At 62.1% G+C, this 42,238-nt stretch carries 38 protein-coding genes, 3 tRNA genes and 1 pseudogene; 20 read left to right on the forward strand and 22 right to left on the reverse strand.

Annotation, left to right across the window (positions count from 1 at the left end):
- The first annotated feature begins 515 nt into the window (after positions 1-515).
- The 10 genes and pseudogenes from dnaN to HP499_RS00230 all read left to right on the forward strand — a co-directional run bounded on the left by dnaN (position 516) and on the right by HP499_RS00230 (position 10,677).
- Positions 516-1,640 carry a DNA polymerase III subunit beta gene (gene dnaN / locus HP499_RS00190; protein WP_026541013.1) on the forward strand — a complete coding sequence of 375 codons (1,125 nt, stop codon included), beginning with the start codon at positions 516-518 and terminating at the stop codon, positions 1,638-1,640.
- A 7-nt stretch (positions 1,641-1,647) separates the two neighbouring features.
- Positions 1,648-2,565: pseudogene (gene gnd / locus HP499_RS00195) on the forward strand (phosphogluconate dehydrogenase (NAD(+)-dependent, decarboxylating)); the annotation flags it as partial.
- Between the two features lie 23 nt (positions 2,566-2,588).
- Complete coding sequence (gene recF / locus HP499_RS00200; RefSeq protein ID WP_172321968.1) at positions 2,589-3,782, forward strand: DNA replication/repair protein RecF; 1,194 nt, start codon at positions 2,589-2,591, stop codon at positions 3,780-3,782.
- On the forward strand, positions 3,769-4,323 hold the full coding sequence (locus tag HP499_RS00205; RefSeq protein WP_172321969.1) for a DUF721 domain-containing protein: 555 nt from the start codon (positions 3,769-3,771) through the stop codon (positions 4,321-4,323). Before recF ends, HP499_RS00205 begins: the two co-directional genes overlap by 14 nt.
- A 338-nt stretch (positions 4,324-4,661) precedes the next feature.
- Complete coding sequence (gene gyrB / locus HP499_RS00210) at positions 4,662-6,740, forward strand: DNA topoisomerase (ATP-hydrolyzing) subunit B (RefSeq protein ID WP_172321970.1); 2,079 nt, start codon at positions 4,662-4,664, stop codon at positions 6,738-6,740.
- Positions 6,741-6,803: 63 nt separating this feature from the next.
- The gene (gyrA, locus tag HP499_RS00215; protein WP_172321971.1) at positions 6,804-9,476 is read left to right on the forward strand and encodes a DNA gyrase subunit A; all 2,673 of its coding nucleotides are present in this window, start codon (positions 6,804-6,806) and stop codon (positions 9,474-9,476) included.
- Positions 9,473-10,177: a DUF3566 domain-containing protein gene (locus tag HP499_RS00220; RefSeq protein WP_172321972.1), complete on the forward strand. Its 705-nt coding sequence runs from the start codon at positions 9,473-9,475 to the stop codon at positions 10,175-10,177. Before gyrA ends, HP499_RS00220 begins: the two co-directional genes overlap by 4 nt.
- 113 nt (positions 10,178-10,290) lie before the next feature.
- A tRNA-Ile gene (locus tag HP499_RS00225) sits at positions 10,291-10,364 on the forward strand.
- A 47-nt stretch (positions 10,365-10,411) separates the two neighbouring features.
- Positions 10,412-10,531 carry a DLW-39 family protein gene (locus HP499_RS24850; RefSeq protein ID WP_209320078.1) on the forward strand — a complete coding sequence of 40 codons (120 nt, stop codon included), beginning with the start codon at positions 10,412-10,414 and terminating at the stop codon, positions 10,529-10,531.
- Positions 10,532-10,601: 70 nt separating this feature from the next.
- Positions 10,602-10,677: transfer RNA gene (locus tag HP499_RS00230), tRNA-Ala, on the forward strand.
- An 80-nt stretch (positions 10,678-10,757) separates the two neighbouring features.
- On the opposite strand, the gene HP499_RS00235 is transcribed toward HP499_RS00230, so the two are convergent.
- Positions 10,758-12,758 carry a beta-N-acetylglucosaminidase domain-containing protein gene (locus HP499_RS00235; protein WP_172321973.1) on the reverse strand — a complete coding sequence of 667 codons (2,001 nt, stop codon included), beginning with the start codon at positions 12,756-12,758 and terminating at the stop codon, positions 10,758-10,760.
- Positions 12,759-12,887: 129 nt separating this feature from the next.
- Between HP499_RS00235 and HP499_RS00240 the strand changes: the two genes are divergently transcribed.
- On the forward strand, positions 12,888-13,796 hold the full coding sequence (locus HP499_RS00240; RefSeq protein WP_172321974.1) for a DMT family transporter: 909 nt from the start codon (positions 12,888-12,890) through the stop codon (positions 13,794-13,796).
- Positions 13,797-13,835: 39 nt separating this feature from the next.
- Here the strand turns inward: HP499_RS00240 and HP499_RS00245 are convergent, their stop codons facing one another.
- Both HP499_RS00245 and HP499_RS00250 read right to left on the reverse strand, forming a co-directional pair.
- Positions 13,836-14,711, reverse strand: a complete 876-nt coding sequence (locus HP499_RS00245; RefSeq protein WP_172321975.1) for a glycosyltransferase family 2 protein — start codon at positions 14,709-14,711, stop codon at positions 13,836-13,838.
- Positions 14,712-14,852: 141 nt separating this feature from the next.
- Complete coding sequence (locus HP499_RS00250) at positions 14,853-15,821, reverse strand: hypothetical protein (protein WP_172321976.1); 969 nt, start codon at positions 15,819-15,821, stop codon at positions 14,853-14,855.
- Positions 15,822-15,974: 153 nt separating this feature from the next.
- Between HP499_RS00250 and HP499_RS00255 the strand changes: the two genes are divergently transcribed.
- Positions 15,975-16,517, forward strand: a complete 543-nt coding sequence (locus HP499_RS00255; RefSeq protein WP_026541003.1) for a peptidylprolyl isomerase — start codon at positions 15,975-15,977, stop codon at positions 16,515-16,517.
- A gap of 21 nt (positions 16,518-16,538) precedes the next feature.
- On the forward strand, positions 16,539-17,393 hold the full coding sequence (locus HP499_RS00260; protein WP_172321977.1) for a rhomboid family intramembrane serine protease: 855 nt from the start codon (positions 16,539-16,541) through the stop codon (positions 17,391-17,393).
- Between the two features lie 9 nt (positions 17,394-17,402).
- Here the strand turns inward: HP499_RS00260 and HP499_RS00265 are convergent, their stop codons facing one another.
- The 7 genes from HP499_RS00265 to HP499_RS00295 form a co-directional block, all read right to left on the reverse strand.
- Positions 17,403-18,032 carry a GyrI-like domain-containing protein gene (locus tag HP499_RS00265; protein WP_172321978.1) on the reverse strand — a complete coding sequence of 210 codons (630 nt, stop codon included), beginning with the start codon at positions 18,030-18,032 and terminating at the stop codon, positions 17,403-17,405.
- An 809-nt stretch (positions 18,033-18,841) separates the two neighbouring features.
- Entirely contained in the window at positions 18,842-19,441 is a 600-nt protein-coding gene (locus HP499_RS00270; RefSeq protein WP_172321979.1) for a DNA-3-methyladenine glycosylase I, read from the reverse strand.
- 91 nt (positions 19,442-19,532) lie between these two features.
- Positions 19,533-20,249: an alpha-ketoglutarate-dependent dioxygenase AlkB gene (locus HP499_RS00275; protein ID WP_172321980.1), complete on the reverse strand. Its 717-nt coding sequence runs from the start codon at positions 20,247-20,249 to the stop codon at positions 19,533-19,535.
- Positions 20,246-20,875 carry a methylated-DNA--[protein]-cysteine S-methyltransferase gene (locus tag HP499_RS00280; RefSeq protein WP_172321981.1) on the reverse strand — a complete coding sequence of 210 codons (630 nt, stop codon included), beginning with the start codon at positions 20,873-20,875 and terminating at the stop codon, positions 20,246-20,248. The genes HP499_RS00275 and HP499_RS00280 overlap by 4 nt, the downstream gene beginning before the upstream one ends.
- Positions 20,872-21,420 (reverse strand): RNA polymerase sigma factor, encoded by a 549-nt coding sequence (locus HP499_RS00285; protein ID WP_172321982.1) that lies wholly within the window; start codon positions 21,418-21,420, stop codon positions 20,872-20,874. Before HP499_RS00285 ends, HP499_RS00280 begins: the two co-directional genes overlap by 4 nt.
- Entirely contained in the window at positions 21,420-21,929 is a 510-nt protein-coding gene (locus tag HP499_RS00290; protein WP_172321983.1) for a methylated-DNA--[protein]-cysteine S-methyltransferase, read from the reverse strand. The genes HP499_RS00285 and HP499_RS00290 overlap by 1 nt, the downstream gene beginning before the upstream one ends.
- Positions 21,930-21,974: 45 nt before the next feature.
- Positions 21,975-22,229, reverse strand: a complete 255-nt coding sequence (locus HP499_RS00295; RefSeq protein ID WP_172321984.1) for a cell division protein CrgA — start codon at positions 22,227-22,229, stop codon at positions 21,975-21,977.
- Between the two features lie 157 nt (positions 22,230-22,386).
- Here HP499_RS00295 and HP499_RS00300 point away from each other — a divergent pair, with 157 nt between their 5' ends.
- The gene (locus HP499_RS00300) at positions 22,387-23,214 is read left to right on the forward strand and encodes a class E sortase (protein WP_172321999.1); all 828 of its coding nucleotides are present in this window, start codon (positions 22,387-22,389) and stop codon (positions 23,212-23,214) included.
- A 170-nt stretch (positions 23,215-23,384) separates the two neighbouring features.
- Positions 23,385-24,026: an aminodeoxychorismate/anthranilate synthase component II gene (locus tag HP499_RS00305; RefSeq protein WP_172321985.1), complete on the forward strand. Its 642-nt coding sequence runs from the start codon at positions 23,385-23,387 to the stop codon at positions 24,024-24,026.
- Between the two features lie 108 nt (positions 24,027-24,134).
- Here the strand turns inward: HP499_RS00305 and pknB are convergent, their stop codons facing one another.
- The 7 genes from pknB to HP499_RS00340 are packed head-to-tail and all read right to left on the reverse strand — an operon-like array spanning position 24,135 to position 33,713.
- Positions 24,135-26,054: a Stk1 family PASTA domain-containing Ser/Thr kinase gene (pknB, locus tag HP499_RS00310; RefSeq protein WP_172321986.1), complete on the reverse strand. Its 1,920-nt coding sequence runs from the start codon at positions 26,052-26,054 to the stop codon at positions 24,135-24,137.
- 10 nt (positions 26,055-26,064) lie between these two features.
- A complete protein-coding gene (locus HP499_RS00315) occupies positions 26,065-27,906 on the reverse strand; it encodes a protein kinase (RefSeq protein ID WP_172321987.1) in 1,842 nt (613 codons plus the stop codon).
- Positions 27,903-29,360 (reverse strand): penicillin-binding transpeptidase domain-containing protein, encoded by a 1,458-nt coding sequence (locus HP499_RS00320; protein WP_172321988.1) that lies wholly within the window; start codon positions 29,358-29,360, stop codon positions 27,903-27,905. Before HP499_RS00320 ends, HP499_RS00315 begins: the two co-directional genes overlap by 4 nt.
- Positions 29,357-30,784: an FtsW/RodA/SpoVE family cell cycle protein gene (locus HP499_RS00325; RefSeq protein ID WP_172321989.1), complete on the reverse strand. Its 1,428-nt coding sequence runs from the start codon at positions 30,782-30,784 to the stop codon at positions 29,357-29,359. Before HP499_RS00325 ends, HP499_RS00320 begins: the two co-directional genes overlap by 4 nt.
- On the reverse strand, positions 30,781-32,475 hold the full coding sequence (locus tag HP499_RS00330) for a PP2C family serine/threonine-protein phosphatase (protein WP_172321990.1): 1,695 nt from the start codon (positions 32,473-32,475) through the stop codon (positions 30,781-30,783). Before HP499_RS00330 ends, HP499_RS00325 begins: the two co-directional genes overlap by 4 nt.
- A gap of 3 nt (positions 32,476-32,478) precedes the next feature.
- Positions 32,479-32,958, reverse strand: a complete 480-nt coding sequence (locus HP499_RS00335) for an FHA domain-containing protein (RefSeq protein WP_172322000.1) — start codon at positions 32,956-32,958, stop codon at positions 32,479-32,481.
- Between the two features lie 5 nt (positions 32,959-32,963).
- Positions 32,964-33,713, reverse strand: a complete 750-nt coding sequence (locus HP499_RS00340) for a DUF3662 and FHA domain-containing protein (protein WP_172321991.1) — start codon at positions 33,711-33,713, stop codon at positions 32,964-32,966.
- Between the two features lie 373 nt (positions 33,714-34,086).
- On the opposite strand from HP499_RS00340, the gene HP499_RS00345 reads away from it, so the two are divergent.
- Positions 34,087-34,169, forward strand: a tRNA-Leu gene (locus tag HP499_RS00345).
- Positions 34,170-34,245: 76 nt separating this feature from the next.
- Here the strand turns inward: HP499_RS00345 and HP499_RS00350 are convergent.
- From HP499_RS00350 to HP499_RS00365, 4 genes are all read right to left on the reverse strand, one after another.
- Positions 34,246-34,944, reverse strand: coding sequence for a FadR/GntR family transcriptional regulator (locus HP499_RS00350; protein ID WP_172321992.1), 699 nt, complete (start codon positions 34,942-34,944; stop codon positions 34,246-34,248).
- Between the two features lie 10 nt (positions 34,945-34,954).
- Positions 34,955-36,082 carry a mandelate racemase/muconate lactonizing enzyme family protein gene (locus HP499_RS00355; protein ID WP_172321993.1) on the reverse strand — a complete coding sequence of 376 codons (1,128 nt, stop codon included), beginning with the start codon at positions 36,080-36,082 and terminating at the stop codon, positions 34,955-34,957.
- 79 nt (positions 36,083-36,161) lie between these two features.
- Positions 36,162-36,788, reverse strand: coding sequence for a response regulator transcription factor (locus tag HP499_RS00360; RefSeq protein WP_309138318.1), 627 nt, complete (start codon positions 36,786-36,788; stop codon positions 36,162-36,164).
- Positions 36,785-38,002, reverse strand: a complete 1,218-nt coding sequence (locus HP499_RS00365; RefSeq protein ID WP_172321994.1) for a sensor histidine kinase — start codon at positions 38,000-38,002, stop codon at positions 36,785-36,787. The genes HP499_RS00360 and HP499_RS00365 overlap by 4 nt, the downstream gene beginning before the upstream one ends.
- A 142-nt stretch (positions 38,003-38,144) precedes the next feature.
- Between HP499_RS00365 and HP499_RS00370 the strand changes: the two genes are divergently transcribed.
- The 3 genes from HP499_RS00370 to HP499_RS00380 all read left to right on the forward strand — a co-directional run bounded on the left by HP499_RS00370 (position 38,145) and on the right by HP499_RS00380 (position 40,100).
- Positions 38,145-38,618, forward strand: coding sequence for a hypothetical protein (locus HP499_RS00370; protein ID WP_172321995.1), 474 nt, complete (start codon positions 38,145-38,147; stop codon positions 38,616-38,618).
- 91 nt (positions 38,619-38,709) lie between these two features.
- Positions 38,710-39,279: an RNA polymerase sigma factor gene (locus tag HP499_RS00375; RefSeq protein ID WP_172321996.1), complete on the forward strand. Its 570-nt coding sequence runs from the start codon at positions 38,710-38,712 to the stop codon at positions 39,277-39,279.
- The gene (locus HP499_RS00380; protein WP_172321997.1) at positions 39,276-40,100 is read left to right on the forward strand and encodes a hypothetical protein; all 825 of its coding nucleotides are present in this window, start codon (positions 39,276-39,278) and stop codon (positions 40,098-40,100) included. The genes HP499_RS00375 and HP499_RS00380 overlap by 4 nt, the downstream gene beginning before the upstream one ends.
- A 28-nt stretch (positions 40,101-40,128) precedes the next feature.
- On the opposite strand, the gene HP499_RS00385 is transcribed toward HP499_RS00380, so the two are convergent.
- Entirely contained in the window at positions 40,129-40,845 is a 717-nt protein-coding gene (locus tag HP499_RS00385; RefSeq protein ID WP_172321998.1) for a TetR/AcrR family transcriptional regulator, read from the reverse strand.
- Positions 40,846-40,951: 106 nt separating this feature from the next.
- Here HP499_RS00385 and HP499_RS00390 point away from each other — a divergent pair.
- Positions 40,952-42,238 (forward strand): NAD(P)/FAD-dependent oxidoreductase (locus HP499_RS00390; protein ID WP_172322002.1); only part of this gene is annotated, 1,287 nt, incomplete at its 3' end.

Raw genomic sequence — 42,238 nt, forward strand, 5'->3', positions numbered from 1 at the left:
GATACTTAAGGGGACAAGCGTGGTTAATGGGCTTAAAACCCTTAAGCCGTCTGTGGATCGTTAAAAACCGCCCTGGGAGTTGTCCCCATCCACACCCTGTTTAAAACCCAGTTAACGCACAATCCGTGAACAGGGCTTAACCGCGGAACGACGCGGTGGGATCGGGTTATCCACAGTTTCCACAGCAGTTATTAACACTACGAATCCCAAAAAATTGAAATCCCTCAAATAACAATCTCGTTCTGCCACCTCCCGCACCAGGCCAAAGACCCACCACCGGCCAAGCCGGGGCCGGGTTGCGACTGCCCATGAAGCCGGGGGACCAGCAGACGGGGATGGGTTAATCGCGGATGTTCCGGCTAAGCTGTCAGCAGCGCTCCCATCCTTGGGTCTGTTTGTAGTTCGCTGAGTGCGGACCATGCAGGTTCCGGTGCCGGATTGCGAAGATTTAGCGGCTTCCAAGCAGGAATCCGCGGCTACTACTTGGCAGCAGCAATGAAAGGCGGCACCCCTCCGTGAAGTTCAGAGTCGACCGCGACGTCCTGGCAGAAGCCGTTACGTGGACCGCGCGGTCGTTGTCTCCGCGGCCGCCTGTTCCGGTGCTTTCCGGCCTACTCCTCAAAGCTGAGGCAGGAACAGTCAGCCTCTCGAGCTTCGATTACGAGACCTCTGCCCGTTTGGAAATTCCTGCGGACATTGCTGTTGAGGGCACCATTTTGGTCTCCGGTCGCTTGCTGGCTGACATCTGCCGCAGCCTTCCCTCGGCTCCCGTGGAGGTGGAGACCGATGGCAGCAAGGTCACACTGACCTGCCGGCGAAGCAGCTTCCACCTCGCCACCATGCCTGAGGGTGAATACCCCGCACTCCCGGCACTGCCTACCATCAGTGGAACGCTGCCCGGCGATGCCTTTGCCCAGGCTGTTTCACAGGTCATCATTGCGGCCAGCAAGGACGACACCTTGCCCATCCTTACCGGCGTCCGGATGGAGATCGAGGACGACCTCATCACGCTCCTCGCCACGGACCGTTACCGCCTGGCCATGCGCGAAGTTCCGTGGAAACCTGTCACTCCGGGCATTTCCACCAGCGCTTTGGTCAAGTCCAAGACCCTGAACGAGGTTGCCAAGACCCTCGGTGGCAGCGGGGACATCAACCTGGCCCTGGCAGATGACGACAGCAGGCTGATCGGCTTCGAAAGCGGCGGACGTACCACCACATCGCTGCTGGTGGACGGTGACTACCCCAAGATCCGCTCGCTCTTCCCGGATTCCACACCCATCCACGCCACGGTCCAGACCCAAGAACTGGTAGAGGCTGTGCGCCGTGTTTCCCTCGTGGCCGAGCGAAACACTCCGGTACGCCTGGCCTTCACCCAGGGGTTGCTGAATCTCGACGCCGGCACGGGCGAAGACGCACAGGCTTCCGAAGAGCTCGAAGCCCAGCTTTCCGGCGAAGACATCACAGTGGCCTTCAATCCGCACTACCTCGTTGAGGGTCTGAGCGTCATCGAGACCAAGTACGTTCGCTTCTCCTTCACCACCGCCCCCAAGCCGGCCATGATCACGGCCCAGGCTGAGGCGGACGGCGAAGACCAGGACGACTACCGCTACCTCGTGATGCCGGTCCGCCTCCCCAACTAACCGGAACGTACCGCCACCTTCGCAGAAAAGAGTCCACACTGTGCACATCGGTCTGATCGGCCTTGGAAAAATGGGTTTCAACATGCGGCAGCGCATGCGGAACGGCGGCATCGAGGTCACCGGTTTCGACCGCAATCCCGACGTCACCGATGTTGCTTCCGTGGATGAACTCATCGCGGCACTTCCCACACCTCGGTTGGTATGGGTCATGGTCCCGTCAGGCGCGATCACTGATGCAGTGTTGACCGAACTTGGTGAGAAACTCAGCCCGGGTGACCTGGTGATCGACGGCGGCAACTCACGTTTCACCGAAGACCAGAAGCACGCTGCGGCACTTGCCGAAAAAGGCATCCGGTTCGCTGACTGTGGTGTCTCCGGTGGCGTATGGGGTCTGGAGAACGGCTACGGCCTGATGGCCGGCGGCGCGGACGAAGACATTGAACTGGCCATGCCGGTCTTCGATGCACTCCGGCCCGAAGGCGATCGTGCAGACAGTTTCGTCCACGTTGGCGGCGTTGGCGCGGGACATTACGCGAAGATGGTCCACAACGGCATCGAGTACGGCCTGATGCAGGCCTACGCCGAGGGCTACGAATTGCTGGCTGCCAAGGACATCGTGAAGGATCTTCCGGGGACTTTCCGGGCTTGGCAAAAGGGTACCGTGGTCCGCTCCTGGCTGCTGGACCTCATGGTCAAGGCATTGGATGAAGATCCCGGCCTCGCGTCGATCGATGACTATGTTGAGGATTCCGGCGAGGGACGTTGGACCGTGGAAGAAGCGATCGCCAACGCAGTACCGGCACCAGCCATCACGGCTGCGCTTTTCGCCAGGTTCGCTTCCCGCGAGGATAACTCGCCGGCCATGAAGATGGTTTCCGCCCTGCGCCACCAGTTCGGCGGACACGCCACCCGTCCGGCCAACTAGGCCGCAGGAGTCCTGCAAACGGCGTGTACCTCGAACATCTTTCGCTGACGGATTTCCGCAGTTACGCACAGGTTGACCTTAAACTTGGTCCTGGCGTGACTGTCCTGGTTGGTTCCAACGGAATCGGCAAGACCAACCTGATGGAAGCAATCGGATACTTGGCGACCCTGAGCTCCCACCGGGTCAGCACTGACGCGCCGCTGCTGCGTTTCGGTGCGGAGCGCGCCATGATCCGTGCCCGGCTCGTCCGAGGAGAACAATCCACGGTTATTGAGGTGGAAATCAATGCCGGGCGGGCCAACCGGGGACGCATTAACCGTGGAAATCCAGTGCGGGCAAGGGACATTCTGGGAATCTGCCAGACGGTATTGTTCGCCCCGGAGGACTTGGCGCTGGTCAAGGGCGATCCCTCCAACCGCCGCCGGTTTCTGGATGAGCTGCTGGTCAGCCTCGTTCCACGGCATGCCGCTACGCGGAGCGACTACGATCGCGTGCTGAAACAGCGCAACGCCCTCCTGAAATCAGCCCGCGCGGGCAAATTCACTGCCGGCCACGAAGCTACTTTAGATGTTTGGGACCAGCACATGGCCCGGGCCGGTGCCGAGCTGCTCCATGCCCGGCTTGAGCTGGTTGAACGTTTGCGGCCACACCTGAACAGCGCTTACGCGCAGCTCACTGATGGTTCCAAAGAGGCTGGTGCGGTTTACCGCTCAACCATCCAGGGCGTACTGGACGACGACGGCGGTCCGGCCGATCCCGGTACGGAACCTTCGGCGTCGGTTGACGACCTCCGGCTGTTGTCCGTGGATGAGCTCACCGAACGCTACATCCAGGCCTTCGCTGCCTCGCGTAAGAAGGAATTGGAACGCGGCATCTCGCTGGTGGGTCCGCACCGCGACGAGCTTGAACTGGTGCTGGGACAAGCCCCGGCCAAGGGCTATGCCTCCCATGGTGAAACCTGGTCCATGTGTTTGTCGCTGCGCTTGGCTTCCTACTATGTGATGTTGGATGATGCCCGCACCGGGGGCACCGCTCCGATCCTCATCCTTGACGACGTTTTCGCCGAGCTCGATGTGCAGCGTCGGCGTAAACTTGCTGCAATAGTTGCCGGTGCCGAGCAAGTGCTGGTGACTGCCGCCGTCGACGCCGATATCCCCGAGGAGCTGGCCGGACGGCGCGTAACCGTTGTTCCGGGAGGCATCGATGGCGAAGGATAGCCGCGACGGACTTCAGCCCGGCCGCGATCCGGATGAAATCGACGCTGCCCAGGCGGCTCTGAACCGGATGCGAGAGGCCGCTGCGGCCCGCGGTGAGGTCCGGCAACGGGCGCCGAGGCCCGGATCTGCTCCGAAACGGAAGGGCATCCGCGATACCAGGGGTTTCGCGCAATTCCATGGCAGCGGCCGGGATCCGTTGGGACTTGGCAATGTTGTGGGCCGTTTGGTGGCCGAGCGCGGTTGGACGTCACCTGTGGCGGTGGGCTCGGTCATGGCGGAGTGGGAAACGTTGGTGGGGCCGGACATCTCCGCTCACTGCACACCGGAGAGTTTTACCGATACCACGCTCCATGTCCGCTGTGATTCAACTGCTTGGGCAACCCAACTCCGCCTGCTGAGCACCAGCCTCCTTGAGATGTTCCGCAACGAACTGGGCGAAGGCGTGGTGACCAGCATCCAGGTGCTCGGTCCATCGGCTCCGAGTTGGCGAAAAGGCGGGCGCAGCGTCAACGGTCGCGGACCACGGGACACTTACGGCTGAACGGCGTGCAGGGGCATTCAACGCCCCTGAGTCGTATAGGCCCCCATCGGGACCACTATAGGGCCATTGCAGATAGGGCCAGCGGCCTCCCACGGCCATATTCAGCTCTCGGCTGCCCCCGTATTTGCAAGGATTTGTGCGTTTCCACGATAGAATTGGTGTAGATCACTGAGCGCCGGTGAAACGTCGTTGGGCTCCTGGATCCACTCTTGTGGCATCGGGGACCCCCTTCGTCGGAGTAATCGGCGCAATCAGTCACGTGCCCGTTGACGGCTGCGGTTCGCCGTGGACACCACCGGGAACGGCCGACATCGAGTACAGAGGAGTCGAAAGCGCCTGTGGCTAACGACAATGCAGAGACCTTGGCAGTAGAGCCCGAAGAGGAGACTGTTCCCGAGCCCGACACGCCCGTGGAGGCGCCCAGGGAGTACGGTGCCAGCGACATCACCGTGCTGGAGGGCCTCGAAGCGGTCCGCAAACGCCCCGGCATGTACATCGGATCCACCGGACCCCGCGGCTTGCACCACTTGGTTTACGAAGTGGTGGATAACTCTGTTGACGAGGCATTGGCCGGTTACTGCAGCCATATCGAAGTCACCCTCCGCGCCGACGGCGGCGTTCGCGTTGTTGACGACGGTCGCGGCATCCCCGTGGACATCCACCCCACCGAGGGCAAACCTACGGTTGAAGTGGTCATGACCATCCTCCACGCCGGCGGTAAGTTCGGCGGCGGCGGTTACGCTGTTTCCGGTGGCCTCCACGGTGTGGGTATCTCTGTGGTGAACGCCCTGTCCAGGCGCGTGGACACGGAAGTCCGCCGCCAAGGCCATGTCTGGCGCATGACCTTCGCCGACGGCGGCAAGCCCCAGGGCGAACTCGTCAAGGGAGAAGAAACAGATGTCACCGGAACGTCGCAGACGTTCTACCCGGACGGCACAATCTTCGAGTCCACCGAGTTCGACTTCGAAACCCTGCGCGCCCGTTTCCAGCAGATGGCCTTCCTCAACAAGGGCCTGCGGATCACGCTGACCGACGAGCGTCCGGCTTCCCGCGACGGCGATGAGGACCTGGACCTGGATGCCGTGGCCACCGAAGGCGAAGTGGCCGCCGAGCACCGCACCGTGGTCTACCAGTACCCCGACGGCCTGCTGGATTACGTCAAGCACCTGAACTCGAACAAGAAGGTGGAGATCGTCCATGAGGATGTCATCGCTTTCGAGACCGAGGATACCGAGCGGCACATCGCCGTCGAGGTAGCCATGCAGTGGACCACCGCGTACTCCGAGAGCGTCCACACTTACGCGAACACCATCAACACCCATGAGGGCGGAACGCACGAAGAAGGCTTCCGCGCCGCCATGACCTCGTTGATCAACCGCTATGCGCGGGAGAAGAGCATCATCAAGGAGAAGGAAGACAACCTCACCGGTGATGACATCCGCGAAGGTCTGACGGCCGTTATTTCCGTCAAGCTTTCCGAGCCGCAGTTCGAAGGCCAGACGAAGACCAAGCTGGGTAACTCCGAGGTCAAGGGTTTTGTCCAGCGCGTTGTCACGGATCAGCTGGGTGACTGGCTGGAACGTAACCCCGGCCCTGCCCGCGATGTCATCCGCAAAGCCATTTCGGCTGCCCAGGCACGCATGGCTGCCCGCAAGGCACGCGATAATGCCCGCCGTAAGAGTCCGTTGGAATCCTTTGGCATGCCCGGCAAGCTCTCCGACTGCTCGTCCAAGGATCCTTCGCGCTGCGAGGTCTACCTGGTGGAGGGTGACTCGGCAGGCGGCTCGGCAAAGCGTGGCCGTAACCCGGAAACCCAGGCCATCCTGCCCTTGCGTGGCAAGATCCTGAATGTTGAGCGTGCCCGCTTGGACAAGGCACTCGGCAACGCCGAAGTCCAGTCCATGATCACCGCATTTGGAACGGGTATTGGCGAGGACTTTGATATCGCCAAGCTCCGGTACCACAAGATCGTCCTGATGGCCGATGCCGACGTTGATGGCCAGCACATCACCACCCTGCTGATGACGCTGCTGTTCCGCTACATGCGCCCGCTGATCGAGAACGGCTACGTCTACCTGGCACAGCCGCCGCTGTACAGGATCAAGTGGTCCAACGCTGCGCACGACTACGTCTACAGTGATCGCGAACGTGATGAAACCATCCGCAAGGGTGCCGCAATGAACAAGCGCCTCCCTAAGGACAACGGCATCCAGCGCTACAAGGGCCTCGGCGAGATGGACTACACCGAACTGTGGGACACCACCATGGACCCGGACCGCCGGACACTGCTGCAGGTCACCATGGATGACGCCCTCGCTGCCGACCAGACCTTCTCTGTCCTGATGGGCGAGGACGTTGAATCGCGCCGTAACTTCATCCAGCAGAACGCCAAGGACGTCAGGTTCCTCGATATCTAGGGCCCCGCAAAGGCATCTGAATATTCCAGAACTGACATATACCTGAAACGGAAACCTTAGATTATGAGTGACGAAACTCCCGAAGTCCCGGCGGAATCAAACGACGCCGAGGAAGTTGTTCTTGAGGGTGATGTGCTGACCGACCGCGTGGAGCAGGTGGACCTGCAGACCGAAATGCAGCGGTCCTACCTGGACTACGCCATGGCCGTGATTGTTGGCCGCGCCTTGCCGGATGTCCGTGACGGCTTGAAGCCGGTGCACCGCCGCGTTCTGTACGCAATGTTCGACGGCGGTTACCGCCCGGACCGCTCGTTCAATAAGTGTGCCCGCGTGGTGGGCGATGTCATGGGTACCTACCACCCGCACGGTGACATGGCGATCTACGACGCCTTGGTCCGCCTGATCCAGGACTGGACCATGCGGTACCCGCTGGCACTTGGCCAGGGCAACTTCGGTTCACCGGGCAATGACGGCGCTGCCGCACCGCGTTACACCGAAACCAAAATGGCACAGCTGGCCATGGAAATGGTCCGGGACATTGACGAGGAAACCGTCGACTTCCAGGACAACTACGACGGCAAGAACCAGGAACCCACCATCCTGCCGGCGCGTTTCCCCAACTTGCTGGTCAACGGGTCCTCCGGCATCGCCGTCGGCATGGCCACCAACATTCCGCCGCACAACCTTCGCGAGGTTGCCGAGGGTGTGCAGTGGGCGCTTGAAAACCCCACAGCCACGCGCGAAGAGCTCCTAGAGGCTCTGCTGGTCCGCATCAAGGGCCCCGATTTCCCCACCGGCGCCACCATTCTGGGCCACAAGGGAATAGAAGACGCTTACCGCACGGGCCGTGGCTCCATCACGATGCGCGCCGTGGTCAACGTCGAGGAACTCCAGGGCCGTACCTGCCTGGTGGTCACCGAGCTTCCCTACCAGGCCAACCCGGACAACCTGGCGATCAAGATTGCCGAACTGGTCAAGGACGGAAAGATCTCAGGCATTGCGGACCTCCGCGATGAAACCTCAGGCCGTACCGGCCAGCGCCTGGTGATCGTGCTCAAGCGCGATGCCGTGGCCAAGGTGGTCCTGAACAACCTTTACAAGCACACGCAGTTGCAGGACAACTTCTCGGCAAACATGCTGGCAATTGTCGACGGCGTCCCGCGCACCTTGAGCCTGGACGCCTTCATCCGGCACTGGGTTGCGCACCAGATGGACGTCATTGCTCGCCGCACCCGCTACCGCCTGCGTAAGGCAGAGGAAGAAGCGCACATCCTGCGTGCACTCCTCAAGGCACTGGACATGCTGGATGAAGTCATTGCCCTCATCCGAGCTTCCAACACCACAGAGGCTGCGCGTGAAGGCCTGATGGAACTGCTGGAGATCGACGAACTCCAAGCCCGCGCCATCCTGGATATGCAGTTGCGCCGCCTTGCTGCCTTGGAGCGCCAAAAGATCCAGGACCGCCACTCCGAGCTCGAGGCAATGATCCAGGAGTACAACGCGATCCTGGCTTCCGAAGAGCGGCAGCGCCAGATCATCAGCGAAGAACTTGCCGAGATCGTGGCCAAGCACGGCGATGACCGGCGCACCCACATCCTGATGGGCTTCGACGGGGACATGTCCATGGAGGACCTGATCCCTGAAGAGGAAATGGTTGTCACTATTACGCGTGGCGGCTACGTCAAGCGCACACGCAGCGACAACTACCGTTCCCAGCAGCGCGGCGGCAAGGGCATCAAGGGTGCCCAATTGCGCGGCGACGACGTCGTGGAGCACTTCTTCGTCACCACCACCCACCACTGGCTCCTGTTCTTCACCAACCTGGGGCGGGTCTACCGTGCCAAGGCTTACGAGCTCGCCGAGGCGGGACGCGATGCCAAGGGCCAGCACGTTGCCAACCTGCTCGCTTTCCAGCCGGACGAGCATATCGCCCAGGTCCTGGACTTGCGGGACTACCAGCAGGCCCCCTACTTGGTGCTCGCCACCAAGAACGGGCTGGTCAAGAAGACAAGGCTGGAAGACTATGACACCAACCGCACGGCCGGTGTCATTGCCATCAACCTGCGCGACGAGGACGAGCTGGTTTCTGCCCAGCTGGTCAGCGAGACAGATGACCTTCTTCTGGTCTCACGCAAGGGCCAGTCCATCCGCTTCACAGCCACCGATGACGCATTGCGGCCCATGGGCCGTGCCACGTCGGGTGTAACGGGTATGAAGTTCCGTGAAGACGACGAACTGCTTGCCGCAGACGTAGTCCAGGACGGCTCTTTCGTGTTCATCGTGACCGAAGGCGGCTACGCCAAGCGGACCGCAGTGGACGAATACCGCCTGCAGGGCCGTGGCGGCCTGGGCATCAAGGTAGCCAAGCTTGCCGAAGACCGCGGTGACCTTGTGGGCGCCTTGATCGTGCAGGAAGAGGACGAAGTCCTGGTGGTTATGGAAGGCGGCAAGGTGGTCCGCTCGGCGGTAACCGGCGTCCCTGCCAAGGGCCGCGACACCATGGGCGTCATCTTTGCCAAGCCGGACAAGAATGACCGCATTATTGAGGTTGCGCGCAACAGCGAACGCGGCCTGGAAGTCGAAGAGTCAGAAGACGGACTCGACGATGACGTAACGTTGGCTGCAAACGACGGCGCCTCTGAGGCGACCGTGACGGCCGAAACGGAAAACGACGCAGACCCGGAAACCGAAACGGGCGCGGAGCTGAACGAAGACAACACCGGAGGTAACGAGTGAGTAATTCCGACTCATATCCCAAGCCGAGCACAGGTGTCCCCGGCGGACTCCGGCAGCCCTCAGGCAGCGCACAGGCAGGCACGCCTGCACGGCCCCAGCAGCGTCCAGGAACCGGCGCTGCCGGAACCGATGCCGCCGGGGCACGCCCCGCAAGCAGCGCCACCTCCGGGCAGCGTCCTGCGGGCGCTCCCGGCCAGCGGCCGGCACAGTCGGGCCAGCGTCCCGCCCAGGGTGCTCCCGGTCAGCGCCCGGCGCAGCCCGGACAGCGTCCCGCCCAGTCAGGTCAGCGTCCCGCCCAGGGTGCCCCCGGCTTGGTGAAGCCTGCGCCCAAGGCAAAGGTTCGCCGCGCACGCCTGCTGGTCAGCAAGGTTGATCCGTGGTCTGTCCTGAAAATGGCGTTCCTCTTGTCTGTAGCGCTGGGCATCGTCACTGTGGTGGCTGCCATCGTGCTGTGGACTGTGCTGGATCTCACCGGCATCTTCAACCAGGTGGATAGCCTCCTGGGTACCTTGGCGGGATCGGAAGGCAGCGGATTCGAACTGAAGAAGATCGCTTCGCTGGGCCAGGTAGCTTCCTTTGCCACGATCATTGCCGTGGTGAACGTCGTCCTGCTGACGGCACTGTCCATGCTTTCCGCCGTTCTCTATAACATTTCCGCAACGTTGGTTGGTGGCGTCGGCGTCACCCTGACCGACGACTAAGAAAAATCCGCGGAATTCCGCCCAAAAAGGCGGAATTTCCTCTCGGAAATGCCTCGATTTGAGATCGGGCCGGGATGTGCTGTACAGTCATATCTCGGCCCGATGAGGCATCGGGGCGTATAGCTCAGGCGGTTAGAGCGCTTCGCTGATAACGAAGAGGTCCCAGGTTCAAGTCCTGGTACGCCCACGGAACCGAAAGAGGTTCAGGTAAAACTGAACCGGAATGAGGTACTTGTGAAGAAGTTGCTGGTAGTTGTAGCAGCGGCAGTCGCAGGTGTCCTGGTCTATAAAAAGGCGCAGGAATCCGAAGCCCGGAAGGATGTCTGGAGCAAGTCAACCGACACGGTGGACTAGCCGAGGAACCCGGTCCGAACTGGTAATTACCAGCCTGGACATGGGGTATGATTGACGGGTTGCTTCTTATGGGGGCATGGCGCAATTGGTAGCGCACCTGCTTTGCAAGCAGGGGGTTCGGGGTTCGAGTCCCCGTGCCTCCACCATAAGAAAAGTCCCGGTCAGAAATGGCCGGGACTTTTGCTTTTAAGACACAAGGCCTTATCGCCGCTGAAGCTGCAGCGGTTCAGGCTGCTGGAACCCGCTGCAGCGCCCGCTCGAGGAATGCCGCCAGCTCGCTGTTGCCCAGGACAGGTGTCACTACGCCGAGCTCCAAGGTGGGCTGTGTCTTCGCCCCGGCTGTCTTGAGGGCGGCCTCCACATTGCGCCGGGCTGCTGTCGCGGCCTGGGTATCCCCGCGCTTGGCCGCCTCCAGCATGGTGACCGCCTCTTCCACGCCCCGGCCGTACTCCGCCGCCGCTGCAATCCATGCGGTGCCGTCCTGTGCGAATCCCGGCTCGGCCATGCGCGGCAGGAGCTCGGGCAGTTTGCGGAGCAGCCCAGCGCGTGCCTTGAGGTCGCCCGAAGGTGACTTGCCGGCGTCGTACTCCGCCCAGAACCGGTCGATGTCCCGTCGCAGCTCCGGCGCGGAGGGCGTGAGTTCGTCGTCCTGCCAGTCCTGGTTCAGGTCCACGAAGGCCCGCACGGCGTCTTGTACTTCCGGTTCGGGACCGGAGAGCAGCGACAACGCGGCGTCCATGGACGTGGCGGGCTGGTATGCCGGTCCGTTCCATGACAGATCGGCGTAATTGAAGATGGCGGGCAGGGAGAGGTAAGGCTGGATCATCGGGTTGGTGACAATGCCCTGAACGGAACGGTGGAGATCTGCCTCCCTTCCAATCACCGGCGCAAGGAAGAGATGGTCCTGCGAGAAGTCGTTGACCGGGTAGTTGTCCCAAATGACGATGCTGCGGGGGTCCCCGGGCGTCCCGTAGCTCTGGCCGGCAGTTTCTGCCGACTTTCCGGTGATCCGGTGGGAAACTACGTCTTCACCCGTCCACTGCACCACGATCCCGGGGTTCAGTGCCCGGCCAAGTTCGGCTTTGTACGGGGTGGTCCCGGATCCGTTGTAGAAGGTGGGAACCGTTTCCAGCGGCAGGACGCCTGCTTTGCCGGAGATGAACTTGGCATTCACATCGTTGACAAAAGATGCCTGAGCCTTGGCCAGGTTCACTTGCCCCGCTCCGAATTCGCGGAGGTCTTCCGCGCATTGGACCTTGGTGGCGATGTCATCCAGGGGAATAACGAACGAACGTACCCCCAGCGAATACAGGGATTCAAGCTTTGCCACAGCGTCCTCGAGGTCGGCCTCACGCGAATAACAAACATCGATCCCCGGCGAGAGCGCGTAACTGAATCGGACGTGGTTGGCCGCAGTGGCGTCGATCAGTTCCTGGAGTTCCTCGAGTTCCTGGTCTGTGTACAGCTCGCGCCACTTATCCCGCAGCAGGGGGTCGTCCTTGGGCGAGTAGATGTAGGTGTTCATCTTTTGGGCGCCCGCAAATTCGATGACATCCAAACGGGCCTGATGGGACCACGGCGTTCCGTAGAAGCCCTCAATGACCCCGCGCGTTGCCATCAATGGCCAGTCACTCACCAGGACCGGGGCCACTGAGCCGTCCTTGAGCAACTGCCGAAGTGTCTGGACAGCGTGGAAGACGCCGTCGTTGTCCCGTCCGGCGAGTACCGCCGTCGGAATCCCATCAGACTGTCCAGTAGCGATTGAATAACCTTCAGCGCGTCCAAGGGCGTCGCGTACGGAAGAGTCGCCGTCAACTTGCAGGGCCTTGAGGACCGGATCCATGGCTGACTCAGTACCCAGATGGATGGCAGCTGATCCGTCACGGGGACTGGAAAGCGCTGTGACCACCTCCGCGGTACCTCCTGCGTCCGCCACGAGGTCCTGGACGGCTGCGGTGGAGGCCGCATCTGTTCCGGCGGGGGCCACAACGTAGACGTAACCGGTCATGGGAACGGGGTCTCCCTTTCCCGCCCGGGCATGCTGCGGTACCGGGAAGATCTTTGGGACGCCTGCCGTATCTCCACCAGGACCGCCGGTTCCCCCAGCGTCACGGGAAACGGCGAACCATCCAGCGACCACCAGAGCAGCAGCGAGCACCACCGCCGCCACCAGCAGCAGGATGGACCGCCGGCGCTTGGCGCCGGAACCGATGGGCGCCGTATTCAATCAGATAACCCCTTGGGTACGCCGTTGCCGGCTCACTGGAATGCTCACTGGAATGCTGAGTCAAGACAATCACACTGTTGGAGCATCAGATAGGGGCTGGAACGCTCCCCGCCCCACTAGTGTTGATCCGTGACCCTTCTCATTGCCGCCCTGGGTGTCCTGGGTGTGGCCTCCTCCGGACCGCTCATTGCCGGCACCCTCGGAGCCACCTCCGTGACGGCATTGGCCATAGCTTTCTGGCGGAATGCGATCGGTGCAGTGGTCATGGCGGCTCCGGTGGTGATCCGTGAGCCACGAGCCTTTGGCAGGATCACCCGGCGGGAATTTGGCTGGTCCACGGTTGCTGCTGTTGCGTTGGCCTTCCACTTCGCCTGCTTTATCACGGCCCTGCAGCTGACGTCGGTGGCGGCCGCGACTGCCCTGGTGTGCCTGCAGTCCGCGTGGATTGCAGTGTTCCAGCTATTCCGGGGCACACGGCACCGGTGGCCGGTGTTGTTGGGCCTCGGGATCGCTTTCGGCGGAGTAGTAGCCATTACCGGCTTCGACATGGGCTCGTCCCCCGAAGCGCTGCTGGGAGACCTTCTGGCACTGGCAGGTGGCGCACTTGCCGGCCTCTATACGCTTGCGGGTGGAAAGGCCCGGCAATCCATGGGAACCGGCACCTACACCACGCTCTGCTATGGCATGTGCGCGGCGATCGTGGCGGTGCTGGCTTTGTTCAGCGCCCAGCCCCTGACAGGGTTCGACGCCGGAGGCTGGCTTGGCATTATCGCCATCACCGTCTGTGCGCAGTTGGTAGGGCATACAGCCTTCAACCACTTGCTGGCCACGATGAGCCCGTTGCTGGTTTCCATGATCATCCTGCTGGAGATCCCCGGGGCTGCAATCCTGGCCGCTGTCTTCCTGGCTGAGACCTTGCCTGCCGGGACTTATGCGGGCCTGGCGCTGATCCTGGTAGGCCTGGCCGTGGTCGTTGCCGGGCAGCGGCGGGGACGGGCTGAAGCAGACCGGCGCGAAGCCGAGCTGGGCACTGACTGAACGTCCGGCGTCGTGCGCTGGTGAAGTGGCGCTGTACGCCTAGAGGCCACCACGCCGGGCGCCCTGGGTGGCGTTCGCCGTGTGGATGGCACGGAGTATCTTGGCCGGGAAATAAACCGAGAAAAACACCACCATGGGTGCCTTCAGGGCCATCTTCTTTACGTTGTGGGCCTTGTACGTCCGGTCGAAACGCTGCACGTAGTAGCGGTAATCGCGGGGTGAATCCTCCAGGCGGCGGGCAGACATCCCGGACACCATCTGGGGAACGTACTGCACCTTGAGGTCGTGCTCGAAGAGGTGCAGGGAGAGATCGATGTCCTCGTGCATCTCATCCTTGGGATCCAGGCACGCTTCGTCGCGGATGGTCTCCCAAGCGGTGCGGCGAAGAGCCATGTTGGATCCGAAGAGGAAATGATACTGATGCTTGGCCAGGCGCAACATGAGCTGGCGCATTTTGTCGTCCGCCTTGAGGCCGAAGCGGCGCATGGGCATGTCGTAGTAGACCACGGGACCTGTTGCCGCAGCGATCGACTGGTCCATGAACGCTTTTTGGACCTGCTCAACCCAGTCCGGCTCCAGGACGGAATCTGCATCGATGCGCCCCACGACCTCGCCTGTGGCGCTGTTCAACCCATGGTTCCGAGTGGGGATCAGGCCCTGGGCGGCTTCCTGCCGCAGGAGGATGATGGGGCTTTCCGGGTATTCCTGCTGCATCTGGCGCACAATCCGTGCGGTGCGATCCGTGGAGAGGTTGTCCACCACAATGATCTCGTCAGCTGGAACGGATTGGTAAACGGCCGCGATGAGACACTGGCGAATGACGCTTTCCTCGTTATACGCCGGGATGACGATGGACACGCCCGGGGGCACCGGACCATCCTGAAGGGCACCCGCAGAGGGTCTATCGGCTGACATCACTCCAAATCTAACACTCCGGGCAGCGCGTCCGATGGAGGCTTCGGTTACAAGCCGGCAAACACTGAAGGGACCCCGGCAATGACCGGGATCCCTTCAGTTACTGGATGCACTGCCTCTGTTCGAGGCGTCATTGAGTGCTTAGTGCTGTGCACCCTTGGCGTCGGAATCCGAGCCGTCAGCGTCCTTGTGCAAGCTGGCGGCAATGTTCTTGACAGCAGTCTTGGCGTCCGTTGCAACCTTGGCGGAGGAGTCCTCAACGTTCTTGAAGGCATCCTTGGTGGCCTGCTCTGCTTCGGCTGCGGCTTCCTCCGGTGTGAGGTCACTGGTGCCGGAATCAGTCACTGCGGCCGCCGATGCTGATGCCGAGGCATCAGCGGGGGCTGAAGCAGCAGGAACCGGAGCGGGCGTCGGTGTGACCGGGGAAGGCGTCTTCCACGGATCCTCCACGGGCTTGGAAGCCTTCCAGGCAGCAACGCCGGCGGCAGCGGCCGCAGCAATGACGGTAACGATCAGCCAGCCGCGCTTCTTGGGCTTGGGCTGTTCCTTCACCAGTGCGGTGGTAACTGCCTTGCTGGCCTGGTCCGTTACGGCCTTGATGTGCTTCCCGGTGGCCTGGGCTTGCTCCTGGACGCTGTGCACAACACCGGAATCAACCAGTTTCTGCGCCACGGCGTCCACCTGTGCCGGTGCATTCTCCAAAACGTGGTGAACTGCTACCGAGGCTTGGCCCAACTGCTCGGACAGCTTGGGCAAGTACTCATCCACCACTTTGTCCCGGGCAAGGCCGAGAGCCGGAGTGGCTTTGTTGAGCGTCTCCTGGATCCTGGGCGTTGCGTCCTCCACTACGTCATGGATCTTCGGCGCGAGGTGCGCCAACCCATCCTGAATCCGCGGCGTAACCACAGCAACGCCGTCGGCGAGGTTGTGCGCAGCAGACTTCAGCCCCTCTTGGATCTTGGGGGAAGCGGTATCAATGCCGTGCTGGATACGCGGAACAGCCCAATTGACGGCAGCTTCCACGCGGGGTGCCGCCCAGTCGCGGGCGTTGTCTACTCCGGCCACAACGGATTGTTCGAGGTCGCGGGCAATACGGTCTGATTTCTTCACAACTACCTCCCGATACACATGCTCGTTTGTTGCTAGCCTACGTCGCTTGGGGAACACCGGCTATTCATCCGGCGGATTCGTCCCGGATTTCACCGAGCGCGGAACCGGCTTTACAACTGCACCGGCGTTGACCCTGCATGGAAGAATGGGGCCATGACCATCGCAACCGCAAAAGCAACGATCCACACGACCCTCGGCGACATCAAGGTTGACCTCTTCGGCAACCATGCGCCCAAGACGGTCGCCAACTTCATTGGCTTGGCCACGGGCGAAAAGTCCTGGAACCACCCCGAGACAGGCGAGGACAAGACCGGCACGCCGCTGTACGACGGCACCATCTTCCACCGCATCATCAAGGACTTCATGATCCAGGGCGGCGATCCCCTGGGCCGCGGCGTTGGCGGACCGGGCTACCAGTTCGACGACGAAATCCACCCGGAACTGACCTTCAACGCTCCGTACAAGCTGGCCATGGCCAACGCCGGTATCCAGATGGGCAAGGGCACCAACGGGTCACAGTTCTTCATCACCACCGTGAACACCGACTGGCTCTTCGGCAAGCACAGCATCTTCGGTGAGGTCACGGATGAGGAATCCCGCAAGGTTGTGGATTCCATCGAGGCCGTCCGTACCGGCATGGGCGACCGCCCGGTCGAGGACGTCGTCATCAACAGCATCGACATCGAACAGCTCTAGTCCCACTCTGAACCTGAGCTCATGAGTTACGGAATCCCGTCGGCAGAGCCGTCCGCTGATATTCCGGTGTGCCCGAGGCACCCGGACAGGCCCTCCTATGTGCGGTGCCAGCGCTGCGGGCGCCCTGCATGCCCCGAGTGCCAGCGGGCGGCCGCCGTCGGGTTCCAATGCGTTGACTGCGTCAACGAACAAAAACGTACGACGCCGGTCTACCGGTCTCCGTACGGCGGCGCCTTGGCTGTGGGCAAGCCCCTGGTGACGTACGTGATCATTGGGCTGTGCCTGTTGATCTTTGTCCTTCAGTGGATTGTGCCCGGCGAGGCGGTGTTCCAGAACTTCGCGTTCGCCAACGTTTTTGCAGATACCGAGCCTTGGCGCATGCTGACGGCCGCTTTCCTGCATTCCCAGGGTTTCCTGCTCCATATTGTGCTGAACATGTACACGCTGTGGATCTTCGGACAAGCCCTTGAGCCCTTGCTCGGACGGATCCGGTTCCTTGCTGTGTACCTGCTCTCGGCAATCGGCGGCTCGGTGGGCTTCCTGTTGTTGACCCCTGACCGGCCCCTGGTGGGTGTGGTGGGTGCATCCGGCGCCATCTTCGGCCTCTTCGGCGCCATGCTGGTGGTCCAGCGACACCGAGGCGGCGAAACCAAACAACTCTGGGTCCTGATCGCCATCAATGGCGCCATCGGCTTCTTTGTTCCAAGCATCGCCTGGCAGGCACACCTGGGCGGTTTGATCACGGGCGGCCTCGCTGCTGCCGTTATTGCTTATGCCCCTCGCGGCAAGAACCAGGCTTTGCTGCAAGCAGGCGGCCTCGCTTTGGTAGCCGGACTGTTAGCCGTAGCGACCTGGTTCCGAGTCACTTCCGGCTGAGCCGGAACCCTACCTTTCCTGACTTCCAGCCGGCCCGACCGGTTGCCGCAGGATGGTCTTGAGCTTTTCCGGCGCGGTCCGGCGAGGATCGCTGAGATAGATCTCGTGATGCTTGCCTGTCATAACCATCGACTGCGCGGGAATGAAGCCGTTGTGCATCTCCTCTAGCACGGGTGCCTCGTCATCGTAGGACCCTATGTGTAGTGTTTGCACGCTCAAGCCCTCCTCAAGCGGCTCCAAGCGAAGAGCATCCAACGCCGGGGCCTCCCCCTTCTTCGCTACCACCTCGCGCGCCGCATCAAAGTGCCCGGGCCCAATCCAGTCCGGGACCATGGTCATCAGCGTCCAATCCCACTGTGACTTGTCCCTGGCGCTGGTGAAGGACTCCATGTCCGCCGCCCACCAGAGGGCCTCCAACGGCATCACTGCATAATCCTGACCCAACTGGTCCTTGCTGAAGAACTTGAGCTTGTAGGCAACCGGATACAGCGTTGCCAGAGCATCCTTGTAAGCCTGTGCGCTATTGGGGTCTCCGTGGCCGTCAATCATGAGGAATTGCAGCGTGGGAACGTTGACCACCGCGAACTCGCCGTGCTTGGCGCTATAGGTGGGGACCAGCTTTTTAAAGTCGCTCTTCATGTGATCACCGTACGCCCAGGTGGGCTGAACCTTCCGGGCCCGACAGTCCGCGGCCATCAGCGGTGGTTATCCACATCTGTTATCCACACTGTGTGTAACTTACAATCGTGTAGTTAGCCCTTCTTCCCCTCACGCGCACCGTTAAACGAGCAGATATCCCCCGAAAGGCATGCTTTTCTCCACACCTGTGGATAACTTTGTCCCCTTCGGGTGCTGTTTTGTGGACAAAAGCGGTCTCGAACGGCCAGCTGGGGATAACCCTGTTAATGACTCACCACAGCTCTGGCTATCAACAGGCTTATCAACATTGTTAATAACTTACACACGTGTAGTTCAGCGTCCGGACCGCGCTTGGATGACCGGCATTGCAGGGATGTGTTCAGGGAAACCCACAAGTTTTCCCCACCTGTGGATAACTTGTGGGTAGGGCGATGTTATTAAGTGGGTAACTTCAATGTTCCGCGGTTTCCCCAAGCGCCGGCCTGAACACTGCTGTCGCGACGGGATCATGTCCGTTGACCTATTGGGTGTTTCTGATGAGCCCTTGACGTGGCTCGAGGCAAAACCGGCAATCCCGGGTTGTTGAACTTTGCGTGAAGACTGGAGCACTATCCACAGTTCGGTCCACAGTGGGTATAACCGACCACGCACATCGATACGCCAAAATCCGGTGCGGGTCCAACGATCAGCGCGATATTTGCATGGATGTCCACAGAGTTTATCCACGCCTGTGGATAAAGTTGCGCACTTCTGTGGACAAGGGTTGGGGATTTCCGGCCGCCCGCTCTACGCCGTGCCGGGGCCGGGTCTCAGGCCCAAACTCCGGACGAACCGCGGCGATGACTGTCCAGAAGGTGGGTGTCGATGATGCCGACTGCTTCCATGAGGGCGTACATCGTGGTGGGTCCAACGAAAGCGAAGCCCTTCTTCCGCAGTGCCTTGGAGAGCGCGATCGACTCAGGGGACGTTGTGGGGATGTCAGCAAAGGTGCGTGGAGCCGGGGTTGCTTCCGGCTGAAAAGACCAGACGAAGTCAACCAGGCCACCTTCTTCGCGCAGGGCAATGGTGGCCTTGGCATTGGTGATGGCCGCGCGGATCTTGAGACGGTTCCGGACGATGCCGGCATCCAGCATGAGCCGTTCGACGTCCTCTTCCGTGAAGGCGGCAACACTCTCCGGATGGAAGTCCAGGAAGGCGGCCCGGAATGCCTCCCGTTTCCTCAGGATGGTGGCCCAGGACAGACCTGCTTGAAACGCCTCGAGGCTGATGCGTTCATACATGCCCTGCTCATCGCGGACAGGCATACCCCACTCGTGATCGTAGTAAGCCTGCATGAGAGGGTCTGAAGCTGCCCACACAGGGCGGGCGAGGCCGTCTTCACCAATGATGGTTCCGTTGTCCGGGCTCATGCATGCTCCTCCGCGGCCAGGGTTGGTGGACCCAGGCCAGTTGTTGTGGCTTCCGGGGATATTCTGCCGTGCGGCCCTGACATTCAGGGTCCTAGGACAACCCGGTGACCCTCATGGTGATGTTGATTCTGCCGTGCGTGAGGCCACAATCCGTCGGAGCCGTTCCAGGAAGGACTTTGGGAATGCCGTGATAGGCAAACCTGGAGGGCCCACCGAAGACGAACAGGTCTCCGGAGCGGAGCTCCACGTCCGTATACGGCTTGGTCCGGGTCTCGGTGTTGCCGAACCGGAAAAGGCAGGACTCCCCGATGCTGAGGGACACTACCGGGGCGGTGGAGCGTTCGTCCTTATCCTGATGCATACCCATCGCCGCGCCGTCGTCGTAGAAGTTCACCAGCGCGGCGTCGGGCGTGTAGTCCTCGGCGGGATCCGCCAAAGTCCCGTCAACGACGCCTACGGAGCTGTATGCGTCCGCAACAGCCTTCCGCCCCAAACGAACCATCCAGTCGGGGAAGTCGAGTACAGGACGGCCGTTGACGTCGGTAGCTTCCCGCGTGTACTTGTACGGCTGCCAATGCCAGCCAAGGCACACGGTACGCACTGACATCCGGCGCCCGCCCGGAAGGGTTGCCGCCCGCAAAGGAACCGGACCCTGGGTCCATTCGCCGAAGCGTCCCACAATCCACCGCTGCTGTTCCGAAGTGAGCCAGCCCGGAACATGAACCGCACCTGGCGCAATCAGCCGGGGTTCGGCGTCGTACGCTTCCGGTTGCACCAACTCCAACGGGAACAGGGCGTCCTCGCTCACGCCGCTGCCTCCAAGGTCAGCAGCGCAAGTTTGGCCTCCGGCCCCCCGAGGTAACCGCCAAAGCTGCCATCCGACTTCACAACTCGATGACACGGGAGGATGACGGGAAGCGGATTGGTGGCGCAGGCTGTTCCGACAGCCCTGACAGCATGGGGGCTGCCCGCGGCCAAAGCAACTTCCGCGTAGCTTTCCGTGCGGCCGTAGGCGATGCGAGGCAGGTGCTGCAGAACGCTCAGCCTGAACCCGCGTGTGAGGCGGAAGTCCACTATGAGATCGAACTCCGTCCGCGTGCCGCCAAAATACTCCTCGAGTTGCCGCGCAGCATCATCCAACCGTGCCGGGGCCTCGAGGATGCGGGGGCTGATGGTCTGGGACAGGCGCTGCAGGACCTCGGCATGGTTCTCCACCTCAAAGGCCACCCGGACTATTCCGCGGTCAGTGGCAGCCAACAGGAGCTTGCCCACAGGCGAGTCCACCACTCTGTAGGCAACGTCCAAGGTGTGGGTCAGCTGGGCGTCGCGGGCAAGCCGGGCACGAAGGCTCGCAAGCGCGGGTTCCAGGCCGGCGTCCAGGGGCTCCAGGAGCGACAGCACGTCCACATGGTCAGGGCTTGATTCAAGGGTCATCGGATTTCTCCCTTCGGAAGTGAATGTGCCAGTTCGGGCCCATCAACCAACGCCGACGGACCAGCCAGTGCGCTGCGGAGGGCCTTGACGCCGTCCGCCCCGGCGCGTCGTGCAGCCTCGGGAGTGCCTCCCAGCATTACGGCTATGTCCTTATAGGGAAGTCCAGCCAGATAGTGGTACGCCACGGCTTGCCGTTGCTTCGGTGGAAGGTGGGTCACTGCGTCCAGCAACTCGGTGTGGTCCTCACCCGGAAGGCCAAGGTTGGAAGCATGCTCCGGCGGGGAATCCATCGGCAGGGCCCGGCGACTGCCGGCACGCAGGTGGTCGATGCATTTCCGGTGTGCGATGGTGACCAACCACGCCTGAACGTTGGCCTCCTGTGGAAGGTCCGGATACGCCTGGAGGGCCGCGAGGAAGGTATCGGACCAGGCGTCGTCAGCGTCGTGCACGCCCAAGACCGCCCGGCACACCCGCAGCACAGTGGCGCCCTGTTCATCCACCACCAACTCGAAAGGCTTTTTGCTGACCGCCTGCCGCTTACCCATCAGAAGAGCTTTCCTTCTTTCACACTCACCGGTTCTTCCAGTTCAAGAAGGAAGCGCTTGTTCGGCAGCCCGCCCGCGTACCCCGTCAGTTGACCCTTGCGCCCCACCACGCGGTGGCACGGAATGATGATGCTGATGGGATTGCGACCGACCGCGGAGCCCACGGCCTGCGCCAAGTGGGGATCGCCCAATTCAGAGGCCAACTCGCCGTAGCTGACGGTTTCTCCGAAAGGGATATTTTGAAGCCGGGTCCAGACTTTCTCCTGGAACGGGTTCCCGCGTGCCTCGTGCGGGACATCGAAAGCAGTGCGGTGGCCACCAAGATACTCATCAAGTTCGCGCCGGGTGTTGGCGAACACGGGATCATCAAGCCCCGCGGGGGTCCCGAAGTAGTCGGGTGGAGGCATATGCCAGTGGCCCTCGTAGAAGATACCCGTCAAAAATTCCCCGCGGGCAGTCAGCGTCAACTGCCCCAACGGGGAATCCATGATGGTGTGCCGGATGCTCATATCTTGTAGACGTCCACGGCCACGGAGATGTGAGGTGCGGGTTTCCTACGAGCGCCAGCGCGTGGTCATCAGGAAGCCCACAATGGCAATGCCGAAGCCGGCAACAATGTTCCAGGAAGCCCAGTCGCGGACAGGGAACTGCCCCTCGGTGATGTAAAAGGTGATGATCCAGATGAGTCCGAGGATCATCAGTCCAAACATGACTGCTTTGTACCAAACAGGGTTCGGCTTGTACTGCTGCGCTGCGGAAGCCTGCTGGTCCTGACGGGCAGGCCGCTTGCGGGGCTTGGACTCGGGCACGGATCCTCCTTGGCTGTACGTGGTACCCGTTCCAGCCAGCCTTGATATCCTGCAGGAAGGAAAAATTCCAGCGGTTAACGGCCACGCGGCGTTCCGGGTTGGTTCTAGCTGTCAAGTCTAGCCGCAACTCGGGGTCCGCCCGCCGCGCCCGCGCCCGATCCGAGGAGACGCTGTGGCGCATCAGCAGACGACGACGGCTTCCGCCGTGCCGTCCAGGCGCCGGGGGCAGGAACAAGTTCCCCGCAGGCCTCTCCGTGCCTCGGACGTCATCCGAAAAATCAGCCAGGTGCTGGGTGAACTCCTCATCACCGGCGGTGTTGTGCTGTTGCTCTTTGTGGGCTGGCAATTGTGGTGGACCAACGTTGAGGCGGACGCCAAACAGACCGAAGCCATACAAAACTTCGCCGGGCAACTCACCAGTCCTGTGATACCGGCAGAGTCCGTGGACCCAACGACGTTCGGGGATCCGGTAGTGGGGACAGCCCCTGCCAACGGGGAAACGATCGGGATCATGTACATCCCCCGCTTCGGCGCTGACTACACGCGTCCCATTATTGAGGGCACCGGCGCCGACGTCCTGGACACGCTGGGCCTGGGGCACTACGGAAGCACCAGCATGCCGGGTGCCGTGGGCAATTTTGCGGTGGCCGGCCACCGGCAAACGCACGGAGCAGTTCTCGACAGCATCCACACGCTGGTCCCCGGGGACAAGATCTACGTCCAGACTGCCGACGGGTTCTACACCTACGTCTTCCGCAACAACCAGATCGTGCTCCCCAACCGCACTGATGTGCTGTTGCCTGTGCCAACCCAGCAAGGCGTTGCGCCGGAGGAAAGAATCCTGACAATGACCAGTTGCAACCCGCGCTTCGGGTCACAGGAACGCATCATCGCCTACTCCGTCATGGAGGGGTGGCAACCGGCCTCGGCAGGACCGCCGTCGGACATTGCCGCCCAAGTAGCCAAGGCGCAAGGAAAGGGGTAACGGATGTACGCGTGGATATTCCGCAACCTGCCAGGACCCGTCTGGGTGCGGATCCTGACCTGTTTGGTACTGGTGGCAGCGGCCCTGGTACTGATGGTCCAGTTCCTTTTTCCCTGGTTCTCCCAATTCACCACTTTGACTGACTCAACGATTGGTTTAGTGCAGCAGCCATGAGCACAACAAAAATTCTTGTAGTAGATAACTACGACAGCTTCGTTTACACCTTGGTGGGGTACCTCCAGGAGCTCGGCGCGGAGACCACCGTGGTCCGCAACGACGACGTGACACTCGCCGAGGCCATTGAGCTCGCAGCAACGCGCGACGGCGTCCTCATCTCGCCGGGTCCGGGCACCCCTGCTGAAGCCGGCGTCTGCATCGAGCTCATCAAGTGGTGCGGTGATAACAACAAGCCGATGTTCGGCGTCTGTCTCGGCCACCAGGCACTGGCCGAAGCCTACGGCGGGGTTGTGACCCACGCGCCTGAACTCATGCACGGCAAGACGTCCCCTGTTCAACACGAAGGCAAGAGTGTTTTCGCCGGACTCCCCTCGCCCGTCACGGCAACGCGGTACCACTCACTCGCTGCGGTTCGCGACTCAATCCCGGACGTCCTGGAGATCACCGCCGAAACCACCAACGGCGTAGTGATGGGCCTTCAGCACAAGACCGCACCTCTCTGCGGAGTCCAGTTCCACCCGGAATCGGTCCTCACGGAAGGCGGCTACCAGATGCTCGGCAACTGGTTGGAGTCCTTGGGCATGACCGGAGCGGCCGAACGCGCCTCCAAGCTGAGCCCGCTGATCAAGCAATAGGTGGCGGGGCTGCGGCGGTCGGCAGCGACCGCCGCCCTCCGCGTGCCAGCTCGTTCCTCGCTTTGATGCACGCTTCCGGGCGCCGGCCCGCTGCCTTCGGTGATCCAGCTATTTCTTGGTGGCCGTCGGTTTGGGGCTCGGCTTGTCCGTCTCCGTGGGGGTTGGAGTGGGGGTCGGCGTCGGGGTGACGGGGGCTTTGGCGACTGTCAGTGTGACGGTCTTGCCCTGATCCACCTCGGTGTTAAAGGTCGCGCTCTGTGCCGTGACGGTGCCTGCAGCGACCTCGGAGTTCTCCTGCTCCACCACCACCATGGGCAGCCCATTGGTCTTGAGGGAAGCTTCAGCTTCGGCCAGCGGCAGTCCAATCAGCTGGGGCATGAGGACCTTGCCGGAGGAGACCTGAAGTTCCACCTTGGTGCTGATGGCGATCGCCCCGCCGGGAGCCGGCCCGGTGTTGATGACCAGCCCGATGGGAACGGTAGCGCTGTGGGTCCGGACCGTGACGATGTCGCCGGTGATGCCCAGCCTGCGCAGGGCGTCACGAGCGTCCGCCTCAGTACGGCCCACGATGTCGGCAGGAATGGTCACGGAGTTTGGACCGCTGGAGATCTTCAAGACAACTTCGGCGTCTTGATCCAGCATGGAACCGGCGGTGGGAGAGGTACCGATGGTCATATCCTTGGCCACAGTATCGCTGGCCTCGCGCACGGTCTTGGGCACCAGCTTGGCTGAATACAGTTCCTGGATGGCCTGGGATTCGGACATATTGGCCACCACGGGGACAGCGATCTTGGCCGGGGGCGGTGGCTGCGTGTTCATGAGGTTGTAGAGCCAGAACCCGCCTCCCGCCAATACAAGGAGCGTGAAGATCACCAGGGTGGCGATCCAGGTACGACGCCGCTTGTTCTGTACGGCGGTCCGCTCACGTTCCGGTGGGAGGCCCAACGGAAGCGGCTCTTCCGGCTGCTGGTCCACCAGCTCGTTCTTGTACTCCGCGTCCTTGAACTGATCAGCAGCAAGGAAACCCACGGCCGTTGAACTGAGGAGCTGGGTAGCAGGGTCTTCTTGATCCACGAGGTCGTTCGGATCCGTTGGCGCCTCACTGGCCGGCAGGGCCGGAACTGGAATGCCGTTGCTTGCCGCGCGCAGTGCCCGGCGGAACGAGGCAGCGTCCTGGAAACGGTCTGTCCGGCTCTTCTGCAGGGCCTTTGCCAGGACCGAGTCGAGGGCCTCTGAAACATCAGGGTTGTGGGCGCTGGGCATGTCAGGGATTTCACGGACATGCTGATAGGCCACGGAGACCGGGCTGTCGCCCACAAAAGGCGGCCGGCTGGTCAGCAGTTCGTAGAGAAGGCAACCCGCGGAGTAGAGATCGCTGCGGGCGTCCACGGTTTCGCCGCGGGCCTGCTCGGGTGAGAGATATTGCGCTGTGCCTACAACGGCTTGTGTCTGGGTCATGGTGGCAGCGGAATCTGCCATGGCACGTGCAATGCCAAAGTCCATGACTTTGACGTCTCCGGTGTCGGCGCAGACCATGACGTTGGCCGGTTTGATGTCCCTGTGGACAATGCCCGCACGGTGGCTGTACTCCAGGGCCGCAAGGACGCCGAGGGTAAAGCCGATGGAGTTCTCCACCCCCAGCTCATTGGCCTTGATCATGTCCCGCAGGGTCCGCCCGGCCACGTACTCCATGACGATGTACGGGACACGGACGTCCTCGCCGGGACCACCTGGGACCGAGTATTCGCCGGTATCAAAGATGGCCACGATGGACGGGTGGTTCAACGCCGCCACAGCCTGGGCCTCGCGTTTGAAGCGGGCCTGGAACTGGGGATCGCGGGCAAGGTCTGCACGCAGGACCTTGACCGCGATGGTCCGTCCCAGCAAAGTATCCGTTCCGCGGTATACGTCCGCCATCCCGCCACGACCGATCAGATCACCGAGTTCGTAGCGGTCATTGAGGATGCGCTGAGAAGACACAGGTGTGCTCTCCTCTCGATGCGCGGGACCTTGGCGTGGCGTAGACATGGGAACTCAGTTAGCTGCTCGGGCTGCCGGTGCCACTGGGGCTGGAGCTCGGGGAACCGGGGTTGGTGGGCGCGGCTGCCCGGGACAGGAAGTAGGTGACGGTGGAACCCGCGGGAACCTCGGCTCCAGCGGCGGGCGAAGACCTCACGAACGTGCCGGGCTGTTGACCCACGGCTCCGTTGACGGGGTCTCCAGCTACCCATCGCAGTCCGGCGCCTTCAATGGCGGCACGCACTTGTGACTCGCTGGCTCCCACACTGATCGTGGGGACGGCCACGGCCTCCGGGCCCTTGGAGTACTGAACCGTGATGGTTTGTCCCGGATCAACAGGTCCCGTGGGGTTGAGATCCACCACAGTCCCTGGAGGGGCCGGGTTGAAGACCTCCACACCGTTAACGCCGAGGCCAAGATCGCGGAGTTGCGCGCTGACGGTCTGGAACGGCTGACCCAGGTATTGCTCGGGGATCACGTTGACCTTCTGCGGCGTAGACTGCGTCGGCGTGGGAGACGGTGACTCCGACGTCGGCGTTGGTGTTGGCGTAGCCGAAGTGGATGTCGGGCTCGCCGGCCGGCTGGGACTGGCAGAGGTGGACTGGCTCGGGCTGGGGCTCGGAGAGAAGAACCCGGACTGGGAAATCAGGAAACCTACCAGTGCAAAGAGCACCAACAGGATCAAGGCAACCAAGGGCCAGGTCCAGGGGCTGCGCTTCTTGCGTTCGGGATCGCGATCGTCGAAGTTCTCGTCGTCGGTGTAGGCGACTTCCTCGTCGTCGTTCAGCTGGCGCTCGGCCTCCAAGGCATTGGCGCGCGACAGCGGATTATCGGACGAGGCGGCAGCCGCTCCCACAGCAGCTCCGGCTGCACCTGCACCCAGCACCGGAAGTGCGGAGGTCGCCGTCGAGGACTGCTCTTTTCCGTAAGGCGAGGTGACGACGCCGGTGGGGGCCGTTGCGGTGTCGACCGGGGCAGTGATGGGTCCGGTAGCGGACTCGAACAGCAGCATGCCGGGGACGGCGGCGTGGGCGGTGGCGATATCGCCGTTGCGGATGGCGTCGGCAGCTTCGGCCAGCTTGATGGCGTTGGCAGGACGGTTCTTGGGGTCCTTGGCCAGCATGGACATCAACAGGGCGCGCACGGGCGTGGGAAGGGTCTCCGGCAGGGGCGGCGGAGCATCGTTGACCTGTGCCAGGGCGATGGCGATCTGCGACTCGCCGGAGAACGGACGGTGCCCGGTGAGGCACTCGTAGCCGATCACACCTAGCGAGTAGATATCCGAGGAACCCGTGGCAGTTTGGCCGGTGGCCTGCTCAGGAGCCAGATACTGGGCGGTACCCATGACCTGGCCGGTCTGTGTCAGCGGGACCTGGTCTGCCAGGCGGGCGATACCGAAGTCGGTGACCTTGACCCTGTTGTCCGGAGTGATCAGCAGGTTGCCCGGCTTGATGTCCCGGTGGACCAGGCCCTGCGCGTGGGCAACTGCCAGGGCCCGTGCAGTCTGGGAAATGATGGACAGGGTCATGTCCGGGGACAGCACCTGCTCGCGCTCAAGGATTCCACTCAAGGGGTGTCCAGGAACGAGCTCCATGACCAAATAGGCCGAGCCGGCTTCTTCGCCGTAATCGAAGACGTTGGCGATGCCCACGTGGTTGAGCAGCGCGGTGTGCCGCGCCTCGGCACGGAACCTCTGGAGGAACCCGGGGTCACCCGTGTATTCCTCCTTGAGCACCTTGATGGCAACAATCCGGCCGAGGATCTGGTCCTTGGCCTTCCAGACCTCGCCCATGCCGCCAATCGCAATGCGACTGGTCAGTTGGAACCTGCCGCCGAGTGTGATTCCCGAAGTAGGCCTCACTTATTCAACACCGCCTCAAAAATCTTCTTTGCGTTCGGACTGGTTAGCTGGGCACCGCTGAGCACATCCACACTCTCCATGACAATGGTGACGGCTACTTGCGGGTCGTTTGCCGGGGCGAACCCGGTAAACCATGAATTGTTCAAACCTGAATCACCGAGTTCGGCCGTACCGGTTTTTCCGGCCACCTTGATACCGGGAACGGCAGCTCCCCTGGCAATGCCGTTGTCCACCGCACTTGTCATCCACTCGCTGATTTGGGCCGCTATGGGCTGCGTGGTGCTGGTACGGAGGGCCTCGGGCCTGAGTTCGCTGATGACCCGGAGGTCAGGGGCGCGGACCGTCTTGATCAGGTTCGGCTTCATCTGCACACCGCCATTGGCGATCGCGGCAGTCATCATGTTGATCTGCAGCGGAGTTGCCTTGACGTCGCGCTGGCCCACGGAAGACTGGGCGAGCTGCGCCTGGTCCAGGTCCTCGGGGAAAATACTGGGATTCTGCTGGAGCTTGAGCTGATCACCGAAGGTCTCGCCGAAGCCAAACTTCTGTGCCTGTTCGCGGATGGCATCCTGGCCGAGGTCCAGCGCAATGCTGGCAAACGGCGTATTACAGGACTGCTCCAAAGCAAAGGCGAACGACGCCGTCTCCCGGACGTTGCAGTTACCGCCGGCGTAGTTGGGCAGGCTGGCACTGGAACCAGGCAACGGCAGGGCGCTGGGATTCGGGAGCTCGCTGTCCTTGTTGTACTTGCCCGAGTTCAAGGCAGCAGCAGTATCGATGAGCTTGAAGACCGAACCCGGGGAAAGAAGGTTGCCCGTGGGGCCGCTGACGTTCTGGTTCAGGTTGATACCAGGAACCTGGTTCAGCTCGGCGTAGCTTGCTTCAGCTGCAGCCGTGTCATGGGTCGCGATCAAGTTGGGGTCGTAGGACGGTTTGGACACCATGGCCAGGACGGCGCCGGTCCTGGGGTTGGTGACCACGATGGATCCACGCTGGCCATCCGGGATGAGATCGAAAGCCAACTTTTGGATTTCGGGATCCAAGGTCAGTTCAACCGAGGCACCCTTAGGCTCGTTGCCCAGGAACATCTGGCTGATCCGGTCCAGGAAAAGCTGGTCGGAGTTGCCGGCCAGGGTATCGCCCATGGACTGCTCAAGGCCGGTCGAACCAAACCCCTTGGAGAAGTAACCGGTGACACCGGCGTAGAGCTCAGGCTGGTTGTACTTGCGCTGGAATGCGCAGGACTCTGTTCCGGCAACAGACTCAACCACGGGCTTACCACCGACGATGATTGCGCCGCGGTCGTTGCAGAAGGAGGCCAGGATGGCGCGCTGGTTCCAGGGATTGGCGTTGAGGTCGTCGGCGCCAATGACCTGGACATAGCTGATGGCACCGAAGATCAACGCAAACATGGCGACGGCGGCCATCCAGGAACTGCGAATTGCCTGGTTCATTGGTGCTTCACCGCCTCTGTTGGTGCGCTGGGTGTCTGTCCTGTGGTGGGTCTACGTGCGGGCGCGCTGCTGCTGGCCGGGGGTTTGCCAACCATGGGAGTGGTATCCACCGGGCCGCGGGCCGTGTTGGAAATCATGAGCAGCAATCCGACGATGATCCAGTTGGCCAGGAGCGAGGAACCACCGGCTGCCAGGAAAGGCGTGGTCAGCCCGGTCAACGGAATGAGCCGGGTGACACCGCCAATGACCACGAAGCACTGCAGGGCGATCGCGAAGGACAGGCCGCAGGCCAGGAGCTTCCCGAAGGCATCGCGGGTGCCGAGCGCAGCGCGGAAGCCCCGGGTAAAGAGCAGCAGGTAGAGCATGACGACGGCGAAGAGTCCGATCAGGCCGAGTTCCTCGCCAATGAGGGCCACAATCATGTCGCTGTTGGCGAACGGAACCAGGTCCGGGCGGCCTTGGCCCAGGCCCGTTCCAACCAGCCCGCCATCGGCCATGCCGAACAAGCCCTGCACGATCTGTCCGCTGCCACCGGGCGACCTGCCGAAGACCTCGGGGGTGAAGGCATTGATCCAGCTGTCGATGCGGAAGGCCACGTGGGAGAAGATCTGCGAGGCGATGAAGCCGCCGCCGAGGATCAGCAACAGTCCGATGACAACCCAGGAGATACGGCTGGTGGCCACGTAGATCATCACGATGAACAGGCCGAAGAAGAGGATGGAGGAACCGAGGTCGCGTTGGAAGACCAGGACGCCGATGCTGACCAGCCAGGCGGTGATCATGGGACCGAGGTCCTTGAAACGCGGGAACTGCATGGGGCCGATCTTGCGGCCGGCCAAGAGAATGAGATCCCGGTTGGAGGAAAGATACCCGGCGAAGAATATGGCCAGGGTGATTTTTGCGATTTCACCCGGCTGGAAGGTCATGGGACCCACGCGAATCCAGACGCGGGCACCGAGGATTTCGCCCGCGGAAATGCCCGGAATCAGCGGAAGGATCAGCAGGAACGCACTGGCTGCCAAGGAGATGTACGTGAAACGGCGCAAAATCCGGTGATCCTTGAGGAACCAGATCACGGCGATTGATACGGCCATGGCAATCAGTGTCCAGCGGAGCTGGTTGTTGCCCGTGTCATCTCCGGGGCCGTCCATGCGGTGGATCAGGGCAAGGCCCAAGCCGTTCAAAGCCACGACAATAGGAAGTATTACCGGATCTGCATACTTCGCGCGGAGCCTGAGAACCATATGGAAGGCGAATGCCGCTAAAGCCAGCAAGCTCGACTGGAACCAGAAGTCCCGGTCCAAGCCGACGTCGGAGTTGATGCTCACCAAGGCACTCGCGCCCACGCCCACGGCAAGAGCCAGGACAATAAGGACAAGCTCAACATTCCGGCGGGGTTTGGGTGCAGTTTCAGTCTGGATCATTTGGCCGCCTCACAGGGAGTCGGGACGGACGAAGGCGTGGCAACAGCCGCTGTGCTCGGTACCGGCACAGTGCTGGTGGGCGACGGTGTGGCTGTTGTTGTCGCCGGAGCAGTGGTGGGGCAGTTTGCCGATGCGCTGCCGGTGTTCTTGAGGTTTTCCACAATGGCCTGCGCATCGTCCAGGTCACCTGCAGGAACCGTCTGGCGTACGCTTTGCTGGCCGTATTCCGGCAATGAATCCACCCTGATATCGGTTACGGCCTCGAGCCGGGAGAGCTGAATGGGGCCCAGGCGCTGCGAAATTCCATTGAATATTGCGACGCGCTGGTCGAATTCGCCCACGTAGTAGCGGGTCTGGGTCCAGGCGTAGCCAAGCCAGAGGCCCACCACGACGCCCACCACTACAACTGCCGCAACAGCCGGCATGAGCCAGCGGACGCGCCGCCGGGGGGGTTCTTCAACGTCCAGGCGATCCTGCTCGGCCTTGTGGGTGAGGACCGTGGCAGCCCTTCGGGCAACTGTCCGGCCTGCGACAGTGGGAATGGAGCCCGTCTCGGCAGCTGTTGCCGCGGCGCCCACCAGCTCGTGGGGGCGGCTGGCCAGTTCTTCGCGCAGGACCTCTGCGGAGAGGTGCTCACCCAAGTGGGGATCCGTGGTGGTGGGAGGTTCTTTGGACTCTTCCGAGGACGTGGAGGCCTCATCGGAATCGTCGCCTGGGGCGGTGGGATCGCCGGCACTGAAGGACGATCCGGCATCTGCGTCCCTGGCCGCTTTCGCCTTGGAGTCTGAGGTCGCATCCTCAGCGGACTTGGTTGCGGTTGGACCCTCCGGCGACTTGGAAGCGGTCACCGTCCCGGGTTCGTCTACGGCGGCAAGCGCCGCGGCCGGAACGACGTCGACGGCGGCCGTGTTGACGTCGTCGTCGGTCTCTTCCACGATCTCCAACATCACCACGGTGACATTGTCCGGAGCACCGGCTTCCAAGGTGAGGTCAACCAGGATCTCTGCGCATTCACGGAGGTCTTTGGTCTCGCGGACCATCCGCTCCACGACGTGCCCGGCCACATAGTTCAGGCCATCGGAGCAGAGCAGCCAGCGTTCGCCGGGCTCGACGTCGAGGACGTCCAAATCCAGTTCAGGGCTGGCATCGACGTCGCCAAGCACGCGCATGAGAACGTTCTTGTGGGGATGCGTTTCGGCTTCCTCGGGGCGGAGCCGTCCCTCATCGATGAGGCGCTGCACGAAGGTGTGGTCAATGCTGACCTGCTCAAACTTCTTGTTCCGCAGCCGGTAGGCCCTCGAGTCGCCGATGTGCGCGAAGTGGAGCTTGCGGTCTTCCAAGAGAAGGGCTGTCACGGTGGTTCCCATGCCGGAAAGCTTGGGATTCTGGTGAACAAGCTCGGAAAGCAGCGAGTTGGCCGTCTGGATCTCGTCTGCCAGGACAGTCTCGGCACCGTCGGGGTAGTCGTCGTGGTCCAAATGGATCATGTCCAGGACCGTTGAAGCGGACGCCACATCACCGCCGGCGTGGCCACCCATGCCATCGGCAACCACCGCCAGATGACGACCCACGTACGCGGAGTCGTCATTCTTGGAACGGATCCGTCCGACATCGGAACGGGCTGCGTAGCGCATGATGAGCGGGCGCTCCGCAGGCGTTTCCTTGCCTTCGGGGGTCTCGGGGGAGGCCATGGACTACGGCCTCAATTCAATGACCGTCTTGCCGATTCTCACGGGGACGCCAAGCTCCACCGGCAAAGCGCGGGTGAGCTGTTGATCGGCCAGGTAGGTGCCGTTGGTGGAACCGAGGTCCTCAATAAACCAACGGCTGCCCTGTGGGAACAGGCGCGCGTGCCGGCCCGAAGCGTAGTCGTCTTCCAGGACCAAGGTGGCTTCCTGCGCGCGGCCCAACAGGATGGGGCTGGCAGCCAAGGGAACAGTAGTGCCCTTGAGCGGGCCCTCCGTTACCACCAGATTGCGGGCATGCTGAATGGCTGGCGGCGGGGACGCGGCCAGTTCCGGGTGCTTGCGGACCTCACGAGCCGTAGGAACTCCGGTCACAGCTTTGCGGCCGATCTGGAAGTCGCGGCGCATGGTGGACACGATGCTGAAGATCAAGACCCACAGCAGCAGGAGGAACCCGAAGCGAAGCGCTGTGATGGTCAGTTCGCTGATGTCGTTCACGCGTTGCCACCCGGGGCTTGGGGGAGAAGGCGGAAAATGATCTTGGTACGTCCCATCGTGATGGTTGAGCCGTCTGTAAGTTCCACGCTGCCGTTTACCTTGTGGCCATTGACGTAGCTGCCATTGGTGGAGCCAAGGTCCACGGCCCACGTGCTGCCGTTCTGTGTGCGGATCTCAAGATGCTTTCGCGAAACTCCGGTGTCATCCACCAGGATGTCGGCTTCCGAGGAGCGGCCCAGCACCACGGACCGGGCATTGAGCGAGTACCGCTGGCCGCCGATGTCCAGGACAGGCTGAAGGCGGGTGGGCTGCCGTGCAGGGGCTGCCGGAACGTGTGCCCGCGGGGCCGGGGGAGCCGAAACGGCGTCGTCCGAGGGCTTCTCAGTCCGGGAGGTGATTTCAAAGTGCCCGGCGCGTTCCTCGTCATTGCGTCGGAACGAAATCCTGACCGCGCCCTGAAGCGTGTAGCCCTGGCTGCGGACGTGCTGAATAACGACGTCGCACAATTCCTCTGCCAAGGGCGTTCCCCATTCCTGGGCCCTGGCGAAATCCTCGTCACTGAGCAGGACATCAAACACATTGGGAGCGAGCGTGCGGCCGGCGGCGATGGTGATGGACTTGTTGTCCAACTCGCGCCTCAGCTTGCTCGCAATCTCCACCGGCTCAACACGTGCCCGCGACCCTGTGGAGAAGACGTTGCGAACGGCTTTTTCAATGCCGCGCTCGACTTTGTCCAGCAAACCCATGTCCTTCTCCTTTCCTTGCCGCGGCACCCGCTGTGCCTGATCCGATAGTCCGTCCACGCACACAGCAAAGTACGCGCCTGACGGCCCTTCCACTTCCCGATACTACTGGGACTGACTGGGAATGGCCTTAATCCACAACGCCTTGCGACCCGGAAAAGTTCGCTCCCGGCCCTTGCTGGCGCGGGAGTCGGGCCATGAAATTTCCGTGGCGTTCAGCTGTTGATAAGGGATCTTTTGGGTGCTTGGACGCTTCCCGACGGCGGTACGATCCTCCCGATTGGTGTTTTGCCGGGGATGTCCGTTATGCTTGATCTCGCTGCTTTTGAAGGAAACGAAGCTGGGAAACCCGCAGAACTCCGGAAAAAGAAGTTGCGCGCGAGTGGCGGAACGGCAGACGCGCTGGCTTCAGGTGCCAGTATCCGAAAGGGTGTGGGGGTTCAAATCCCCCCTCGCGCACGCAATTGAAAGAGCCCCGGTCTTAGGATCGGGGCTCTTTTGTTTTCTCTGCTGGGCGAGGCCTCCCACCAATCCGTCAGTTGCGCGCGGAACCCGTGAACCGGCGTCGTGAATTGCTCAGGTGCAGGCGCATCGCGGCCGCGGCAGCCACTTGGTCGCCCTCCGCAATTGCTGCGTATATAGAGGAGTGTTCGTGGACTACCTGCGCGAAGCGTTCGGGGGAGTCCTGGTCTTCGCTGGCCACGAGGCGGGGGCGGGGCATGGTGATCATGGTCTGGCCCAAGGCAGAGATGCAGTCCGTATAGAAGGGATTGCCCGTGGCCGCTGCAACGGCCCGGTGGAACTCGAAGTCCGCCTTCATGGAGTGCCCCGGGTGGCCTGAGCTCGCGGTGAACTGTTCCAAGGCGCCATGAACAGCCTTGAGCTGGTGTTCGGTGTGGTTTTTCGCCGCCAACGCCGCGGCTTCAGTTTCGACGCCGATCCGGAAGTCGAGCATCTGCAGCCGCTCTTCCATGCTGCCAACCGCCCGCGTTCCCGGGGCAGGAGTGGGTCCTTCGGCGGGCGGGGTCAGTGCGAAGCTGCCCCGCCCGCGTTCGGTTTCAACAAGGCCTTCGGCCTGCAAACGTGTCAGGGCGGAACGGACGACGGTCCGGCTCACCCCGAACTCGCTGATGAGGGTGTTTTCGCTGGGGAGCTTTTCACCGGGCTGGATGACGCCGTCGACGATGCGGTTGCGGAGGTCGGCGGCGAGATCCGCGGTCAGGTTTCGGCTCATGGGTTCCAGATTACGCGCCGAACTCCACTGACTCGGTGGTCCACGCACGGGCCTGTTCGCTGAGCGTGACGCCCAATCCGGGGCGGTCCGGGACGATCATCCGGCCGTTCTTGGTCTCCAGGCGCTCCTCGAACAAGGGGTCCAGCCAGTCGAAGTGCTCTACCCACGGCTCGCGCGGGTAGGCGGCGGCCAAATGGAGGTGGATCTCCATGGCGAAGTGCGGGGCCAGGCCAAGTCCGCGTTCGTCTGCCAGGGCGGCGAGGCGCAGGAACTGGGTTATGCCGCCCACGCGCGGGGCGTCGGGCTGGATGATGTCGCAGCTGTTGGCGTTGATGAGTCCCTTGTGTTCGGCAACGGATGCGAGCATCTCGCCGGTGGCGATGGGGGTGTCCAGGACCTGGGCGAGGTGCGCGTGGCCCTCGAAATCGTAGGCATCCAGCGGTTCTTCGATCCAGATGAGGTTGAATTCCTCCAGCTGACGGCCCATGCGCAGGGCCGTGGCGCGGTCCCACTGCTGGTTGGCGTCCACCATCAGCGGGACGTCCCAGCCGATATGCTCGCGGACTCCGGCCACGCGGCGCAGGTCTTCCTTGGAATCCGGCAGGCCAACCTTGATCTTGATGCCTCCGATGCCCTCGTCAATGGACCGGGTGGCGCGTTCCTTGACCTCGTCCAGCGTTGCGTTGAGGAAGCCGCCGGAGGTGTTGTAGGTCTGGACGGAGTCGCGGTAGGAGCCCAGCAGCTTGGCCAGGGGGAGTCCGGCGCGCTTTGCTTTCAGGTCATAGAGAGCGATGTCGATCGCGGCCAGCGCCTGCGTTGCCACACCCGAGCGGCCCACCGAGGCCCCGGCCCAGAGGAGCTTGGTGTAGATCTTGCCGATGTCGTTGGGGTCCTCGCCGATGATCCCTTCGGCGACTTCCTTGGCGTGGGCGTACTGGGCGGGCCCGCCTGCGCGCTTGGAGTAGCTGAAGCCGACGCCGCTGTGACCCTGCTCCGTGGTGATCTCGGCGAACAGGAACACTACTTCGGTCATGGGCTTTTGCCTGCCCGTGAAGACCTTGGCATCGCTGATGGGCACGGTGAGGGGCAAACGTGCCGTGGATAGCTTGACGTGGCGGATGAGATCAACGGTGCTCATGGTTCTCCTAATGGGTGCGGCATCCTTGCCTGCCACTTAGGATACAAGTAATAAACTTGTACTACAAGAGCCGGGGCCCTCAGATCCAGCCCTGTTGCCAGGCTTTCTCAGCTGCTTCGTGCCGCGATACGGCCCCGAGCTTCATCATGGCCGAGGACAGGTAATTGCGGACGGTGCCCGGCGCAAGGCGCAACTGCTCGGCAACCTGCGTCACGCTGGACGTTGATCGGCTGTACCTCAGTGCATCCAGTTCGCGGTCGGTCAGCGGGCAGCGTTCAGCGGCCAAGGCAGTCGCGGCGATTTCAGGATCGATGTAGCGTTTGCCGCCCGCCACGTCACGGATCACGTGGGCCAAGTCTTCGGCGGGGGTGGATTTCGGGACAAATCCTGAAACTTTCGATGCCAATGCCCTGCGGAGGACTCCAGGGCGGGCATGGCGCGTGACGATGATGACGCGCGTCTTGACAGTGGAGAGGATGCGGGCTGCCGCTTCGACGCCATCCATGCGCGGCATTTCGAGGTCCAGCAGGCAGATATCCGGATGGACTTCCAGTGCCAACTCGGCCGCAGTCACACCATTATCAGCGCTGGCCACTACCTCGATGTCCGGTTCCAGGCCCAACAGGGCTTCCATGGCCCCGCGGATCAGGTGTTCGTCGTCCGCGATCAACAATCGGATGGGCCGCGGGCTTGCGGGATCGGTCACGGAGCAATTCCTTTGGAAGGGATGGATGCCAGCAGCTCGAATCGCTCGGCATCCATGGTTGTTTGGAGTTGGCCACCCAGTGCTGAAAGCCGTTCGCGCAGTCCTGCAAGGCCGTTTCCGAGCGTTTGGACGGCCGGCGTCCCGTTGGTGACACCGTTGTTCTTGATGGTGAGGCTGCAACTGTTAGCTGACGCTGACAGCGTGATGGAAGCGTTGGTTGCGTTACTGTGCCTGAGTATGTTGGTGGTAGCCTCCCGGACCGCCATGGCCAGTGCTTTGTGAACGTCCGGGTTCCCCGGTATTGGGTCAATCGTGAGTTCGCAATGTGCTCCAGCGGCAGATAGCACCTCGCGGGCGTTCTCGAGTTCGTTTTCGAGAACCGTTCCGCGATATCCCGAGACCAAGGAGCGCGTTTCCTCGAGTGCCTGCTTTGCCGTCAGCCGTACGTCATGGATGTGGCCGCGGGCAGCCGCTGCATCGATGGTGAGCAGCCGTTCGGCAAGCTCGGACTTGAGCGCGATGACCTGAAGGTGGTGGCCCTGTATATCGTGCAGGTCTGAGGCAAAGCGCAAACGCTCCTGGGCCACCGCCAGTTCCCCGGCCATGAGCCGGTGCCTGTCCAGTTCCACCACGATGCGCCACCACCACAGGCTGCTGATCAAAACCACGGGCATCAAAGCCGCATAGCTGAAGAGCATGCGGAGGCCGGAGTCTTCCGGGAAGGCATAGCTCCGGTGATGCAGCAGCTGGTACGCGACCGGATGCAGGGCTGTGAGCGCCAGCCCGGCAGCCAGGGTGGCCAGGCGCTGCCGGGTAGGAAGCAAGCAAGCAATCAAGCAGGCAGCCAGCCACAGCGGCACGCTCCACATCAAGGCATTGGTGGTTGCAAAAAGGCCCAGTATCCAGACCACAGCCGAGGTGCCTATCAGTGCCAGGTTCCAAGCAACATGCGGAAGACCTCCGCCGAGCCCTGCTCGCAGGAACCAGCAGTAACGAATTTGGGCGGCTACCGCGCAAGCCAGGCTGATGAGGAGTATTCCCGTGACGGACTCCAACGGCGGCGTGGCCGGCTCCAATGCAAGTGCGAACAGCATGAAATCGAGAACCAGGAGGATGAACACCATGCAACCGAGGGTGTATGTCCAGGTTGTCCGCACACTGCGACCAGGGAGGGCAGTGGGCTGTAAAACATCAGGGTTGGCGGCTACGGGCATGACGATCAGTGTAGGCCCATGACATTTGTCATGGGTTTGCCGGCGAATCAGCACATAAATCAGTGACACCAGCGCACTACGCGGGCCCTCAGCATCCCTGAAGGATGTGATTGTCAACGTCATTTACCTGAAATGAGCAATCATGATCGAGTCCCTGCAAGGTTTCACGTCCTCACTGCCCCCTATGTTGCAATGGCTCGGGGTGATGTTGATAGCGGGCATCCCGTTTGTGGATTCGTACTTCGGCGCAGTAGTAGGCGTGCTGTCCGGATTGCCGCCCGTGGTGGCCATTGCGGCAGCGGTTGTGGGAAATGTACTCTCGCTGCTCATTTTCGTCTTTGCCGCGCACAGCGTACGGGCCAAAGTGGCTGCGGGCAGGCCGTCCAAGGAGATCACGCCCCGGCGGGCAAAACTGCGGGCCACGTTCGATAAGTTCGGAGTAGCCGGTGTCAGCCTGATCGGGCCAACCATCCTGCCCAGTCAGATTACTTCCGTTGCGATGATCTCCTTCGGGGCCTCCAGGAACGCCGTTATCCTCTGGCAGATCATCTCCATCCTCATCTGGGGGACAGCTTTCGGCGTCCTGGCCACGCTCGGCATTTCGTTGGTCCGCTAGGAGGCGGGGTTTGATGTGCGTGTCTTTCGAATTCCCGGATTTCTCCGTGTGGCTGCAACACACTTAGCTACGTGGCGGACAAGTACAGGGTATGAGCTACCTTTCGAGAGCCCCGGATCGGGAAGAGGCCTTTCGGGCGCTGTACGAATCCGCGTACGCCGACCTGCTGAAGTTTGTGCAGCGTCGCACGGATTCAGCGGACGCCGAGGACATAGTCGCTGAGGCATTCCTTATAATCTGGCGGCGGTTTTCGGAAGCCCCGAAACAACAGGATGACGCCCGGGCCTGGCTCTTTGGCATCACACGGAATCTCATCCTGAATACTCGCCGCGGAGAGCAGCGACGGCAGGCCTTGGGTGTCCGCTTGGCAGAGGCAACAGCCATGTCCCACAGCGATTCCCACGCTGAACTGGTCAGCAGCCGTGTCGATTTGGGCCGAGCCTGGGCGCTTCTTTCCGAAGTCCACCAAGAGGCCCTTGGGCTTGCGATTTTCGAGAACCTGGCCGCACCACAGGCAGCGCATGTAATAGGTATCTCGCCTGTCGCATTTCGGCTCCGCCTCACCCGCGCAAGGCGGGCCCTACGGCTTCTTCTTGACCACGTCCCCCAGAACGAGTCGCCGGCGCCAGCGACATTTCCCGAAAAGGCCACGACACCATGAAAAACACCCGAAACATCGACACACTTCTGCGGTCCATGGATGCTGCCGGGCAGGGAGCAGCTCCGGATCCGCGCCGTTCGCAGAACGATCTGGAACAGATCCTCAGCTCCCGCCCCACCTCTGTGAGCAGCGACCCCGGAGTCGCTGAATACAAGACGACGACGTCGCGCCCAAGCCGCCGTCGTCGTCGAACCATAGCTTTGGGTGCCGTTGCCTTTGCAGCGACGGCCGGGTTCTTGGTTGTGCCGGCACTCTCCGGTGGAGACCCTGCCTTCGCAACGTGGACCGCCGCTCCGGGTGGGCTGGTGGGGGCAGAGCGCGAGAATGCGGTCTCGGCTTGCGTGCGTTCGAGTAAAGGTGTTGGTGATGGAATGTATGCCAATGACTTGGCCGCGGCGGAAGTTGCCATCGCGGAAAGGCGCGGCGCCTGGACCACGGTTGTCCTTAGCGGCGCTGACGGTTTCGAAGCCAGCTGCACCACGGACTCCACAGCCCCGTGGTTCAAGAAGGGATCCTTCGGCTCAGTGGGTAAGCCCGGTGATGGACGCAAACCCGTTGCCCGTGAAATCAAGACCACGCAACTGGGGACCGGCGTCATCGCAGACAATCCACTCTCCATGGCTTCCGGCCAGGTTGGCCCGGACGTTGTTTCTATGACTTACACCAGCAAGGCCGGAGAGGGGATTACGGCCACGGTGTCCAAAGGCCAGTTCGCGTTTTGGCTTCCGGGTGAGGAGCTACCGAATTCGTCTGGAGAAGGCGTGCCGGTCGAAGTGACCTACACCGACAACACAACCGAAATCCGCTACCTCGGCCTCTGACGGGCAACTCTTTGGAGCGAAGGGAAAGCTACCCTCGAAGCGCTCCGAACCCCGTAATCAGTGCCTCAAGCCCCAGGCTGAAGGCCACGTCGGTAGGCCTTGTGTGCTGTTCAGCAGCCAGCCGGTCCACCGCAGCGGTGAGGTTGGGGACCTGCTCGGCGAGGCTGCCGGCGTCGAATATGTCCTCCGGTGCGTTGACGTCGTAGGCGGCGCCGAACACGAACGCTTCCAAGGCGACGATCGCGGAGATGATCATCTCGTCGGGGAAACCGGCGTCTCGGAAGCCTGCCGTCACGGCCTCGTACATGGCCAGGGTTTTGGGTGCGTCGGCCACCGGGAGTACTGCAATCACGGGGATGAGCGGCGTATGCTCCGAGAAAACGTCGCGGTAGGACCACGCCCAGCGACGCACAGCTGCATCCCACGGCTCCACCCCGAAAGCGGAGACGTCAACCATCGCTGCCAAGTGGTCTTCCACCAGCAGCAGTACGTCGTCTTTGGAGGCCACATGGTTGTAAAGGGCAGAGGGCGCGACGCCAAGGGATCGTGCCAAGGCCGCCATGGTGAGCCCGTTGTAACCCTTGTTGCTGATCAACTTGAGTGCCGCCGTCGTAATCCCCTCCTGGTCCAGGATGGCCGCCGTCGGACGTCCGGCGCGCCGGCGCACGGATTCGGCGGGGCCTGCGGATGAAGCGGGGATGGGTGCGGGCATCGGGAGCCTTTCTGCTGCCTGTGTCCCCAGCATTATTCCATCGGGTCTTCACAGCAACCGCCTCCAGCGCTACTATGGATGTAAATGAATGCCATTCATTTACTGGTCAGCCACCACGGACGGCCACGGAGAGGACAACATGCAGAATCTTGATCGCGACGTTGTGATCGTCGGCGCCGGACCGTCGGGGTTGACGGCCGCACGCCAACTGAAGAAGGCCGGACTCAGCGTCGCAGTGCTCGAAGCGCGCGACCGTGTAGGCGGCCGCACCTGGACCGACACGATCGATGGCGCCATGCTGGAGATCGGCGGCCAGTGGGTTTCCCCGGACCAGACAGTCCTGATGGACTTGCTGGACGAGCTCGGCCTGAAAATGTACTCACGCTACCGTGAAGGCGAGTCCGTCTACATCGGCGCAGACGGCAAGCGCACCCAGTACACCGGCGACACTTTCCCGGTCAGCGATGAAACCAAGGCCGAGATGGACAAGCTTGTTGCCATCCTGGACGGCCTCGCCGCCGAGATCGGCCCCACCGAGCCCTGGGCACACCCCAAGGCACGCGAGCTGGACACCATCTCCTTCCACCACTGGCTCCGCCAAAACTCCAACGACGAGGAAGCCTGCAACAACATTGGCCTCTTCATCGCCGGCGGCATGCTTACCAAGCCCGCCCACGCCTTCTCGGCACTGCAGGCAGTCCTCATGGCCGCCTCGGCCGGCTCCTTCAGTCATCTGACGGATGAAGACTTCATCCTGGACAAGCGCGTCATCGGCGGCATGCAGCAGGTTTCACTGCTGCAGGCAGCAGAGCTGGGTGACGACGTGGTCCTTAACAGCCCGGTCCGCACCATCAAGTGGGACGACAACAACGTCACGGTCGTCTCTGAGCAGGCAACCGTGAACGCGCGCTATGTGATCATGGCTGTGCCGCCGAACCTGTACTCCCGAGTCTCCTTCGAGCCCCCGCTGCCGCGCCGCCAGCACCAGATGCACCAGCACCAGTCCCTGGGCCTGGTCATCAAGGTCCACGCTGTCTACGACACACCCTTCTGGCGTGAAGAGGGACTGTCCGGCACGGGCTTCAGCGCCGGCGCGCTGGTCCAGGAGGTCTACGACAACACCAACCACGGCGACACCCGCGGCACCTTGGTGGGCTTCGTTTCCGACGAAAAGGCCGACGCCGTGTTCGAGCTCAGTGCCGAAGACCGCAAGAAGGCCATCCTCGAATCGATCGCCGGCTTCCTGGGCGACAAAGCCCTCACCCCTGAGGTCTACTACGAGTCCGACTGGGGTTCTGAAGAATGGACCCGCGGCGCCTACGCGTCCAGCTACGACCTCGGTGGCCTGCACCGCTACGGCAAGGACCAGCACGCCAACGTGGGACCGATCTACTGGTCCTCGTCCGACCTCGCAGCCGAGGGCTAC

It is taken from the genome of Paenarthrobacter sp. CM16 (genome assembly GCF_013179505.1).
Lineage (GTDB): Bacteria > Actinomycetota > Actinomycetes > Actinomycetales > Micrococcaceae > Arthrobacter.

Coding starts and splice junctions, on each gene's coding strand:
- HP499_RS00205 (WP_172321969.1), top strand. CDS start 3,769: ATGGCGAAGGATAGCCGCGACGGACTTCAGCCCGGCCGCGATCCGGAT.
- gyrA (WP_172321971.1), top strand. CDS start 6,804: ATGAGTGACGAAACTCCCGAAGTCCCGGCGGAATCAAACGACGCCGAG.
- HP499_RS00245 (WP_172321975.1), bottom strand. CDS start 14,711: ATGTCAGCCGATAGACCCTCTGCGGGTGCCCTTCAGGATGGTCCGGTG.
- HP499_RS00255 (WP_026541003.1), top strand. CDS start 15,975: ATGACCATCGCAACCGCAAAAGCAACGATCCACACGACCCTCGGCGAC.
- HP499_RS00260 (WP_172321977.1), top strand. CDS start 16,539: ATGAGTTACGGAATCCCGTCGGCAGAGCCGTCCGCTGATATTCCGGTG.
- HP499_RS00265 (WP_172321978.1), bottom strand. CDS start 18,032: ATGAAGAGCGACTTTAAAAAGCTGGTCCCCACCTATAGCGCCAAGCAC.
- HP499_RS00270 (WP_172321979.1), bottom strand. CDS start 19,441: ATGAGCCCGGACAACGGAACCATCATTGGTGAAGACGGCCTCGCCCGC.
- HP499_RS00280 (WP_172321981.1), bottom strand. CDS start 20,875: ATGACCCTTGAATCAAGCCCTGACCATGTGGACGTGCTGTCGCTCCTG.
- HP499_RS00285 (WP_172321982.1), bottom strand. CDS start 21,420: ATGGGTAAGCGGCAGGCGGTCAGCAAAAAGCCTTTCGAGTTGGTGGTG.
- HP499_RS00290 (WP_172321983.1), bottom strand. CDS start 21,929: ATGAGCATCCGGCACACCATCATGGATTCCCCGTTGGGGCAGTTGACG.
- HP499_RS00305 (WP_172321985.1), top strand. CDS start 23,385: ATGAGCACAACAAAAATTCTTGTAGTAGATAACTACGACAGCTTCGTT.
- pknB (WP_172321986.1), bottom strand. CDS start 26,054: ATGTCTACGCCACGCCAAGGTCCCGCGCATCGAGAGGAGAGCACACCT.
- HP499_RS00320 (WP_172321988.1), bottom strand. CDS start 29,360: ATGAACCAGGCAATTCGCAGTTCCTGGATGGCCGCCGTCGCCATGTTT.
- HP499_RS00325 (WP_172321989.1), bottom strand. CDS start 30,784: ATGATCCAGACTGAAACTGCACCCAAACCCCGCCGGAATGTTGAGCTT.
- HP499_RS00330 (WP_172321990.1), bottom strand. CDS start 32,475: ATGGCCTCCCCCGAGACCCCCGAAGGCAAGGAAACGCCTGCGGAGCGC.
- HP499_RS00340 (WP_172321991.1), bottom strand. CDS start 33,713: ATGGGTTTGCTGGACAAAGTCGAGCGCGGCATTGAAAAAGCCGTTCGC.
- HP499_RS00350 (WP_172321992.1), bottom strand. CDS start 34,944: ATGAGCCGAAACCTGACCGCGGATCTCGCCGCCGACCTCCGCAACCGC.
- HP499_RS00355 (WP_172321993.1), bottom strand. CDS start 36,082: ATGAGCACCGTTGATCTCATCCGCCACGTCAAGCTATCCACGGCACGT.
- HP499_RS00365 (WP_172321994.1), bottom strand. CDS start 38,002: ATGCCCGTAGCCGCCAACCCTGATGTTTTACAGCCCACTGCCCTCCCT.
- HP499_RS00370 (WP_172321995.1), top strand. CDS start 38,145: ATGATCGAGTCCCTGCAAGGTTTCACGTCCTCACTGCCCCCTATGTTG.
- HP499_RS00375 (WP_172321996.1), top strand. CDS start 38,710: ATGAGCTACCTTTCGAGAGCCCCGGATCGGGAAGAGGCCTTTCGGGCG.
- HP499_RS00380 (WP_172321997.1), top strand. CDS start 39,276: ATGAAAAACACCCGAAACATCGACACACTTCTGCGGTCCATGGATGCT.
- HP499_RS00385 (WP_172321998.1), bottom strand. CDS start 40,845: ATGCTGGGGACACAGGCAGCAGAAAGGCTCCCGATGCCCGCACCCATC.